Source organism: Kiloniella laminariae, from assembly GCF_027214005.1.
Lineage (GTDB): Bacteria > Pseudomonadota > Alphaproteobacteria > Kiloniellales > Kiloniellaceae > Kiloniella > Kiloniella laminariae_A.
The window spans coordinates 912518-970188 of the sequence record NZ_JAPWGY010000001.1; the positions used below are offsets into that span (position 1 = coordinate 912518).

The 57671-nt window shown below is 51.3% G+C and carries 55 protein-coding genes and 2 pseudogenes (2 of these 57 running past the window's edge); 36 read left to right on the forward strand and 21 right to left on the reverse strand.

Annotated features, from left to right (window positions below; all coding sequences use genetic code 11):
• Positions 1 to 96, forward strand: the 3' portion of a protein-coding gene (locus tag O4H49_RS04200; protein ID WP_269422165.1) for a GNAT family N-acetyltransferase. Its footprint begins 525 nt before the window's first position; the window shows 96 of its 621 coding nt (coding positions 526-621); the start codon falls outside the window, past its left edge; it ends in the stop codon at positions 94 to 96.
• 21 nt (positions 97 to 117) lie between these two features.
• Here O4H49_RS04200 and O4H49_RS04205 read toward each other — a convergent pair whose 3' ends face one another.
• The 4 genes from O4H49_RS04205 to O4H49_RS04220 all read right to left on the reverse strand — a co-directional run bounded on the left by O4H49_RS04205 (position 118) and on the right by O4H49_RS04220 (position 2509).
• Positions 118 to 699, reverse strand: coding sequence for a Fic/DOC family protein (locus O4H49_RS04205; RefSeq protein WP_269422166.1), 582 nt, complete (start codon positions 697 to 699; stop codon positions 118 to 120).
• The gene (locus tag O4H49_RS04210; RefSeq protein ID WP_269422167.1) at positions 696 to 914 is read right to left on the reverse strand and encodes a hypothetical protein; all 219 of its coding nucleotides are present in this window, start codon (positions 912 to 914) and stop codon (positions 696 to 698) included. Before O4H49_RS04210 ends, O4H49_RS04205 begins: the two co-directional genes overlap by 4 nt.
• 133 nt (positions 915 to 1047) lie before the next feature.
• Positions 1048 to 1587, reverse strand: coding sequence for a YaeQ family protein (locus O4H49_RS04215; protein WP_269422168.1), 540 nt, complete (start codon positions 1585 to 1587; stop codon positions 1048 to 1050).
• 352 nt (positions 1588 to 1939) lie between these two features.
• The gene (locus tag O4H49_RS04220) at positions 1940 to 2509 is read right to left on the reverse strand and encodes a DJ-1/PfpI family protein (RefSeq protein ID WP_269422169.1); all 570 of its coding nucleotides are present in this window, start codon (positions 2507 to 2509) and stop codon (positions 1940 to 1942) included.
• Positions 2510 to 3045: 536 nt separating this feature from the next.
• On the opposite strand from O4H49_RS04220, the gene O4H49_RS04225 reads away from it, so the two are divergent.
• From O4H49_RS04225 to O4H49_RS04235, 3 genes are read left to right on the forward strand one after another with little or no spacing between them, the layout of a single operon-like run.
• Positions 3046 to 4584, forward strand: coding sequence for a DNA cytosine methyltransferase (locus O4H49_RS04225; RefSeq protein WP_269422170.1), 1539 nt, complete (start codon positions 3046 to 3048; stop codon positions 4582 to 4584).
• A 27-nt stretch (positions 4585 to 4611) separates the two neighbouring features.
• The gene (locus O4H49_RS04230) at positions 4612 to 6816 is read left to right on the forward strand and encodes a sensor histidine kinase (RefSeq protein ID WP_269422171.1); all 2205 of its coding nucleotides are present in this window, start codon (positions 4612 to 4614) and stop codon (positions 6814 to 6816) included.
• On the forward strand, positions 6804 to 8204 hold the full coding sequence (locus O4H49_RS04235) for a hypothetical protein (RefSeq protein ID WP_269422172.1): 1401 nt from the start codon (positions 6804 to 6806) through the stop codon (positions 8202 to 8204). Before O4H49_RS04230 ends, O4H49_RS04235 begins: the two co-directional genes overlap by 13 nt.
• Before the next feature lie 54 nt (positions 8205 to 8258).
• On the opposite strand, the gene O4H49_RS04240 is transcribed toward O4H49_RS04235, so the two are convergent.
• The 3 genes and pseudogenes from O4H49_RS04240 to O4H49_RS04250 form a co-directional block, all read right to left on the reverse strand.
• Positions 8259 to 8459: a hypothetical protein gene (locus O4H49_RS04240; protein WP_269422173.1), complete on the reverse strand. Its 201-nt coding sequence runs from the start codon at positions 8457 to 8459 to the stop codon at positions 8259 to 8261.
• 18 nt (positions 8460 to 8477) lie between these two features.
• A pseudogene (locus O4H49_RS04245) lies at positions 8478 to 8558 on the reverse strand (IS6 family transposase); the annotation flags it as partial.
• Between the two features lie 167 nt (positions 8559 to 8725).
• The gene (locus tag O4H49_RS04250; protein ID WP_269422174.1) at positions 8726 to 9166 is read right to left on the reverse strand and encodes an Lrp/AsnC family transcriptional regulator; all 441 of its coding nucleotides are present in this window, start codon (positions 9164 to 9166) and stop codon (positions 8726 to 8728) included.
• Between the two features lie 141 nt (positions 9167 to 9307).
• On the opposite strand from O4H49_RS04250, the gene O4H49_RS04255 reads away from it, so the two are divergent.
• A complete protein-coding gene (locus tag O4H49_RS04255; protein WP_269422175.1) occupies positions 9308 to 9865 on the forward strand; it encodes a cysteine hydrolase family protein in 558 nt (185 codons plus the stop codon).
• 251 nt (positions 9866 to 10116) lie between these two features.
• On the opposite strand, the gene O4H49_RS04260 is transcribed toward O4H49_RS04255, so the two are convergent.
• On the reverse strand, positions 10117 to 14544 hold the full coding sequence (locus O4H49_RS04260) for a DNA topoisomerase (protein WP_269422176.1): 4428 nt from the start codon (positions 14542 to 14544) through the stop codon (positions 10117 to 10119).
• Positions 14545 to 14966: 422 nt separating this feature from the next.
• Between O4H49_RS04260 and O4H49_RS04265 the strand changes: the two genes are divergently transcribed.
• The 3 genes from O4H49_RS04265 to O4H49_RS04275 all read left to right on the forward strand — a co-directional run bounded on the left by O4H49_RS04265 (position 14967) and on the right by O4H49_RS04275 (position 18769).
• Complete coding sequence (locus tag O4H49_RS04265; RefSeq protein ID WP_269422177.1) at positions 14967 to 16490, forward strand: hypothetical protein; 1524 nt, start codon at positions 14967 to 14969, stop codon at positions 16488 to 16490.
• A 207-nt stretch (positions 16491 to 16697) separates the two neighbouring features.
• The gene (locus O4H49_RS04270) at positions 16698 to 17255 is read left to right on the forward strand and encodes a terminase small subunit (protein ID WP_269422178.1); all 558 of its coding nucleotides are present in this window, start codon (positions 16698 to 16700) and stop codon (positions 17253 to 17255) included.
• Positions 17256 to 17311: 56 nt separating this feature from the next.
• Positions 17312 to 18769 carry a terminase gene (locus tag O4H49_RS04275; protein WP_269422179.1) on the forward strand — a complete coding sequence of 486 codons (1458 nt, stop codon included), beginning with the start codon at positions 17312 to 17314 and terminating at the stop codon, positions 18767 to 18769.
• Here O4H49_RS04275 and O4H49_RS04280 read toward each other — a convergent pair.
• The 5 genes from O4H49_RS04280 to O4H49_RS04300 form a co-directional block, all read right to left on the reverse strand.
• Complete coding sequence (locus O4H49_RS04280; protein ID WP_269422180.1) at positions 18751 to 19962, reverse strand: hypothetical protein; 1212 nt, start codon at positions 19960 to 19962, stop codon at positions 18751 to 18753. The two genes, O4H49_RS04275 and O4H49_RS04280, sit on opposite strands and share 19 nt — an antisense overlap.
• Positions 19963 to 20053: 91 nt before the next feature.
• Positions 20054 to 20719, reverse strand: a complete 666-nt coding sequence (locus O4H49_RS04285) for a hypothetical protein (RefSeq protein ID WP_269422181.1) — start codon at positions 20717 to 20719, stop codon at positions 20054 to 20056.
• Positions 20720 to 20849: 130 nt separating this feature from the next.
• Positions 20850 to 21803: a hypothetical protein gene (locus O4H49_RS04290; protein ID WP_269422182.1), complete on the reverse strand. Its 954-nt coding sequence runs from the start codon at positions 21801 to 21803 to the stop codon at positions 20850 to 20852.
• Positions 21804 to 21917: 114 nt separating this feature from the next.
• Positions 21918 to 22205 carry a hypothetical protein gene (locus O4H49_RS04295; protein ID WP_269422183.1) on the reverse strand — a complete coding sequence of 96 codons (288 nt, stop codon included), beginning with the start codon at positions 22203 to 22205 and terminating at the stop codon, positions 21918 to 21920.
• A gap of 222 nt (positions 22206 to 22427) precedes the next feature.
• Positions 22428 to 22784: a hypothetical protein gene (locus O4H49_RS04300; protein WP_269422184.1), complete on the reverse strand. Its 357-nt coding sequence runs from the start codon at positions 22782 to 22784 to the stop codon at positions 22428 to 22430.
• 79 nt (positions 22785 to 22863) lie between these two features.
• On the opposite strand from O4H49_RS04300, the gene O4H49_RS04305 reads away from it, so the two are divergent.
• Positions 22864 to 23823 carry a hypothetical protein gene (locus tag O4H49_RS04305; RefSeq protein ID WP_269422185.1) on the forward strand — a complete coding sequence of 320 codons (960 nt, stop codon included), beginning with the start codon at positions 22864 to 22866 and terminating at the stop codon, positions 23821 to 23823.
• A 295-nt stretch (positions 23824 to 24118) separates the two neighbouring features.
• Here the strand turns inward: O4H49_RS04305 and O4H49_RS04310 are convergent, their stop codons facing one another.
• The 6 genes from O4H49_RS04310 to O4H49_RS04335 all read right to left on the reverse strand — a co-directional run bounded on the left by O4H49_RS04310 (position 24119) and on the right by O4H49_RS04335 (position 31375).
• Positions 24119 to 24475, reverse strand: a complete 357-nt coding sequence (locus O4H49_RS04310; RefSeq protein WP_269422186.1) for a hypothetical protein — start codon at positions 24473 to 24475, stop codon at positions 24119 to 24121.
• Positions 24476 to 24640: 165 nt separating this feature from the next.
• Positions 24641 to 27721, reverse strand: a complete 3081-nt coding sequence (locus O4H49_RS04315) for a hypothetical protein (RefSeq protein WP_269422187.1) — start codon at positions 27719 to 27721, stop codon at positions 24641 to 24643.
• Positions 27722 to 27729: 8 nt separating this feature from the next.
• The gene (locus O4H49_RS04320; protein ID WP_269422188.1) at positions 27730 to 28635 is read right to left on the reverse strand and encodes a molecular chaperone; all 906 of its coding nucleotides are present in this window, start codon (positions 28633 to 28635) and stop codon (positions 27730 to 27732) included.
• A gap of 75 nt (positions 28636 to 28710) precedes the next feature.
• A complete protein-coding gene (locus O4H49_RS04325) occupies positions 28711 to 29205 on the reverse strand; it encodes a DUF4402 domain-containing protein (RefSeq protein ID WP_269422189.1) in 495 nt (164 codons plus the stop codon).
• A 931-nt stretch (positions 29206 to 30136) separates the two neighbouring features.
• On the reverse strand, positions 30137 to 30703 hold the full coding sequence (locus O4H49_RS04330; RefSeq protein ID WP_269422190.1) for a hypothetical protein: 567 nt from the start codon (positions 30701 to 30703) through the stop codon (positions 30137 to 30139).
• 39 nt (positions 30704 to 30742) lie between these two features.
• Entirely contained in the window at positions 30743 to 31375 is a 633-nt protein-coding gene (locus tag O4H49_RS04335) for a hypothetical protein (RefSeq protein ID WP_269422191.1), read from the reverse strand.
• Positions 31376 to 31695: 320 nt separating this feature from the next.
• On the opposite strand from O4H49_RS04335, the gene O4H49_RS04340 reads away from it, so the two are divergent.
• From O4H49_RS04340 to O4H49_RS04395, 12 genes are all read left to right on the forward strand, one after another.
• Positions 31696 to 32628, forward strand: a complete 933-nt coding sequence (locus tag O4H49_RS04340; protein ID WP_269422192.1) for a hypothetical protein — start codon at positions 31696 to 31698, stop codon at positions 32626 to 32628.
• 3 nt (positions 32629 to 32631) lie between these two features.
• On the forward strand, positions 32632 to 32943 hold the full coding sequence (locus tag O4H49_RS04345) for a hypothetical protein (RefSeq protein ID WP_269422193.1): 312 nt from the start codon (positions 32632 to 32634) through the stop codon (positions 32941 to 32943).
• A gap of 17 nt (positions 32944 to 32960) precedes the next feature.
• Complete coding sequence (locus O4H49_RS04350) at positions 32961 to 33260, forward strand: hypothetical protein (RefSeq protein ID WP_269422194.1); 300 nt, start codon at positions 32961 to 32963, stop codon at positions 33258 to 33260.
• 137 nt (positions 33261 to 33397) lie between these two features.
• A complete protein-coding gene (locus O4H49_RS04355; protein ID WP_269422195.1) occupies positions 33398 to 34372 on the forward strand; it encodes a CPBP family intramembrane glutamic endopeptidase in 975 nt (324 codons plus the stop codon).
• A gap of 225 nt (positions 34373 to 34597) precedes the next feature.
• Positions 34598 to 36277, forward strand: coding sequence for a portal protein (locus O4H49_RS04360; protein ID WP_269422196.1), 1680 nt, complete (start codon positions 34598 to 34600; stop codon positions 36275 to 36277).
• The gene (locus O4H49_RS04365; RefSeq protein WP_269422197.1) at positions 36270 to 36548 is read left to right on the forward strand and encodes a hypothetical protein; all 279 of its coding nucleotides are present in this window, start codon (positions 36270 to 36272) and stop codon (positions 36546 to 36548) included. Before O4H49_RS04360 ends, O4H49_RS04365 begins: the two co-directional genes overlap by 8 nt.
• On the forward strand, positions 36545 to 37396 hold the full coding sequence (locus O4H49_RS04370; protein WP_269422198.1) for a hypothetical protein: 852 nt from the start codon (positions 36545 to 36547) through the stop codon (positions 37394 to 37396). The genes O4H49_RS04365 and O4H49_RS04370 overlap by 4 nt, the downstream gene beginning before the upstream one ends.
• A gap of 2 nt (positions 37397 to 37398) precedes the next feature.
• Positions 37399 to 38418, forward strand: coding sequence for a major capsid protein (locus tag O4H49_RS04375; protein WP_269422199.1), 1020 nt, complete (start codon positions 37399 to 37401; stop codon positions 38416 to 38418).
• Between the two features lie 16 nt (positions 38419 to 38434).
• Complete coding sequence (locus O4H49_RS04380) at positions 38435 to 38857, forward strand: Bbp16 family capsid cement protein (RefSeq protein ID WP_269422200.1); 423 nt, start codon at positions 38435 to 38437, stop codon at positions 38855 to 38857.
• On the forward strand, positions 38854 to 39063 hold the full coding sequence (locus O4H49_RS04385; protein ID WP_269422201.1) for a hypothetical protein: 210 nt from the start codon (positions 38854 to 38856) through the stop codon (positions 39061 to 39063). Before O4H49_RS04380 ends, O4H49_RS04385 begins: the two co-directional genes overlap by 4 nt.
• Before the next feature lie 135 nt (positions 39064 to 39198).
• Entirely contained in the window at positions 39199 to 39777 is a 579-nt protein-coding gene (locus O4H49_RS04390; protein WP_269422202.1) for a hypothetical protein, read from the forward strand.
• The gene (locus tag O4H49_RS04395; RefSeq protein WP_269422203.1) at positions 39777 to 41540 is read left to right on the forward strand and encodes a hypothetical protein; all 1764 of its coding nucleotides are present in this window, start codon (positions 39777 to 39779) and stop codon (positions 41538 to 41540) included. The genes O4H49_RS04390 and O4H49_RS04395 overlap by 1 nt, the downstream gene beginning before the upstream one ends.
• A gap of 59 nt (positions 41541 to 41599) precedes the next feature.
• Here O4H49_RS04395 and O4H49_RS04400 read toward each other — a convergent pair whose 3' ends face one another.
• Positions 41600 to 42208, reverse strand: a complete 609-nt coding sequence (locus O4H49_RS04400) for a hypothetical protein (RefSeq protein ID WP_269422204.1) — start codon at positions 42206 to 42208, stop codon at positions 41600 to 41602.
• Between the two features lie 345 nt (positions 42209 to 42553).
• Here O4H49_RS04400 and O4H49_RS04405 point away from each other — a divergent pair, with 345 nt between their 5' ends.
• From O4H49_RS04405 to O4H49_RS04475, 15 genes and pseudogenes are all read left to right on the forward strand, one after another.
• On the forward strand, positions 42554 to 43015 hold the full coding sequence (locus tag O4H49_RS04405; protein ID WP_269422205.1) for a hypothetical protein: 462 nt from the start codon (positions 42554 to 42556) through the stop codon (positions 43013 to 43015).
• Positions 43016 to 43189: 174 nt separating this feature from the next.
• Entirely contained in the window at positions 43190 to 44032 is an 843-nt protein-coding gene (locus O4H49_RS04410; RefSeq protein WP_269422206.1) for a hypothetical protein, read from the forward strand.
• Positions 44033 to 44180: 148 nt separating this feature from the next.
• Positions 44181 to 45019: pseudogene (locus tag O4H49_RS04415) on the forward strand (IS5 family transposase).
• Positions 45020 to 45048: 29 nt separating this feature from the next.
• The gene (locus O4H49_RS04420; RefSeq protein WP_269422207.1) at positions 45049 to 45969 is read left to right on the forward strand and encodes a hypothetical protein; all 921 of its coding nucleotides are present in this window, start codon (positions 45049 to 45051) and stop codon (positions 45967 to 45969) included.
• 180 nt (positions 45970 to 46149) lie between these two features.
• Entirely contained in the window at positions 46150 to 46503 is a 354-nt protein-coding gene (locus tag O4H49_RS04425) for a hypothetical protein (protein ID WP_269422208.1), read from the forward strand.
• Positions 46504 to 46863: 360 nt separating this feature from the next.
• Positions 46864 to 49764 carry a hypothetical protein gene (locus O4H49_RS04430; RefSeq protein ID WP_269422209.1) on the forward strand — a complete coding sequence of 967 codons (2901 nt, stop codon included), beginning with the start codon at positions 46864 to 46866 and terminating at the stop codon, positions 49762 to 49764.
• Between the two features lie 102 nt (positions 49765 to 49866).
• The gene (locus O4H49_RS04435; protein ID WP_269422210.1) at positions 49867 to 50802 is read left to right on the forward strand and encodes a hypothetical protein; all 936 of its coding nucleotides are present in this window, start codon (positions 49867 to 49869) and stop codon (positions 50800 to 50802) included.
• Entirely contained in the window at positions 50799 to 54326 is a 3528-nt protein-coding gene (locus tag O4H49_RS04440) for a DUF7483 domain-containing protein (protein ID WP_269422211.1), read from the forward strand. Before O4H49_RS04435 ends, O4H49_RS04440 begins: the two co-directional genes overlap by 4 nt.
• A 21-nt stretch (positions 54327 to 54347) precedes the next feature.
• Entirely contained in the window at positions 54348 to 55016 is a 669-nt protein-coding gene (locus O4H49_RS04445; RefSeq protein ID WP_269422212.1) for a hypothetical protein, read from the forward strand.
• Positions 55017 to 55129: 113 nt separating this feature from the next.
• Positions 55130 to 55342: a hypothetical protein gene (locus O4H49_RS04450; protein ID WP_269422213.1), complete on the forward strand. Its 213-nt coding sequence runs from the start codon at positions 55130 to 55132 to the stop codon at positions 55340 to 55342.
• 106 nt (positions 55343 to 55448) lie between these two features.
• Positions 55449 to 55865: a D-Ala-D-Ala carboxypeptidase family metallohydrolase gene (locus O4H49_RS04455; protein ID WP_269422214.1), complete on the forward strand. Its 417-nt coding sequence runs from the start codon at positions 55449 to 55451 to the stop codon at positions 55863 to 55865.
• A gap of 3 nt (positions 55866 to 55868) precedes the next feature.
• Complete coding sequence (locus O4H49_RS04460) at positions 55869 to 56210, forward strand: hypothetical protein (protein WP_269422215.1); 342 nt, start codon at positions 55869 to 55871, stop codon at positions 56208 to 56210.
• The gene (locus O4H49_RS04465) at positions 56200 to 56526 is read left to right on the forward strand and encodes a hypothetical protein (protein WP_269422216.1); all 327 of its coding nucleotides are present in this window, start codon (positions 56200 to 56202) and stop codon (positions 56524 to 56526) included. The genes O4H49_RS04460 and O4H49_RS04465 overlap by 11 nt, the downstream gene beginning before the upstream one ends.
• Positions 56523 to 56720 carry a hypothetical protein gene (locus O4H49_RS04470; protein WP_269422217.1) on the forward strand — a complete coding sequence of 66 codons (198 nt, stop codon included), beginning with the start codon at positions 56523 to 56525 and terminating at the stop codon, positions 56718 to 56720. The genes O4H49_RS04465 and O4H49_RS04470 overlap by 4 nt, the downstream gene beginning before the upstream one ends.
• Positions 56717 to 57133, forward strand: coding sequence for a DUF1353 domain-containing protein (locus O4H49_RS04475; RefSeq protein ID WP_269422218.1), 417 nt, complete (start codon positions 56717 to 56719; stop codon positions 57131 to 57133). The genes O4H49_RS04470 and O4H49_RS04475 overlap by 4 nt, the downstream gene beginning before the upstream one ends.
• 38 nt (positions 57134 to 57171) lie before the next feature.
• On the opposite strand, the gene O4H49_RS04480 is transcribed toward O4H49_RS04475, so the two are convergent.
• Positions 57172 to 57671: the 3' portion of a carbon-nitrogen hydrolase family protein gene (locus O4H49_RS04480; protein ID WP_269422219.1), read on the reverse strand. The gene runs 454 nt beyond the window's last position; the window shows 500 of its 954 coding nt (coding positions 455-954); its start codon lies beyond the right edge, outside the window — the gene reads right to left on this strand; it ends in the stop codon at positions 57172 to 57174.

The following is a 57671-nucleotide window of genomic DNA, read 5'->3' on the forward strand; positions in this document are numbered from 1 at the left end:
TGGAACGACCCGGCGATCAGATTTTACCGGGAGCTAGGCGCCAGGGGGAAAAACAAGGTCCGCTTTTCGATCAGTCAGGCGCCTGTATCGCCATGAAAGTAATTTTTGTCTCTCCGCCTATTCGATCACGTCGCCTATACAGTTTACCAGGAGGTGATTGTTTCCAGAGAAACTTTCTATCATTGCATTCATAAAATTCGTTTCATCAAGCCTGTCTTCAATGAATTTGAAGTTTGCATGTTCCACCAGCATTGTTAGCAAGGTTAGCTGGCAGCGTCCATTGCCTTCACGGAAGGGATGAACGGCATTGATTTCTGATAGATAATGGGCAGCGCGTTCCGAAAAATGGTTCTTGTCGGTGCTGTTTGACAGGTAGTTTTCTTTGGCCAGATCTGTGAATATTTTTTCCATGTAAGTATCAATATACTCGGGAAAACAAAACCAGTTCTCGCCTTTCCCGGTTCTGATCTCGCGTATTTTGCCAGCCCATTCATAAACATCCTGAAAAAAATGAAAATGAATGTCACGGTAATGGGCGTAATCCAGATTACCAACCGGAAGATCTTCCTCGGAACGGGTCAGAAACATCAATTGTTCAAACTGGTCGAGTTCGTCTTGCTCGGTCAGGTCTGCCTTGTTTCGGAGGACGTCTGAATCAGGATAACAAAGGGGATCTTTGACAGAGTTATATCGGCTCATGCACGCTTGGCGGCCTTGAAGTGTGCTGATATGGCCCGACGCAGCGGGTCGCCCTTTAATCCGGCTGCCTTAAACTTTTTTAAGGCCTCCGATGATTTTGGGCTTAAGGTCAGTCCCTCGACGGCCAGAAATTTTGCAGCCCTCGTGGAGCCAATCGCTTTGCTGACAAAGCGAGCATTTGCGCCAGGTTTTTCTGTATGAGTGCTTTTTTTCATGTTCTTATAATACCACCTATTTCAAAAGAAGGTACTGGTATTTTGTTTTGAAGATGGTGCAGTTGCAGGGGTGAAACATGCTGCCCCTTGGCTGACGATCCGGCTTTTGCCCTCGGCGATCCGGGGTGTCGGGTCAGGCTTTCCACTTTACCGGCGTAATATGCAGGCTGGTGTCATCGACAGAGACCATCACATCGCCGTCCTGGATGTTGACCTGCAGCTTCATCGAGCGGCTGGCCAGTGTTGCCAGGGCGCTGGTGTCTTTTCTGGAGAAATTGATCACCTGCAGATTGTCAAACCGGGTGGTGCTGTTTCTGGTTTTTTCCCACCACATATCCGCCGTGCTGCCGCCGTAACTATAGATAATGACCCTGTCGGCCTTGCCACAGGACTGGCGCACAATCTTCTCGCCCGGCAGGCCCAGGGCCACCCACAGCTCGATCTCGCCGCTCAGGCTTTTCTGCCAGACGTCCGGCTCGTCATCGGTTGAAATGCCCTTGGTGAATTCCAGCTGCTCATGGGCGTTGAGCGCAAAGGCCAGCAGGCGCACCATCAGGCGTTCATCGGTTTCCGAAGGGTGTCTGGCAACGGTCAGATTGTGGGTCTCGTAATAGTGACGATCCATATCGGCAACGGAAAGTTCAACTTTATAGATGGTGGCTTTCTGCGCCATGTCTTGTCCTTGTGAAACAATTTATGGGGTGAAACGATTTACAGGGTAAAACGATTTACGGGGTGAAAAGATTTACGGGTCGTTGTTTTACGCGGATATTGAAGACCCGGGGATGTTTAATCGGTCTGGGGACTTTGGGAAAGCAGAAAACACCCGGGTAGGCCCGGGAGCCGAATGGGGGAGCGGGCAGGAAACCGAACAAGGGGCATTCGGGCAAGCGCCTGAACAGGAGGAAACTCTGCTGGACAGGGGGCGGTCAGGGGGGGGCGAACAGGCGCCAGACCCAAACGAACGCTTCGATTTATCTGCGCGAAGGCGCAAGCGTTTGGGTCTGGCAGTTTTATTTTGAAGGTCAGCTGTGTTCTGCGGCCATCATTGCCTTGAACTGGTCCACCGTTTCCGGGGCGAGGCCCACGGCGGCAAAGATTTCGGCGGTGAAGCTGGCCGGGGCGGTGCCGGGGGCAGTAATCACGCGCCCGGCTGAGACGGCGCCCGGGCTGCTGACATAATGTGCGGAGCCTGCGTAGGTCGCGGCGTTCCGGGTCAGGAAATCCGGATCGTTCGAGGTATGGCGCAGCTCATCCAGCAGTCCGGCACGGGCCAGCGCCAGTGTGCCGCCACAGATCCCGGCAACTGCCGCGCCACGGGCATGCTGTGCCTTGAGAGGACCAGAGATATCCGGGGCCTGATCCGTCTCCCAGATCATGCCACCAACGACGACAACCGCCTCGGGCTCCCACTGCGCCATCGCATCAAGGTCCTGAGAAACAAGGGCCGTCAGCCCGCCCTGTGATTGTACTTCACCCGTCACAGGCGTAAAAAACCGGATATCCAGACCATAAAACGGCCCGCCAGTTCCCGCAATCAAAGCGTATTCCCAATCTGCAAAACCCTGTGTGAGAAGTACCGCTATCTTTGTCATCGTTATCACCCTCTGGTTGTTCTGGTGGGAACTTAACGTGAACAAAGTGCTGGCGCAATGGTTAATCGGAGAGATTGTAAAAGGCTTGGTTAGATCTCTTGATGAATCAATGGAACGTGGGCGTAAATAGTTAAAAACAAAATAAAAATATAATCGGAATTTTGAAATAAGTAGTAACGACCAGCGTTTCAGGAAGGGTGGTTTTGCTCTCATACGTGAGCTTTAACTTCATGTGCCAAGGTTGTTGGATTAGGGGCAGTCTCTTCGTCTGGAAAAACCCGCGCACACAGGCAGTGGTGTGCAAACTCGGGGGCGAAAGGCTGAAATTGCAATCCCAGGAACGGAGAAGAACTGCGGTCGGGTTCTATAGCAGCTTAGCTTCATTATCAAACATTTACCTGAACCTAAATAGTTTAAGCTTTCCATGGAACATGAATTGCTCTTTGTAAGATAATTCAATATCTTATATAAGATCGAATAAGTGGGATTACCAACCACTGACATCCCTTAATGAAGAGATTTTCGAAGGCAATAATTTGAGCTCAGATATCCATATTGTTGACTTGTTTTCTGGGCCTGGAGGTCTTGGTGAAGGTTTTTGTTCCGCGTCTGTGCTAAATACTGAACAGAAATATAGACTCGATGTGTCGATCGAAAAAGATTTGGCTGCTTATAGGACACTTACTCTTCGTTCATTTCTGCGTAAATTCGACGAATATCCGCCAGAGTACTACAGTTGGCTGGCGAGTAACTCAAAAGAACCTGACTGGTCAAAGTTGTATCCTACCCAATGGGAAGAGGCTCAACGTGAAGTATGGTGTGCGGAGCTGGGGACTTCTAAGACCGCAGAAATGCTTTCACAAAGGATTCAAGAGATAAAGGCCGTTGCAGGTAGTCAGACGTTATTAATTGGCGGGCCACCGTGTCAGGCTTATTCGTTAGTGGGCAGGGCTCGTAACGCTGGAATAAAAGCTTACAAACCAAGTAGAGATCAGCGACATTTTTTGTACCGGGAGTATTGTCGCGTTTTATCTGATTTCTCTCCCAGCATATTTGTCATGGAGAATGTGAAAGGAATACTTTCATCTTCAGTAGAAGGTTCAATAATCTTTGAAGCTGTTTTGAGTGATTTGGAGGCTGCAGGGGAAGGTTATACTCTATTTGCGCTATCTCGTGCTGATCGATTGTGCAATAGACCTTCTCCAAAAGATTTTATTCTTAGATCGGAAAGCTTTGGTGTTCCTCAAGGGCGGCATAGAGTTATTATCGTTGGAATAAAAAGATCGATTGCGGATAGATTACCTCCTGAACTCATACCTGTTCTTAATAAGCATATTCATCAGTCATGTGTGAAAGATGTTCTTGGAGGGATGCCTGAACTTAGAAGTGGCCTTAGCCGGAATGATGAAAAATTGGCTTGGTATGATGCGCTTGCTGTAGCTATCGACGAAGTGAATAATTGTCTTTCCGATTATATGGGCAACAATAAAGAAAAATTTCTTGACGAGTTAAGGAGAGTAGAGAAAACCTTAAAAAATCCAAATAAAGAGCGTATATCACATTCCTCTTCGAGTTTTCTAAAAAGTATTTCGCAAGAGCTCTGTAACTTCTTAAGTGATGAGCGATTGAGCAAGCTATCTTGCAATGAAACTCGTGGGCATATGATTCCTGATCTTACACGATATCTTTTTGCTAGTTGTTTCGCAAAGGCCGAAAATAGAAGTCCCAAAGCTCCAGAGTTTCCTTCAAAACTCGCCCCTAGTCATGCAAACTGGGAGAGTGGCAAGTTTAACGATCGATTCCGCGTCCAGTGTTGGGATTCGCCGGCAACAACGGTTACAAGTCATATTTCAAAAGATGGGCACTATTACATCCATCCCGATGCTGCTCAATGTCGTAGTTTAACAGTCAGAGAGGCGGCGAGACTTCAAACATTCCCTGACAATTATCATTTTTTAGGCAGTCGGACTCAACAATTTGTCCAAGTAGGAAACGCAGTTCCACCATATTTAGCTAAGCAAATCGCCGACGCTTTGCTCCCAGTTTTTAAATATATTGATACCTCTGGGTTGTAGTGACAGCTTTCGCGTAGGTGGTAATGCTTGCCAATTCTTATTATATATGCCATTGAAATTTATGAATTTGGAGTTCTCATGAAAGCATCATTTAAGCCACGTGCGAGACTACTGAAATTGTTGGGTGATCAGTTGATTGGTACACCTCAACTGGCGGTGTTCGAGCTGGTTAAGAACTCTTACGATGCCGATGCGGACAGAGTTGAAATTACGATTCTGAATCCCGAAGATGTTTCAACGGCAAGTGTTGAAATCACTGACATCGGTGGCGAAGGCATGAGCCTTGATACAATTGTTAATATATGGCTAGAGCCGGGGGCGGATCACAAGCAGACGAAGCGCAACCAAGGTAAGCGCACGGCTAAGCATAATAGATTACCCCTAGGTGAAAAAGGTGTAGGTCGATTTGCAGTCCATAAACTCGGACAGATCATTGAACTAACTACTAAAAATAAAAATAATCCTGAAATTTTTTTGAAGATCGATTGGGCTATTCTTGATAGCTGTAAATATATCGAAGATGCAGAAATCGTGGTTGAAGAGCGGGAGATGCCACAAGTATTCACGAATGGAAGTACTGGGACGAGGATTGTCATAAAAGAACTGAATTCCAGCCTTACACGCGGAGATGTTAGAAATCTTTATCGAAACATTCAGTCAATCAAATCCCCGTTTGAGTTTGAGGCCTATCGACTAGATAAATCAGCTTCAACCTTTGACGTTTCGTTGAGTGTCCCAGGTCATGATGACTGGACGATTGATCTTTTTGATCTGAAAGCGATAATTGAGCAATCTTTGTTCAGGTTTTCATTTTTGTTTTCTGAAGATAAGTGGTCATGGGACTATCAGTTTGCTCCTAACGAACAACTAAAAAAACAATTTAAAGTTGAAGGTCGCAAAGCGTCCGAGACAGACAGTTATCTTGAGTTGCCGAAAGGAAAGGTTGATCTGGAAAAAAATTTTCACGCAATTTACCAAACTGATCGTACTGATTTTTTAAAAGATCTTGGTCCTATATTAGGTGAGGTTTATGTCTTTGATTTTGACGCTGCGTTAGGGGAACAGAATGCCATCAAGAGGTGGTTGAGCGAAAATCAGGGAATACGTGTCTATCGCGATGGTATTCGTGTTTACAACTATGGCGAACCTAATGATGACTGGCTCGAGATGGACAGTCGGCGAGTAAACCGACTTGGTAAAGGTATTAATCGGAGAATTGCGGTAGGAGCTATTTCGCTAGAACTTGAGCATTGCCCAAATCTTATCGAAAAAACTAACAGGGAAGGCTTCATAGAAAATGAAACTTTTTCCAAACTAAAAGCAGTCGTAAATTCTGCCCTCGGAAAACTGGAGAGCCTTAGACAGATCGACAAAGATAGACTTCGCCAAGTAACAAAAAAGTCCACCTCAATATCTTTTCTTGGGATAGACAATCCGGTTGATGAGTTGAAGCAAATTGCGATTGCTAACGGTTGGGAAGAACAGTTGGCTCCTGCCATTAGACGTACTGAGAAACGCTACAATGAGATGCAAGACATCATGTTAACTTCAGGTATGGCTGGATTGAATATGACGCTCGCATTTCATGAGATACAGCATGGTATATCTGATGCAAAAAAGAACCTGCTTGCAGGTAAAGATATTAGCATAGTGATAGAGCAGTTTGACCGATTTGAACTGCTCTTGGATACCTATGCAAACTTGCTCAAGCAGGAGAAAGCTCGTGAATGGGAGCTAGCATCAATTCTGCAATCCAACGTGGATTTAGCCGATGTTCGCTTCACATTGCATGATATTATTTATAGTTGCCCTGTCCTAACCGGGGAGCACCCGAACTTTATTATTAAGGCTCAACGAAACCTTATCATTAGTGCAGTTAATAACCTCATTGATAATTCGATTTACTGGTTGGACAAGCGATGGGGTGGGGAGCTTAGCAAAAAATACATTCACATAGGTGTCAGTGAAGAGTTCGATAAAGGCCCTGCCATCGTAATCGCTGACAACGGGTCTGGGTGGCGAGATATAAGTAAAGGTGAAATGATTAAGCCATTCAGAACAACTAAGTCTGGAGGCATGGGTATTGGATTGTACTATACGGATACGGTGATGCAGATGCTTGGAGGCGAACTTGTATTACTCGATCAGGGTGAAATTGATGGAGTTCCAGAGCAGGCAGACGGCGCAATTGTAGCGCTTGTCTTTAACGGAGGCACGCCTTGCAAGAAGTGATTAATGCCGTTGTAATTGATGATCAGATCAAAGATATCATTGGAGTAACAACCGCATTAGCTGAGCTGGGCATATCAACGCTTCCTGTGCATTACAAGGATCCAACCTTAGCGCGAGAGTTGTGCACGAAGGTATCGACGGCTTCTCCTAGAGTGATCATTACCGATATTCAACTCAGAGATGGTGGTATGGAACCAACAAAGTCGGACTTATCGAATGTTGCTGCTTGTTTGGGTAATATCGTCAGAGAAACAAAGGGTCCCTACGTAGTATTGGCTTGGACTTCGAAACCGGAAGCGCTTGGTGTTTTAAGGGCGAGGGTTGAAGAATATTTCACAAAATCCGGCATCAGGTTGCCGATGTACTTTGATAGTATCTGCAAAAATGAATGTAGTATCGGTGACAATGAGTATTCAGCAGCAGCGATACTCAAACAGTTCCAAACGCATTTGGAGGGCCAAGTATCTGTCAGAGCTCTTATGCATTGGGAGTGTAGTGTATTACAGGCTGCGATCGAAAGTGTTAATACACTATCAAGTCTTGACGAGGATACACTACCCCAGAACTTGAAGTCGCTCGCTATCAGTGTTGCCGGAAGTAACTTGAGGGGCTTTGAAGCGACAGCTATTAATGAGGCATTTTCATACGTTCTTAAGGACAAACTGGGGCTTCTTAGCCTTACTGATAACACTCAGGAAATTTGGAATAATGTGTTTGCTGAGGCTGCTGGCGTCGTGCATGAAACTTCGAAACATCAGCTAAACACAATCTTACATATAGAAACCTCTCCACAAGATAAAATCATTTGCCCTGGAGATGTATGGATTTCTGAAAATCCTAAAACATTGTTTCAAAAGGTTGATGTTGGAAAAGAAGCGAACAATCAAGCGGAACGAATGAAGGACGAATTTCTTACCCTGACACAGAAGGGACACGCTCTAAACCAGAAAATAAGGGGTGAGACCGATACAGAAAAAAAGTCAGGGCTCAAAACACAGTATCAAGAACTTTGTTCCACCCCGCTTCGTGTTGCAAAAACTGCTTGCAAAATAGCTATGGTAGAAATCAGCCCAGCGTGTGATTTTGCCAATCAAAAAAAACCTTTAAAAACGATAGCACTTGGCATCTTGGTTCCAGTGACGAGCATAACAAACGAAGTTCATTTAAAACAATCGGACTCAACAATAGTAGTCAAAATCATGCTCGATGGTACGAACTATCTCTTAGGATTTTCCTCTAAATATATCACAGCATTGTCCGAAAAAATGATATTATCAGATGAATTGAAATTGACAAAAAAACTGCGAATTCGTGAGAGTTTATTGCAGAGTTGGATCCATCGGTTTTCAGCATATAACTCAAGAATTGGTACAATTTCTTTTCAATAACTCGAATTTTTTCTGGGTTTTGACACATATGCAACTTATAGTAAGTCTCTCCCTTCACACCCAATCAACCGCTGCTTTCGGGGCAAGGAGGATGGCGAGGTCGCGGGGGTGGGTCAGGGCGCTGTAGAGGGTTTGTTTTTCCTCTGGCGTGGGGGCGCCCGGGAAGTTCGGGGTGTCTGTTGCGCTGGCTGTGGCTTTGCTGTCGGTTTTTGCCGGGGTCGAATGATCGACTTCAACTCCCTGTTCTTCCATCATTTCTTCGAGATCTCTCTAGCTGATACCATATTTGCAGTACCAACGGACACATTGAAGGATGACCGTGCCATGATAGTGACGCCACCTGAACTCAGATATCGAGAAATCCCCCTATAGAAAATGAAAACCTGAAGAGGAATAACCTGGAGTTAAGTTCTTGCAACGGAGCCATAAATATTGAAAGACCAAAGATATTTTGTCTTCAAGTCAACTTTGCAAAAGCGCCAGTGAGTTCTGGCTGATGGGGCCTCAGCCCAAAAACCATATCACCGATCCAGATGCGTCTGCGTTACAACATGGGTTTGAACTTTGTCGACCAGCTCGTGATCGCTGATCAGGCTAGTGATATCTCCGAGGCGCTCCACATTGGACACCTGCAGTAACAGCGTCACATCAAGCTCTCCCGTCAATGACCAGAATTTTCGCAGCTCTGGCAAATGCCCCAACGCGGCCACCAGCTTTTTACAATGAGCGCCTTTCAGATTAAGGATCATGATCACCTTGATCCCCGCCTCCTCATCACCGCGCTTCATGTCAATGGTATAGCGTTTGATGACCTGATCTTTTTCCATCCGCGCAATGCGCTGGCGTACTGCCGTGGGCGACAGAGTGATCTGCCGCGCCAGTTCGCTGATCGGCAGGCGGGCATCGCGTTCCAGCAAAGCCAGGATTTTTTGGTCGCGCTCATCAAGTTTTTTCATCGACATATGTAAATTCAACTTTTCACCTGGTGGATCTGACTGGAACGCATCGTCTTTGGTCAAACCGTCATATTGCCACTGAACCCCAAATTTCAGACCATTGTGACAAGAGGTTTACTCCATATCACGACCATAAGGAACTCAACAATGACCGACAGTAATAACGCCACCCTCATCCTGGTTGATTGCCAGGAAGGTTTTCATGACTGGGATTATTGGGGGGGAAACAGGAACAATCCGGATGTGGAGCAAAATTTAAAATCCCTGCTGGAATTCTGGCGTGACAACAACCGGCCCGTCGCCCACGTCATTCACCACAGCCTTAACCCGGAAAGCCCGCTGCGTACTGACAAACCCACGGGCAAAATCATGGCATCGCTCACCCCTAAAAAAGGTGAACCCGTGATCATCAAACGAGCGAATTCAGCTTTCGCCGGCACTGACCTTGATGGCTATCTACGTCGCATAAATACCAACAGGTTGGTCATCGCCGGACTGACCACCAACCATTGCGTTGGCACCTCGGTAAGAATGGCTGAAAATATGGGCTACACAGTCAAGATGGTAGCAGACGCTTGCGCCACTTTCGACCGCGTGGGTCCCACCGGCAAAATATACAAAGCCCAACAAATTCACGAAATGGCTCTTGCAGACCTGCACGGAGAATTTTGCCAGGTCGTGGATGTAGCGGAGGTTGTGGGGTAGCCACTAATCCTCGTCATCAATAAAAAATATCAACAAAAAAATTTATCGTGACGATCAGGTGCCCGGATATGGACTTGCGGTCTATATCCGGGCAGCTGGTCCCTTCGTTGTATTGGATCATGGGGATAGATCTTCCGCGCCTTGGCGGCCTCTGGAATTCTCAGTTGATGACTGCTTATGGCACAAAGCAGTCTTTTAATTACTGCCTGACAGGTTTCCGTCAAACCTGCTCTACCAGAAAAAACTCTCCCCTAAACCCAGTCGACGGCGGATTTGGGGGCGAGGAGGATGGCGAGGTCGCGGGGGTGGGTCAGGGCGCTGTAGAGGGTTTGTTTTTCCTCTGGCGTGGGGGCGCCCGGGAAGTTCGGGGTGTCTGTTGCGCTGGCTGTGCCTTTGTTGCCGCTTTTTGCCGGGGTCGGGGCGATGATCAGGGCGGCGGTGCTTTGCTGGGCGCGGCTGCGCGGCGCGTGCAGGGCGTAGGCAAGGGACAGGCGGTCGAGTTCGTCAAAGGCGAGGTCGTGGCTTTTGCCCTGGAAGTCGATGGTCACCCGGCCTGTGTCGAGCCTCGGGCCACTATCCAACTGGGGGCCAGTCTCCAGCCGGGGGGCTGCATCCAACTGCGGACCCGTGTCCGGTCGGGAGTTGTTTTCCAGATTTTGCGCGGATTCAGATGTCGCGTCTGTTGCCGCTTCTGTTACTGGTGACGTTCCGGCGGTCAGGGCGGCGGTGGCGGATACAGGCCGGGCAGACTGTGGGGTCAGGGGCGGCAGGTCATCGCGGGTGATGTCCTTGATGATACCACAGTCGCCCGCGAGCAGGTCGCGCTCGGGGTCATTATCGCTCACTGTAACCTTGTCACCAACCCTGAAACGCCAGCCGAAACGATCGACAAACAGGCCGTCTTCGGGCGGGTTGAGCAGCTGTTGCAGCCGCAGGTTCAGCTTGCGCGGGCCAAGCTCGCCGACCGCGGAAAGACAGATGATCTGCAGGTCCCTGAGCGGATCAAGCTTGAAGGATTTTGGCAGGCGGTTGGTGATGATTTCGGTGATCTTGCGCAGGCTGTCGGCCGGATCTGCGGCCTCGACCAGATAAAAGCTGCCCTGGGCGTTGGGCCCGGTTTTCAGGGTCACGGGCTTGCCATCCTTGATCCGCGAGGGGTGGGGATGTTTGTCCTCGGCGATTTTTTGCTGCATTTCTGCAGCTGGCTTTTCGCGCTTCAGGTTGGGCGGTCTGCCGTGGAACAGGCGCAGCTGGTTATCGGACAGGCGGTTGTGTTCCAGCTCTGGCGGCAGATCCCACAGCGCCAGCCAGGGCACATCGGCCTGACGGGTCAGTTCTTCAAGCACCCGGCCCGATCCGGCGGCGGGCAGGCGGGTCATGTCATCGATCAGCAGCAGTCCGGCGTCTTCGGGCAGGGCGTCGAGTGCCGCCAGCAGCAGGGCGCGATCCATCAGCGCGGCAGAGGTAATCACCAGCAGCTGGCAGTCCAGCGGCTTGCGGTTTGTGTGTTTGAAGCTGCCTGTTTTGACGTTGTAATCCAGCAGCTTGACCAGAGAGGTGACGCCGAGGTCCTTGAGTGCCGGGTCTTTTGCCAGATCACGGGTCAGCGCGCGGGCCTCGCCAGCGCTGGTCGAGGTCAGGGCGATTTTGAAGCCCTTGGCTGAAAGGATGCGCAGGAAGGCGCGGGTGACGGTCATCTTGCCTGTGTTCGGGCTGCCATTGAGCAGGCGGATCTTGCCCGTGTCGGGTTTGGCGAGCAGGCCGATCACCGTCTGTTTCTGGTTGATGGTCAGGGGGATCTTGCCCTTGTCCCGCACCCAGTCCACCGCCTTGTCGGCTTCGATATCCGCCCAGAGCGCGGTGCCAGTGCGCAAGGTCTTGAGCTGTTTGCCGATCTTTTGTTCCGCCTGCCAGTGATCGCGCAGGATCAGCTCTTCGGCCTCGTAACCAGCAGGTTTTTCTTCATAGCGTTTGCGGTCCTTGACCAGATGGATCTGTTTGTCATCCAGTTCCGCCTGAAGCGCCGCTGTCAGCAGATCCAGCGGCAGGCCGAGGCGTTTTTCCAGCTGGCTGAGCAGGGCGTTCTTGCCGCGGTAATCCGCCGCCTGGGCCAGCGCGTGATAAAGCGCGGCACGGGCGCGGGGCAGGCTGTTGGCTTCCCGGCCCAGATGCCTGGCCAGGGTATCGGCCATGTCAAAGGGCAGGCCGCGGGTGAGGCGCAGGAAACAATAGGGATCGGCGCTGAGCAGATCGGCAATCTCGGCAGCTGTCTTGTCGGGCCAGGCCTGAAGCAGGCGCAGGGCGCGGCCGGGCTCAACCCCGTGGCTGTGCAGAAAGCCGGAGAGTTCCTGCCCCCTGCGGCGTTCGTTGACCCAGTCGTTGAGCAAAGTGAGCTTGGCCTTGCTCAGGCCGAGGTCCTTGGCCTGAGCTTCCAGCTTTTCCGGTTGCTCGCAGATGACGGTGAAAGTCTCCGGCCCAAAGCTTTCCGCCAGCTGCTTGGCCGCCTTGGCCCCCAGTCCCCTGATCATGCCGCCGGAGAGCTGTTTTTCTATGCTGGCGATCTGGCGCTCGCGGACTTTCTCGGGACTTTCCGTCTTGCCCTTGCCGCCGAGATGTTCATCGAGAAAGTCGCGGCAGGTCTCAAAGTCCGAGGTATAACCCTTGGGCAGTTTGAGGCCGCGGGCGGCGGCGATGGACTTTGCCGTTTCCTTCATCTTGTCGGTCGGTTTGCCCCGTCCGGCCCCCTTGGGCATGGCAACCCCGGTGTTGATCTTGGGGGCCGAGGCGGCGTTGGTCTTGATGATGTTGATCAGGCGGGCGGTGTCGTTGCCGATATCATCCCAGACCTTGCGGGCCGACTGTTTGCCCTCAAGCACGTCATCAAGATGCATTTCCCAGATCGCGGTCACGCCGGGATCAACCAGTTCAGGCGCGGCGGTCTTCAGCGTGGTGTAAAGCGTCAGGCCTGCCTCGGTCGGGATGATGTGCTTGCCGCTCTGGGCCAGAAAGTTCTGTACCTTCAGCCCGGTGATCACCGAGGCACGGGTGGCCGGGGTGCCGATGCCCTTGGCTTCCTTGAGCCGTTCTTTCAGCTCCTTGTCCTCGACAAAACGCCAGGCGTTCTGCATGGCATCAATCAGCGTGCCTTCGTTATATCTGGGCGGGGCCTTGGTTTTTTTGCTGTCGGTGGTCACGGGGGTCAGCGTGGCCAGGTCGCCGTCCTGCACCGGGGGCAGCTCGCGCCCGTCTTCGCTGGCGTCCTCGTCCTTTTTCTCCATCACATCGGTGTAGACCGCTTTCCAGCCCGGCTCCTTGGGAATGTTCCCCGTGACCTTGAAGTCGAGGATCTTTTCCTTTCCCGCGCTGCCGTCCGGATTGGGCAGCGTCACAGGCACATCCATGGCCACGGTGGTGGACTCATAGATATAATCCGGCAGGAGAATGGCGAGGTAGGAACTGGCGACCAGATCAAACATGCGTTGTTCGTCTTCGGTCAGGCGCGGATAGATCGTGGTGATCCGGTCCATGGTGTTCTTGTTCGGCACAATCGCGTGGTGCGAAACCCCCTTGAGCCCGGCGTCCGAGAAATGCCCGCTTTTGCCCTTGCGCACTTCGGGTTTGCTCAGGTCGATGTTCTGGTACTGCGGCAGACCCGTCAGGCCCTGAATGATCTCGCCGATGTCCTCGATCTGGTTTTCCGCCAGATAGCGAGATTCCGCGCGGGGGTAGGTCTGGATCTTCTTGCCTTCGCCGTCGTACAGTTCCTGCGCGATGTTCAGGGTCTTGTCAGCGGTCCAGCCCCAGCGGCGCGCGCAGATCTTTTGCAGTTCCGGCAGATCGAGCAGGCGCGGCGGTTTGGTCGACTTGATCTTCTTCTCGGCCTTGATCGGCCCCTGATAGCCCTCGACCGCCGCGCGCAGGGCCTCGGCCTGATCCGGGTCGAGGATCTTGTCTTTCGGCGCATGGCGCAGGTCCAGCGTGCCGCTTTCTTCCCTCGGTTCGGCCTCTGTGCCCAGCTGCAGCGTGACATTGGCCGTGGCGACGAGGTGGAAATAGTCCTGGGGTGTGAAGTCCCTGATTTCCAGCTCGCGCATGCAGACAATCGCCATGGTCGGGGTCTTGACCCGGCCAATGCCGATGGCCCCGTACTGTCCGGGCTGTTTCAAGGCCACCGTCGCCGCGCGGGTCAGCGACAGGTTATAGACCTGATCGGCCTGCTGGCGCACAATCGCCGCCTGTCCGAGATTGAAATACTTCTCGTTCGGTTCCAGATGGGCAAAGGCATGACGCAGGGTCTTTTCATCCTGCGCGGTGAACATGGCCCGTTCGACCTTGCCGGAAAACTTGTAGTGTCGCAGGATTTCTTCGCCGATCAGCTGGCCTTCGCGGTCACAGTCGGTCGCGATAATGACGCGGGTGGCGGTCTTGAGCGCATCGGCAATGGCCTGCAGCTTTGACTTGGCCGAGGGCGAGGCATCGGGCGCGGGGCAGGTGGGGTAAAAATCATCGGGCTTGAGCAGATCAAAGGACCAGCGCCCCCAGCTGCTTTCGACCTGCTGCGGTTCCTGCAGACTCAGCAGGTGACCCTCTGCCGGAAGAATGCGCCCGTAGTCATTGCCAATCGCCGCCTGGACATCCCGCTTCTGAGAGGTCTTTTCCGTAATAACTATGGTCGACAATCCGCAATCCTTAACTCACTAACCCAACCGTCCATGCTTTTAGCCCAAAGCCGACAAAAGCATAAGTCCCTAATAGAGATTTTTTTAACCCGGGGAGTTATGAGGATGGGTTTTGGTGGCGGTTTTGTCTTGGTGATTTTATCTGGCCGGTTTTGGACTTTGTCAGTCCGGGCTGGTTCGGGAGGACGGTCAGGAGTGACGAGCAGCGGGGATGGGCGCAGAAGGGACGGGGGAACCGCCTTTTCCGAAAGGGAATGCTTCCCTTCCGGGTCCTCCCGATAATGTACCGTTGCTTTTTTCTATCTCAGGCTGCATTGTTTTTGTGTGATTTCAATCGGGGTATGGGGATGCAGGTGAGGCAGGCACAAAAAAGCCAGTGGGTTGTTGAGTTCAGAAGAACGTTTTCCCCACGATTTTTGTTGATGAGCGGCCTGATGACGGCTGGATTGTTGGGGATGAAAGTGCCTGCCGTGTCTGCTGCGGAAACATTGCCAGAGTTTACCGAAGCTGTGGCCTATCAATGTGCGTTTTACAATCTTGATGATCTTGAGACAGACGCAGGGAGCTGTCGGGATTTCTTTTTGCAGGCCCGCGTGATTATCGATCCGCTTTTTGGGGTTTTTGATCCTGCTGTTTACAAAGATCTCGCTGGCAAGCTTGGTCTGAATGAAAGGGTTGCCTCCAGTCTTCTTTTCTTTTCAACTCCTGAAGGGAGGGAGCGCCAGCAACAAAGGTGGAATGACAGTGCTGCCCAGAGCATGTTGCAACAACTGGTGCTGCTGGCTGAAGTTCGTAAGGCCGATTGGCCCGAAATCACCGGATTTGCAGAGCTCAGGAGAAAAATATCAGATGGTGAAGCAAATCGTTTTCATAAAGATTATATCAATCTGTTCAAAGAGCTTGAGGTGATCGGGCAAAAGGAACTGTCGGCGAACCCGGTTATGGCTTCTGCCCTTTATTCGGTTTTGGGTGCTGATGCCCTGACCATTTATAACACTAGCCAGGGGCGTCAGCTGGAAGCCGCCCGGTACTATGGCAAGGCCGCGGAAGCTGTCGCGGGAATATCAGACTATCACCGGTATCTGTTTATGCGTCGGGAAGCTTATGCACATGTTGTCTATGGTATAAGGGCCCAGGATTATGAGGAGGTTAAAACCGGAAGTGATGCCTATAATACCCTCTCGTTACGACTGATACTCCAAGGTGTTGCCGATGAGGGAAGCTATTGGCCCGAAACCATGATGGGCTATGCATATGTGCAGTCCATCCTTGCGGCCATGACGGGTGATCCTTCCTATTATGCAGAGGCCCTTGAGGCTTATCAGGAGGTTGTTGCGGCAAGCTCACCAGAAAATCATTTGCCAGAAAATCATTTGCCAGAAAATCATTTGTATGACTGGGCGGCTGCCCAATTTGCAATGGCCGGAATTGAATATAACCTGGCCGAATTGACCGGAATAAACAGACATCTTGTTGCCTCTGTCGCCAGATATCAGGACGTCATGACGGCTTTGCCGAATAGCTCCTGGTTCTGGAAAGATGCTTTGCGAGGGCAGATTAAAGGCCTAAATCTCTTGATGGCTGTAGAAAATAACTCGGATTATCTTGAAGAAGCCCTTGTTGCTTTTGAGCTGCTGGACAGCCTCGTAATTGATGATGAAGACATCTATAGTAAAATTTACTGGGCAGAAGGAAAAGACGGGCATGGCTCCATCCTTCACAGACTGGGCGTTGCCAAGAAGAAAACTGATTATTTGAGGCAGGCCTTGCGGATCAAAGCTGATGCCTATCAATTCTATCTTGATAATCCTGATATCAGCAAATCAATCGCGGCCAGTTCAAACTTTGATCCTGAAAAACCGGGATATGAAGAGCAACTGGGGTTAATCCAGAAAGATATCGCCCGCATTCAATCCGATTTAAAAAATCTGGAACAGGGTAATTGAGTTTGTGAAAATGGGGCGGCCGGGAGTGACGAGCAGCGGGGATGGGCGCAGAAGGGACGGGGGAACCGCCTTTTCCGAAAGGGAATGCTTCCCTTCCGGGCCATCCGGTTTTGATTATGTTGTCTTGTGCATGATGAATTGAGTGGCGGCTCTAGCTCGCTTAAAATTCTGTTCAGTCTATTGATCTTGAACGGTTTTGGAGGGGTTGTGCAGCAGAAGTCAAAACCGGAAGCCGGGAAGGCCGGTGCGTCAGATCCTGACAAGGCATCTGAAAATCTACAGACGAAGTCCACCGTAAAGTCCAGAGTAAAGCCCAACACAAGATTATCTGTGCGGCAAAGCCGCTTTGTTGCGGAGTATCTGATTGATCTCAATGCCACACAGGCGGCGATCCGGGCGGGCTATTCCGAGGCGGGAGCGCAGCAGAGCGGCAGCCGGGTTCTGTCCATGCCAGCGGTGCGCTTGGCGGTGGATCAGGCGTTGGCGGAACGATCCGAACGGCTGAAGATTGATGCGGACTATGTATTGCGCGGGGCGGTCGAGCTGTTCGAACGCTGTATGCAGCGCAGCCCGGTGCCTGATGCGGCGGGGGAATACAAGTTCCAGTACGCCGGGGCGGGCAAGGCGCTGGAGCTGATCGGCAAACATGTTGCGGTGCAGGCCTTCAAGGAACGCGTTGATGTCGGCATCGAAAGCGCCTTGATGGAACGCCTCGCCCGCGGGCGCAAGCGGGTGCAGGGGACAGCCCCCGACAAGGCCGACTGACCCGCCTTGCGGGCTTGTTTAAGAGATTTCATAACATCACAGGATTGGAACCGCCTATGGCCAGGGTTGATCTGGACATTGCCGAGGATTGTGCGCGTTTTTATGCTGATCCGCTGGGGTTTGTGCTTTGGGCTTTTGACTGGGGCCGGGGCGATCTGGCGGATTTCGCCGGGCCGCGTGCCTGGCAGCGCGAATATCTGGCCCATCTGGGCGAGCAAATCCGCAGCAAGGGTTTTGACGGCGTGCATCCCGTTGCGCCAACCGATATTGCCACGGCATCAGGGCACGGTATTGGCAAGTCGGCCATGTCGGCCTGGCTGATCCTGTTTATTCTCTCGACCCGGCCCTTTGCCAAGGGTGTCGTGACATCGAACACCGGGGATCAGCTGCGGACCAAGACCTGGGCCGAGCTGGGCAAGTGGCATCGTCGTTGCCTGACCGGGCACTGGTTTCAGTACACCGCCAGCAAGGGCAACATGTCGCTGAGCCACAAAAGCCACGGCGAGAGCTGGCGCTGTGATGCCCAGACCTGCCGCGAGGAAAATTCCGAAAGCTTTGCCGGGCTGCACGCCGCCAACTCGACGCCCTTTTACCTGTTTGATGAAGCATCGGCAGTACCGGATAAAATCTGGGAGGTGTCGGACGGGGGCCTGACCGATGGCGAACCGATGCGTTTTGTCTTTGGCAACCCGACGCGCAATTCCGGGCGCTTTTTCGAATGTTTCAACCGCCTGCGCCACCGCTGGCACAGCCGCCAGATCGACAGCCGCGCGGTCGAAGGCACAAATGCCGCGCTGATGCAGCAGTGGGTCGAGGACTATGGCGAGGACAGCGATTTTGTTCGTGTGCGGGTGCGCGGGGTGTTCCCGCGGGCGGGCTCGACCCAGTTTATCTCTGGCCAGCTGGTGGCCGAGGCCCAGGCGCGCAACCTGCCGCCACAGGCCGGGCAGGCGATTGTTATCGGTGTCGATGTGGCAAGGTTTGGTGATGACCAGTCGGTGATCCTGATCCGTCAGGGGCGCAAGCTGCTGGAAATCCGCAAATACCGGGTTGATACCATGGCGCTGGCCAGCTTTGTGATCGAGGCCATCGGGCAGTACAAACCCGACGGGGTGCTGGTCGACGGGGTCGGGGTTGGCGGCGGTGTGGTCGATCGGCTGCACCAGCTGGGCCATGATGTGATCGACGTCAATGCCGGGGCGGCGGCGCAGGACCAGAAGACCTACCTCAACAAACGCGCCGAAATGTGGGGTCGCCTGCGCGACTGGCTCAAATCAGGCGATATTCCCGCCGACGACCCGGAACTGGAAACAGATCTGACCGGGATCGAGTACGGCTTTGATGCCAAAAACCGCCTGCAGCTGGAGAAAAAAGCCGATATGAAAAAGCGCGGCCTGCACTCGCCCGACGTCGCCGACGCGCTGGCCCTGACCTTCGCCGAACAGGTGGTCAAATGGGGCGACGATATCGGCGACTTCGATACGGCGATTATGGATTACGAACCGGGAGGGTAAGGGAGTGCAATTTGTGTAAGCTCATTAATCTTTCTGGATAATGAAGGTCTACCCAGTATTGACGTTCCTATAGAAAAATAGGTGGCAAAATTTGTTTTTGTTAATAGACCATGAATTTCTTGTGCAAGGTTTTTATCTTTGTTGTGCTTTGAGTATTCTTTGCGTTTTATTTCAAATTCTTGCTCATATAGTTCAGTATAAATTTTGTCACGTGCTAAATAAAATATTGTTTCGAAATCGGCTAACTCATCAATTGAAAAGTGATTTTCGATTTTTTTTATTACTGAATGTCTAGCCTCCTGTGCTCGTCTACATTCCTTGCTACTATAATTATTGGGAGGAAGTCGAAATCCTGGTGCCCTTGGTGGGTGAATTTGTAACCATTGCTGAATGAGAAAAAGAGCACGATCATCTCTTATATGTAATAGTTCGTGTTCGATATCAATATTGGTACACATTTCGCGATTTATTAGTATTTTATCTAATGCTAATGAAAATTGTTTATTTGAGAGGCCATATCGTTTTTTTATTATAGTTTTAATGGTGTTAAATTCTGATCGACCCCAGTCACTCCTTTTTGGTAACATCTTAGAAATGTTAAATAAATCATTTCTGGAGCATTTGGAGGTATGTGATTTTGTTTTTATTTCTCTGCAATAATCAAATGTTCTATATTTTAGATCAGATAATATTTTCGATAGTGATTTTAAACTATTTTGGAGAGTTTCAATATTAACTAATGAATAATTAGGCATACTTTTACTGCCATCTTTATTTTTGTGAAAACGTAGTTCTTGGCCATCGTTGTCAATTCGTGCGAGACTTTCAATAAATGGTCTTAATTTTATGAGGCACTGATTTATTTCCTCGTCAGGAATTGGTCCATTTATTAAATGGTTTAGGTGTGAGTTTAAATTATGATTTTTGGGGTGGCTGTGACTTAATATTTTATTTGAAACAAGATAGTCTATAGTCATCTTTAACGTTAGTTCTATCCCATGTCGGGCATTGTACAATATTGGTAATACTAATGTATCTCTTTTATGATACATGTCTTTTTCAAGAATTATATTAGCTAGTTCCTGTGCTGCACCAATATACCCATCTACGTAATTTTCTTCATACCCTTGTTTTCCAATGAGCGCATTCCAGTTAGAATCTTCCGGCAGAGCAAAAAATGGATCATCACTCAAGGTTTATTATTCCTAGTTCTTTAGTGTCATAATTTTTTCTGAATCTATTATATTCAATAAAAAACTACCATGTTGAGATGATTGAACGAAATCAATAACCCCGGATTTTCAGGTATTCGTCGTAGAGGCCGATGGCTTTGAGGCTGCATTCCATCGGGTCGTAGCCGCTGCTGAGCGGGGTGAAGCTGCTTGCCTCGGTGGCCAGGGTCTTCCGGTCTTCTGCTGTCAGACTGATCCCCTGGGCTATTTTGTTAAAGCTGTCGCGGTGGGCCGGGGTCAGGATATTTTCCCAGCTGTGTTTGTTGTCGCAGGCACAGGCGGTGACCTGTTCGCGCAGGGTAATGTTCATGGACCTGTCGGCCATTTCTTGCGTGAAATCCCGGTATTCAGGCGGGACACTGTCCAGCATGTTTTTGAGGTTCTGCTGCCCCTGTTCTGTCTTCATAACATTTTTCTTCACCTGGGCTTCGTTCATGCAGGCGATATAGCCCATGGCTTCACCGGGTTCGGTAAAGTGGGTCGACAGGCTTTGGAGGGGGATCAGAAGAGCCGGGGGATAGACGGTGAAGTCGTTTGTCAGATGGTGCTTTTCGTTTGCGAGAAATTCCTGTGCCTCGGGCGGCAGGGACTGCATCTGTTCCAGCCAGATCGCGGTCTGGCGCTCCAGCCCGTTGATATCGGCCTGCGCAAGGGAAGGGGTCTGGGAAGGCAGCAGGACAGTGGCCGTCAGTAACAGCGCCTTGATCGTTGGTTTCATAAAAATATCCCCCAATAGTTGTGTCGAGCTTAGGGGGTGTTGACAAAAGACGCAAGAGGGGTCGCCCCCCGTAATTACGAGAGGAGAGCGGTTGCTGTCGAGAGGGTTTATGTCCCTGGAATAGGCGGCGTTATCTGACAATCGCGTAATAATGGGTCACAAACACACGGGCGGCGATGTTTAGATGGTATTTCTGGAGTTTCTCGCTATTCAAAGGGATATGTTGAGGGGAGGCGAAGAGGGTAACCTTGACAGTACGGGGCGCCGACCAGGACAGGATCTTTGCCGTGACGTGAAAGTTGATCAATCCAGCCAGAGCGTCTGAATATGTCGCAAGAACCATGTCTTTGCCTGTTCCATCGGATTGAAACTTTCCCGGGCTGCTGCTGAGGGCGATGGTGATCCCTGCGATGGCGGGGACGACAAAGTCGGTTTTATCGGCGGTGTCCAACAGGCGCCAGACTTCGGGTAGTTTCATGACGAGCGGATCTCGGGAAAACAGGTCTTTCATGGGAAAGCTTTTGGCCAAAATGAATTCATCCACCTGACAGACATGAAAATCCCCGCGCCTTGAAAAGGCTTTGTTGACCAGATCAAAAGTATCAGGACGGGTCAATTCGGCTCTTTTGGCGAGGGCTTTGAAAATCAGGATCAATGTTTCTGCCAGATCTTTCGGGTCCCGGCCAATAACCGCTTTCTGAATGGCGCCCTCAACAAAGCCCGGTGAGGCCGGCTTGAAAGTCAGTTGTTCGGAAAGCTGGATAAGCGTTTGCTGCAAGGCTTGCCGGAAGCGGTTGAAATCACCGAGGTTCTCACTTGCTATGGCCTGGGGCTCAAGATAGGCAAGATAGGCTTCAAGCAAGTCCGGGTCAGGTGGAGCGGGATCCTGGACAAGGGATTGCAGGTATTGGCAGAGCCGTCCCGCCAGATCAGGGGAGAGTTGCTCGAGCCGATCAGGCAAGGCTTCTGTCGCGTAGGCCTGCATATAGTCAAAAAAATCGTGTGCAATTTCCGTCCCGTCCATTTCCAGAGAAAGGCGTTCTTGAGACAGGGTAATTGTGGCGTGATCCGGGTGTTTTGTCATCTGTGGTTCTCCTTGTGAAAATATTCAAAAAATATTTAAACAGCGGATGAGCTGCAGATGTTCAGTGTGACGCCACTTGTGGTTGCTGCCAAGTTTCAAGCCCGGTATCCGGGATCAGTATCCCGAATTATCGTCTTCGTCCTCGCCATCAAACGATCGGGCGAGGAAAAACAGGCCGGGCAGGGCGATGTAAAGAGTCAGCAGAACAAGTATCAGATCAGAAAGATGATAGGAAAAGACCGGTCGGTCGATAAAGATCAGATAGCCAAGCAACAGACCATAGGTCGCCGCGAGGACACCGCTGCACGCCGGAGAGACCCGTTCGCTGATCCAGACCGCCAGACCGACATGGGGGAAAAGCAGGTAAAGCAGTCCTTCAAGTATGTGTCGTCGGTAGGTCATCTGGTGCCATTAAACTGTTGCTACGGTTGTGAGAAGAAGGCCTGCCTTGTGTGCGGAGCATGGTGGCGGGGCAAGGGCAGCGTTGTCAAGAAAGCAAAAGCCGGAACCGGGAGAGGGCAGATTTTATCGGAGCAGCAGTCCAGATACTTTGTGGAAGTTGGAAGTAATACCTACACTTTTCCGGGATAACTGCGTTAGGGATTTGGTATAGGTGAGGGTTTTTCAGCTATTGGGGCTGGCTTTGTAATATCGGCTGTCGGTGTCACTTTCTGCTTCGCAGCGTTTTTCGATGACTATCTGCTCGACATCATTTTGTGTGATCGACTTACTGCTGTCTCCTTCTTTTGTGCAAATCAGCACAGGTGGTGTTGTGGGAGAGACATGGGTCTGTTTGCTTTTTTTTGAGGTAGTTCCTGTGTTGCCATCAGGATTAGCATTGCCATAGCTAGGTTCTTCCAGGCTGGAAGTAACCTTGTTGGTCGTATGGACTCCCAGTTTTACACCAACCTGAACCAGCGGGTCCAAGCAAGCGGTCAGTGAGGTGGCGAGAAATAGTGCAAAAAATATCCGGACAGACATGGACTGGTTCCTTTTTTCTGCCTCCAAAATGAAAGCAGAGCAAAAAAGAGTCAATCATCAACCATAAGGAGATTCGATAATGCCAAAAGGATCAAGCCGCGGTGCGAGAGGTACTGGTAGTCATAGCAATACTGGCAACAAAGATCTGGCAGATCGCGCAGGCAGGGGCGGAAGTGACGCGACAGGAAACGGGCGCTCGGATAATTTCAACAGTAATCGGAGCATTGCAACGCGTGAGCTGAATAAACCGCCAAGCGAGAGAACAACAACCAAAGCCAAGGCTAAACAAGCCACTTTGGCGTCGCTTGATCAGTTCTTTGATGAGGAGGATGCTGCACTCAACGGCCTTTCCAGAATTCCTGATGTAATGGGGGGCGGTTGGAAAACCGAGGCTGAAGCCTATACCCCCGAGCAGCTTGAAGAGATGGGAAAAGCGAGGGGATATGAGACGATTACCGAGAATTCCCGGCGGGCAATCGCCAGGCATCGTAGTCCCTTTGCAGCATTTATGCACAGGCTTGGATCTTTTTTTATGCCGGGCGTGGATTCACATTTAAGCCTTGATCCGAAAACCGGGCAGCTGGCAAGTGTGGATCAGTTCGATGCGGTTGGGCTTGGATTGGGACTTGCTGGCGGGAGAGGGGCTCCCGGAGTTAACCAGTTTGCCAACTATGCCTATGCCGGACTGAATGAGCTGGGCATTCAGGCCCCGACCAATACCTCGACCCGAGCACTCTCGGATTTCAGAAATGGCAAACAGGTATCAGGGATCAAGTCCGGCTATGGGTCCGGAAATCTGTCCGGCCTTTCTGAAGCAGGTTCAGGTGGTGGATTGCGCGAAAGACAGGATGGCAATCAGGGGCTGGCTTCACCTGTGCAATCGCTTTATGAGCAGGCAACACAGGTTCTTTATCCCTATGCATTTGAAGAAGAAAATCCGCAGTATGGGGTCGGGGTGTCCTTTGTGCCTTCCACCGTTCGCAAGGCACCAAAGTTGTCGAGCCTGAATGCCCGGCGGGCCAGATTTGGCAAGGGATGAGGATGCTGTTCCGGGCCAGTTTTGTTTCGGCTTTGCAGGTGTTGCGTGTTAAGTATCTGTTAAGGCTTGTGTCAAAATGGGTTTATGAAAAATTAGCAGTTGCAGGCTTTCCTAATTTGGCTAGGATGCGCCCACGACTGATTGATTGTACCTGAGCGCCGTGAGGTCCTTGTGACCAAGCGGCGCTTTTGGTTTCAGGGAAGGTCCTGAGCCAATGACCCTGTATATGTTCCTGTAATGGTCAGAGGTAAAGAACGGGCGAGAAAACGGAGTGCCCCAGCTCGCGGTAAATAATTTAATCGAACATCTGTCCCAGGGCATAGCCAACCGCGGCGCTGACAAGAACCAGGATAATAGTGCTGAGCCCATAGCTGCCACCGATAAATTCAATCGTGAGCCAGCTGAAGACAAGAGCAAGTGATGCCCCGATCACTGTCCCTGCGATACCACCAAGAAATTTGCTCATAAAGCTGTTCGACGTTATTTTCCGGGTTGTTTTTTCCTCTGGCTCGACCTTGACGGCTTTTGTGTTCACGCCAGTCGTGTCGGTATAATTGTCGGCCGGTTTCAGGGCGAAGGAAATTCCGCTATGGGAAGCCGGCGTGGGGGAAACACTGCCAGAAGATGAAAGCTGTTCAATCGGTGTGGTCATGGTTCCAGTTGGCGTAAGCGGTTTGCTTTTCCAAAGGCCTAATGCGTCTTTAAGGTTGTATTGAATATTGATCTAGTAATTGATATCTGTCAAGAAATTGAATTTCAGTTATTTTATGTTTTTCAAATCAATCAATCAGGAGTTTAGCCTAGAAGAAGGGGCGCTCTAGAGTTTGATTGCGGTCAGGGTCAGGCTTTCGGCAAAGGGCTGGTCGTCTGTGATCGTCAGCTCTTGCGTCGGACCCGGTTCGAAGCCAAGCAGGGCAAGCTGTTCCGGGTCGAGGCTCAGGCGGTAATGACCGTAAGGGATGCGGTTGATAAAAAAGAACCCGTCATAGGCTGTGATGCTCTCAGCAACAAGGGTGCCTTGGCTGTCATGTACCCGTACTTTCAATCCTGTTCCAGGTTCTGCCCCTGCAGGCAAGTCAAGGTTCTGCCCGGAATTGTCGAGGCCGGGAGATCCGAGGTTTTTTGGGACGTCATCCGGAATGTCGCCCCGGGTGTTGCCTGGAATGTCATGAGGGAGATCATCGGAGATGATTTCCGGGACAGTGGGTGTTTCGCCCGGCGCCACGATTGAGGGGATTTCGGAAGTTTCCTGCGATGGATCACTTTTAAGAGGAGTTTTTGAAGGGGCTGACAAAAGAGCTATGCCGTCGATCTCGCCCGTCATGATAACGGGGAACTGAAGTGATGTGGTGGTTCCCGGACGCATGACCAGTTGTCGGGCAGGTTGGGCTGACATCCAGTAGGGGTCCTCCAGAGTGGCTTCGTTCAGGGCGATATCTACAGCCTTGTAGGGTTGCAGCCCGACAACAAAGGCGGCGCCTTCCTGATCTGTCGTGGTTTCTCGAGGAAGGCGCGTGCCTGAAAATCCGGCGTTCTCGATGGCTTCATCGCCGGGGCCGAACTGTCCGTCGTTGTCACGATCAAGAAAAACCTGTGCGCTGACAGCACTTTGCCGGGCAAAAGGTCTGCCGCGAACTTCGATGGTATCATTGGCAGGGTTGTGGCCAAAGCTGAAGGACAAGCCGAGGCGGGCGCTGTAATCGCCCTTGCTGTCGGCATCGACGTTAAGACCGAGGTAAAAATTTTCATACTGTCGGTTCAGGCCCAGGCTGGCCGTGGTGATACTTTCTTCGCCGCGAGAATGGCGCAGGCCTGCCCGGGCCCCCATATCCTGATTAATACGCCAGTCCGTGGTAAAGGCAGCCAGGGTGAACTGTGAGTCCGGAGCGACATCAAACCCGAGTTCGCCGCGCAGGCGGAAATCATCAACCAGAGTGCTGACCAGCAAACGGGCGTCGCTTTGGGTTTCCTGATCACGGGATAAACGGGTATTGGAAGAAAGCGCGAGGTTCAGAGGACGGACAACGGTTGAGAGGCGATTGAAAATAGTGGTTTGCCAATTGCCGTCTTCGCCTCGCTCATGGGCGATGGAGGCCGAAACCGGTTGATGTCCAAGCCCGAAATCGGGAAGGTGCCCATTAATTCTTGCCGTTGTGCTGCTGCGAAGATGATTGTCGGCAGTCCCGCTTCCTGATTGTTCCGAATGGAAATCCTGGTACCAGACCTGTTCGCCAAAAAGCGACCAGGACCCAAGCTGGGTCTGCGCCCGTCCCCCAATGGCCAGGCCGCCCGTATCATCAATGGCCAGATCGAGATTGCCGAGGGTGCCAAAGAGGGTAGTCTGTGCGCCAGTCGAGAGGTACTGCCGTCGCTCGCCGTCTACCGAGAGCAAGGCGAGACCTGCTGTGACAGAAAGGGTTTCGCCTAATCCGTGTTCTGCCTGAAAGATGAAGCGGTTTTCACCATCATCCGTCTTGCTGTTCTGCTGGTCGTCAAAGGAGATCAGGTCACGGTTGGCCTGGTTAAAGGCAAGGCGAAATGAAGTCCGGTCCGGTTCAGCCAGTTCCGGCGAGACAAAATAGCGTTCATATTCTTCACGTTTCTGTCCCTGTGGACCAAAAAATACCAGGCGAAATTCGTTGAAGCCGGAGAGTGTGGGCAGGTTGACGAATTCATATCTGCCATTGCCGATATCCTGGTCAGTCTGAAAGTCAAGTAATTCGCCGTTGCGGTAAACTTCGACCTCCCAGCCGATCGGCAGTTCTCCACGGAGGGTGACACGGTTGGTCTGTTCCAACCGGTCAAGATCAAATGACGAGATCTCGAACCCCCGCCCGACAGCGTTTTGAGCTACCAGAGGCAGATCAGGGGTTGAGACGTCGCCGATGGTAAAAGAGCGGGCATCGAGAGGCCCCAGTAGCCCGCCGCTCAGAGATTGGCGTCCCATACGCAGGCGCATGTTCGGGTTTTCAAGATCTGTACTGGCAATGGTGGTCGCTTCGCTGTCCAGTCCGCCGATGATCCCGGCAACCGTGGTCGTCTGGCGGGCTTGTCCCTGTCGTTCGTTTGCCGTGTTCCGACCGGAGATCTGGATGCTGGTATCAACGAAAGGCCATTCGAACCAGTCGTTTTCCGGCTCTATCCTTTGCAGTTTTTTTGTCACCTGGGGATCTGTCAGGTGGGCGCGACGGATCTCGCGGGCAATACGTTCCTGAAGCGGCAAGGGTTCGAGGGGGCGGATGGAGATCTGAAGTTCCTGAAACTGGACCTCGAGCAGAAGGGGAAACCAGCTTTCCAGTTCTGACAAAGACACATAGAGATCGTCGGGGTGACGTTCAACGCGGCCTGGCGTGATCGGACGGACACGACCTTCTATGCTTACCCGGCTGGTGTGAAGGTCGAGAGAGAAGGCCCGGTCATCATTAAGATACCAGCCTGAAGCTGTGCCGCTTTCCGGATCGACAGTAATGGGGAATTCGAGGGCTTCCAGAAAAGAGCCGAGCGGCACAAAAGCTTCCCTGCCATCATAGAAAATCAAAAAGGCATCGCTCAGCGTATACCGCTCAAGCTGGAGGCCAAAGACAAATATCTCGTCATCCGGACGTTCTGCCCAGGTCAGGTTCCCTGCTGTCGGGGGCGGAAATGCCTCTTGCTCAAAATCTGATGGAACAGGTGAAACGGGGGTGGCGGGGGATTGGGCAGTTTGAGTGGGGGTGTTCACCCGGGTAGAGGTCTTTTGGGTTGCGAGCTTTGCAGATGCAGGGAGAAGTCTTTCATCGAGGTCCCCGGCAGTTGCCGGTTGAGGCAAGGAGCAGAGAGAAAGAACGGCTGAGATAGCCAGTAAACGCAGAAGAGGGGGAAGGTGCTGCATGGCCGGAGACCGCTGTCTGACGTCCACATCGGTTCCTAGTTTATTATCGCCTTACCTGTGGCAATGACAGGGGCCTTGTTGTCGCCACGCGGGCGGTATTCGATCAGGATATCCTGGCCTGAGGTGGTGGAGAGTTTATCCTGTATCAGTGGCATGACCACATCGCGGTAAGGTGTGGACAGGTATACAGCCACGTTGTTCAGACGTCCGACTTCTTCACCACCTGCCAGAGCAACGAGGTCTCCCCGCAGGGACTGTTTGCCGGAACGGGCGATGCGCAGGCTGATATTTTTCTCGCCATTGTGTTGTGAGGACTGAATGTTGGTCAGCTGTCCATGGGATTCCAGCTGACCATGACGAACCAGAACGGGAATGGTGATGCCGAAGATGGTCTTGATCTCGACAGAAAGTCCGGCCTGTGTTGAAGAGCTTGCTGCTTGAGGCAGGGCTTCCGGTACCTGTTGGAACAGGAGATGGGAACGGTATTCTCCTTCGGCCAATGTCGCCGGGCGGCGATAGAGAATGCGCACAGTCTGGGGCTTGCCCGGTTCCAGAGTGACCTGACGCGGGGCGTAGCGGAAGAGACCTTCGGCAAAGCCTTCGTCAGCAGCAGGCGTGCCGGTGGGATAGAGGTTACCCTGGTCATCCATACGATAGTTGATGACTGAGATACGATAGGTTTCGGGTTTGTCTCCACGGTTGGCCAGGGTCAATGCTGTGCTGCGGTTGCGACTGTCGAGCTCAACCAGCTGTGGGGTGACCACCAGACCGCCGGCAGCCTGGGCTTCTGTGTGGTAAAAAAGCGAAGAAACGAGTAACGAGAAAGAGAGGGAAAGTAAAAAACAGAGATTTACTTTGAGTTTGTTCCTGCTGCAGTGTTTCTTTTGTAATGATTCTGAATTGTTGTGAACTGCTGCGATGGTTTCAAGCTTGTTTTCCAATGTACTTCCCCCCGGAAGAGATCGTCTGTAAAATCGGTAGCGGCCCCGTAAAGGAGCCGCCATCGAGGATTTGATTTAGTAATTCACTGTTACTGTGTAAGTCCCGGCATAAGCGCCAGAAGCCTGTGTAGCATTGACAACCAGATCTGCACCGACGTTGAAGGCAAGATCGCCTGAACCGTCTGTGGTCGGTGTGCCACCGGCATCGTGGGTAAAGTTGTTCAAGGTCATGGCTGCACCCGGACCTGTCAGAGAACCGTTGGTAAAGCTGATGGTGACAGCTGTACTTGCATCACCTGAGGCGGTAAAGGCACCTGCAGCAGGGGAGCCGGAGAAGGTATAGCCAGCTGGGCCAGAGACAGCACCAGCAGTGGAAATGGTTACAGTTCCCCCGGAGGCATCAACGGCGGTATTCCCGAAATCCATAGCAGTATTCTCGGTGATCGAGATGGCCTGCTGGATCTGTGCAGAGGCATTACCTGTTCCATCTGCAGCCATTGATCCTGATGAAGCTACAGCTCCGGTCATAGTAATAACACCATAGGCAATGTATTTTAGTGATTTCTTCAATGTACAGTTCCTTGCAGTTGATTTGTATACGAAATGAATATTATGTAATAGCGCTATTGACGAGGATGAATTTTTATATTGATTCAATTAATTCTTGGTTAATTGTGATTTTTATTGAGAATCGACTTTTTTATACTGTAAAGTGGTGTGCATTAGTGTTTTTTGCGCCTTATGCGTGTTTGATCTATACTCTTGATTGTTTTTCTGGTCGTAAAATACTCTTGTTACCCTGGGAGCGAATTGTGAGTAACTATTTTCCGAACAGGAGGTTTTTTTTGAAATATATGTTTGTTTGGCCGGAAGGCCGGGGTGCCATCCCTCCGGAGACCCTCTTCAAGATTACTTTGAACAGGATATCAGATGAGAAGGCGGCGCTGTCAGGAATTTCCCGGACTGAATTTTTATCCCGCTGTTCAGCGAGATACTTTTTATTTCGTTTTCAATCCTGATAAACTCGTTCCCGGACCATTGTGACTTTCGGTGTCACTGGGGATGCCATCAGGTTCATCGTGTTTTTCAGGTCACGCAGTTGCGTGGCTTTTTTGTTTCATTGGGCAAAAATATTATTAACAGTTTGGTCGTTAGGAGATTGAGTAGTGGCAAAGGGAGCTTATGACGGTTCAGGTGGCTGGTCGGGTGATGGAGGCTCAAACCCGGGAAATGAGGATAGATAACCCCTTGAATGTGACTGGATAGCTTTAGAGTGTAAAAAGATGGGTTAATACTCTTTGTATTAAAAAAAATAGATAAAATATTATTTTGTTACCGAAACAGTGATTTTTTAAGTGATCATTCCGTGAGCAGGTGAGTCCTGACTATAATTATCATTTTAAAATTTCTTTTTGGATAGGGAGAAAACAAAACATGTTGTGGCAGTCGCCATCTAAATAAAAGGAATTTATTCAAGTTTTCTAGAGATAACCGAGCTGTCTTAGGAGGCTTTTGTTAAAGCCGTACAGTATCTAACGTGTTGATTAAGTTGTGGTTGGAAAAGATTATGGCCTGTTAGTAGATATTCGATATTGTTATCTTCGAGTGGGGTACCGTTCGAGATAAGCGTAAATAATTCCTGTTGTTCTTGGCTGTAGTGTTCCCACACACTTTCGGCCACGCAGCCACAAATTTCGACTTGTACCAGACGGGGCAGAACGACCTGCGGCTCAGAGTTCGTGATTCTATCTCGGCTTTTGAAGAGAATAAAATCTGAAATGCAACTGTGATAAAGGACCGTTTTTCCTGGTGTCTTCAATAGCTCTGCAAGAGTTGTTAAGGCGTCTGTAACAACTGGGAAGTGGGCCAAGAAAATACCGCTCCTGATCTTTGATTCAAGTTCGATAGATCCGGTCGGATTATCATGAAGATCTGATATTGCCGTTGTAAATCTCTGTTCTTGCTCAAAAGTTAGAGCCAAACCTGTGGCATTTCTTTCATTCGCTTTTACTGGAAGAGAAGAGAATGAAAGAAATGCAAGTGTGATTATTATAATAGCCAGCTTCATTCTAAACCTGGTGTAAAAAAGGGCGACTGTAATCGTCATCTATCGCAATGAAAGCATTTCTTCGTAAAGTCCTAATGCCCGGATGTTACACACCATGCCCAGAGTACTTGCTTTTTCTTCGTCTGTTTTTTTGAGAATGTTGCTTAGTTCTTCAGGTGTTGTGTCAATACCGTTAACAATTTTATCAAACACAGGACGTTTATCAGTAGAGGTGAAGTTCCAGCTGTTCTCCGCATGGCAACGACAAGTTGTTTCAATTTCTTCTGGCGTATAATTAATGATACGATTCATAACCTTTCTGGTGAAGCTCTTCCGGTCTGCTGGCAAACGTGGATTACGCAGTACGTTTTCAAAAGTATCGGCGATACCGTTTCTGTCTTCAGATGAATGAATTTCATCAAGGCATGTCTGATAATAAATAGCCTTGCCAGGTGGATCGAAAGCAACAGCTGTCTGCTGTAACTGTTTCAGAGTACGTGAGGGGAGATGCGTGAAGGTTTTGTTTTCAATTTTCTGGATAAACGCGTCGTCTTTGAGTTTTTCAGCCTGATTATAGGAAGTTGTAGGGACCGAATTCCTCAGTTGAGCCAGCGAGGATCGATCAGCATCAGACAGGGTCTGACACGCGGTTAGAAATACGGTGAGGAGAAGTGGTGCAAGGAACAAGCGCATGAAAATACTCTGATAAAATGTCTGTTGGGGGCAATACATGAAGAAATGGAGATAGTTAGACGAGGTGACGATGGCAATATCTGACCGTAATGTCAATCAGAGGCTGTAATGTCTTTTTAAAATAACGTTTCCGAGTGTGGGCAAGATACTTTTTATTTCATTTTGAACACCGATAAACTCGTTCCCGGACCATTGTGACTTTCGGTGTCACTGGGGATGCCATCAGGTTCATCGTGTTTTTCAGGTCACGCAGTTGCGTGGCTTTTTTGTTTCATTGGGCAAAAATATTATTAACAGTTTGGTCGTTAGGAGATTGAGTAGTGGCAAAGGGAGCTTATGACGGTTCAGGTGGCTGGTCGGGTGATGGAGGCTCAAACCCGGGAAATGAGGATAAATCACCGGGGGATAACAGACCAGAAGACCGAATGAGCAAAGCCGGGAATGGTACATGGGGAACGGCGAGCAAGCAGGCGTCATCTGTTAGTGATGAGCAGATAAGGGCTATGCGCGAGAAACATAGAAAACCCGGTTTTAATCCAACGCCTTCACCGCCTTCCAACTATACAGGAACCTGGGGCGAATGGACGGAAAGATACAACCGGGCAAATAGGTTGGGGCGGTACAGCAATGCATTGAATGAACCATTGGATGTTGAAGATCAAAGAGCGCTGTCCAAGATGATCTCTCCCAAACACAAACCGGGAACGCCGGAATACAACAAAGCTGTCGCGGCGCGGAATGTTCGGGCTCAGTCAATTGCAGCGTATAATCATCCGATACGATCCGGGTTTCACAATTTCCTGTCTAGCTTGTTGCCTGGCGTGAGCGGCAAACTGACGTATGATACCTACGGTAACCTGGCCACAGAAAAGCGCTTTAATGTTCCTGATTTTGTAGCGAGCCTTCCAAGTCCAAGATTCATGGGGTTTGGGATGTCCACACCTGCTGGGATCGCTGCTAAAGCAGCCGTGGCTGCTGCAGGCCTTGCAGGATATCGCTCCAAAGATTTCGTAGATATTCAAAGCATGTCCGATGCTTTGGATGAAATGTCGATTACTCCAGAACGGTCAAGTGACAATAGTTCTTCAACCCGGTCAATTGCGAAACGTCCCGAGGATATTCTTTACCCCTACACGGTGGAGGATGAAAATCTGCCCGCTGGGCAAGGGGTTTCTTTCGGAGCAACGCCGGTTCGCAGGGCGCCGGTACTTACGGCGTTGAACAGGCGGCGTGCAGCTTATGGGAGGGGGTAGAAGGTGAGTTTGACGAACAGTTACAAGGGGCATTCGCTTCAGGGAGAGTGGCGGGAGCGGAATAACAGCCTTTCTGCATCCAGAAATGGTCCGACGCAAAACCCTGTTCAAAACAGGGAGCGGGCAAACTCACTTGCATCGGTGAGGCGGATTGAGCAGAGGCCTGAGCAGATACTCTACCCCCAGTATCGCCCTGTTGAGGAAAAGAAAGCGCTTTCCCCCTATGTGTCATTAGCGGCGTCGCCTGTGCAGCGCTTGCGCGGTATGGGGCTGCTGAATGTCCGCCGGGCATTGTACGAACGTGGCGACAGTTGAGTGGAAAGGTCTGATCAATGAGTTTTTTGGCTATTTCCTCTGGTGAGGAGTCTTCCCGGGAGCGGGGAGAGTTTGTTCGCAAATCTCTGTCCAACCCGGAACCTGTAAAAAACAGTGGTGGCGGAATTAGTATGGGGCCTTTTACCGCGAGGCAAAGAAGGCCGGAAGCGGTACTTTATCCACAATATCGTCCGCTTGAAGAACAAAAGGTGCTTTCGCCCTATGTCTCGCTCGCGCCTTCGCCAGTACAGAAATTACGTGGCATGGGGGTATTGAATGTGCGTCGGGCCCTGTATGAACGCGGGGATGGGGTTTAATGGCGAAGTAATTTTAAAATTCGGCGAAAAACAAAATTAGATTTCTCGCAATTGTAGAAAGTACCTTCCATTAGAACCTCGAAAAGTGCTACTGAAACGGGTTGTATTTATCGCTTACAGTGACTTCCGGGGGGAATATGCTCAGCATCCAAGAAAACACCAACAGGCTTTTATCTGCCTTTGACGACAGGGAAAAAGGTTTTTGGGTCTGGTTTGCCAGTGTGATCCCCCTGATCCTGATTTCCGGAATTCTTGTAGTGCTTGTGGTGGCGGGATATTTCCTGTCAAATCCCGAGATTTTGGATAATCCGGCTTTACTTCAAACACCAGAACTTTTGATAAAAGTAGAGGATTATGACCGGGATGCTGTGATCCGGAGGACGTTGACGTATTTTCTTTCGGTTGCAGTGATCTTCCCCGGTATTTTTGTTGCACTCAAGATGTTTCGTTTGAAGGTTTCCGATATCATCGCTCCGGGGGATACAGTGCGTTGGGGGACGATATGGGGGCTCGCCCTGACGACGTTGGTGATTGCCATATCTGGTGTCCTCGTTTTTGGATGGCTTGACGAGGTCCAATATTCCTATGAACCCCATTCTGGTTGGGGATGGGGTGTCGTTGTTGTCATGATTCCGATTGTTGCGCTACAGGCCATGACAGAGGAGCTGTTTTTTCGCGGCTATCTGTTGCAGCTTGTCGGGCGCTTTACCCGGCGCTGGTGGCTTATTCTCCTGATTATCGCAGGACTGTTTTTCGCCATGCATCTGTCCAATCCGCCGGTTGAGGTTTTTGGCTGGTATGCGTTATTCAGCTATGCGATGAGTTCGGTTCTTTTTACTTTTCTGGCATTAAAAACCGGGCGACTGGAATATTCCATTGCGCTGCATATTGGCTGGAACTGGTCGGTTTTATTCGTAGATACGCGGCTAAGTCCGGATATGTACATGGGTATCGGGTCTTTTGTCATCGATTTTAAACCAGATATTATTTCTGCAGTTCAGGATATTTTTGTGGCGGCGGGGCTCTATTATCTGGCGATGATGTTCTACAGAAAAAATATCTCCAGCGGGTACAGAGGTTCTGTGGAAGCTGTTCCGTCAGCCGGAGAATGAAAGCGCCGATATATATCAAAAAATCGAGAAAAATATTTTCGTGATACTTTGTTTGCTCTTTTGACAGGGGCTATATTCGTCCTTGGATAAATGGGTCTGCCGCAAGGTGGTTCCGAAGATTGTTTTAAACCCTCCCAACTTTACCTTTACCGGTTTTGGGAGGGTTTTTTGTTGTCCGTATTTTGAACCCGGTCTCTGTGACACAAGAGACAGACTGGAGAGCTTATGGAACTGGCTGAAAAGGTGATCAACCGCCAGAGCGCATTGCAGCAGGAGCGGCAGAAATTCGAGAAGATCTGGAAGGAAACCGCCGAGCGGCTTGATCCCTTCGGGTCGATCCTTGAAGGTTCTGTCGGCGATATGTCAAAGATGTACAGCTCGCGTCCCTTGCAGGATCTGGCACGCTTTGCGGCGGCGATTGAAAGCCTGCTGATCCCGCGCGGGTCGATCTGGCACGGGCTGGAGCCGATGGATGACGAGCTCAAGCAAAACGACGAGGTGCAGGTCTGGGCCGAAGCACAGACCAAGAAGCTGTTTGCCGTGCGCTATATGGCGCAGTCGGGATTTGTTGCCAATACCCAGCGCATGTTCCGCTCGCTTGGCTGTTACGGCAATCAGGTGATGATGACCGAGGAAGTACTGGGGCGCGGTCCCGGTGGTATGGACCTGCCACCGATCCGCTATCGCATGATCCCGATGATCGAGTGTTTTCTGGCCACCACGGCCTGGGGACAGATTGATACTTTCTATCGGGTGTACAAGCTGACCCTGCGGCAGATGATCCAGGAATTCGGCGAGGAAAACCTGCCGGACTTTCTCAAGGTCCGTATGGACAAGCCGGATATTCTGGAACAGAAATTCGAGATCATCCATGCCATTGATACCTCGCTGGCCGATGGGGTGGCAACGCAGTTGCCCTGGCCGTCGGTGCATGTGCTTAAAGGTCAGAACCATGTGCTGAGGCAGTCGGGCTATTACGAGTTTCCGATCCATGCCTCGTCTTTTGTCGAGAGCGACGGCCATGCCTATGGCTGGGGGCCGGGGATGATGGCGCTGCCGGATATCAAGCAGCTCAACATCATGAACAAGACCACGATTGCGGCAGCAGAACAGGCGGTATCGCCTGCTTTTGCCACGGTGCAAAAGCTCAAGCGGCGTCTGAACCTGAGTGCCGGGGCAATCAACCCGGATCTGATTACCGAAGACGGGCGCCTGAAAATCCAGCCGATTGCCACCGGCGTTCGTCCGGATATCGGCGAGCAGTTGATCGCCAAGAAACAGGCAGATATCGGGGCCAATTTTTATGTCGATCTCTGGCAAATTCTGGTCAACAAGCCGGATATGACGGCCTATGAGGCGGCCTTGCGGGCACAGGAAAAGAGCGAGCTGATCGGGCCGCCTTTTGCCAAGCAGGAAGAAATGCTGGCCTCCATCGTCATGCGCGAAAACGCGATACTGGAACGACAGGCAGCGGATGGCATTATCGATTTGCCGCCACGCCCGGAGATCCTGCAGGGGCGCAAGTTGTCGCTGAAATTCACCAGCCCCATGGCCAAATTGCGCCGGGCGGCAGAAGACGCAGGTATCCAGCGTACGCTGGAGACCGCGGCCCAGCAGGCCCAGTTCGATCCAAGTATCATGGACAATTTTGACCACGACCGGATTATCCGGGCGCGGGCGGATATCAACGGCATGCCTGCGGATCTGCTCAACCCGATTGAGCTGGTTGAGGCCCGCCGCCAGGCCCGTCAACAGGCAGAACAGCAACAGGACATGGCTGCACAGCAGGCGCAAAGCCTTGATATGGCGGGCAAGGCCCTGCCGATGATGGAGGCGCTGGGGGCCGCGGGTATTGATCCCGCTGCACTGGAAGCGGCTGCAGCTGAAGGAGGTCCGGTTGCTTAAGGGTTGGAATTTTTCCCTGAAAAAACAGCATGAGCTGGTGGACGCCTACGCCCGGCTTTTTGCCACATTGGACGGCCAGCTGGTTCTGGCAGATATCCTTGATCAGGCGGCGGCTTTTGAAGCCACGCCCCCAGGGGGACCGTCGGTGTTTAACGATGGCAAACGGGCCATTGCCTTTGACATTTTGCGCAAGGCCTCGATCAGCGCCGATCTTCGGGCTGAACTGGCCAAGGCGGCTTATCTTGCACAAGAGGAAGATCAACAGGAATGAGTGAATATGACGTCTCTGCTTCTGCTGAAACCACGGGTTCAGGTAGTGCACCACCCGGCCATCCCCATGATAAACCCCAGTCTTTCCCACATCAAAGAGATGGGGATTATGCTTCCGGACCCGCCTCGACAGAGAGCGGGATTTTTTATGCCCGATCAGAAGAAGGACGGGACCAGGAGCCGGGAACGGTCAGCCATTATCTGAATAATCCCGCTGTTGCCGGAGGAGAACAAAACCCCACTGCAGCAGAGGGGATAAAATCACAGCAGGACGCAGACGGCTTTGTCCGCCTGCCGGGACAGGATGCTTCGCCCGAAGAGGTCGATGCTTTTTATGCCGCGCTGGGTGTGCCGGAAAGTCCGGAAGGATACGAGCTGCACCTGCCGAAAGATCTGGAAGTCGAGGGATCGGAAGAACAGTGGGGGCAGTACCGTTCTGCCATCAGCGAGCTGTCCCACGCCCTGGGTTTGTCACCACAACAGGCACAGGCACTGGCTGATCTGGATCTGCAGGCGAAAAGCCAGTCGATGGAAAACCTGCAGGTCGAACGCGAACGTTATCTCAAACAACAGATTGACGACACTCTTGGCACGTTGCGCCAGGAATGGGGCGGCAATCTGGATGCGAATGTCAGAACCGCAAACCGGGCACTCCGGGCCTTTGGCGGTTCTGAACTGGAAGCCGTGTTGAACGAAGCGGGGGTTCTGAATGATCCCGTGGTTCTGCGCGCTTTCCACAAAGCTGGCCTCTCCCTGGTAGAGGACAGCAGTCCCGGCGGAGCCGGTGCAACCCGACGCAACAGATCTGCTGCGGAAATTCTCTACCCATCATCTACTAAGGAAGGCTGAAAATGGCTACACTTGGAAATACCTTTGTCGATCTGATCGACATCTACAAACAGACCGATCCCAACGGATCAACCGCAACCATCATCGAGCTGCTGAAACAGCAGAACCCCATTCTGGATGACGCTATTGCCATGGAGTGCAACAAGGGGGGCGAGCATCTGCACACCATCCGTACCGGGCTGCCTTCTGTCAGCTGGGGTGCGCTTTATCAGGGCATTACCCAGTCCAAAGCCAAGCAGCAGCAGGTCACCGACACCACGGGTTACCTGGAAGCACTGGCAACGATTGACGAACGGGTGCTGAGCCTGTCGCGCAATGAAGCGGGTGTGCGTCTGAACGAGGCCATGGCCTTCATGGAATCAATGAACCAGGAAGCCGCGCGGGGCCTGTTTTATCACGATACGGCGACCACACCGGAAAAGTTCAAGGGGCTGTCTGCCCGCTTTAACGTCATCGGTGGTGGTGATGCCGGGGAACAGGTGATTGATGCAGGCGGCACCGGATCGGACAATACATCAATCTGGTTTGTCACCTGGGGCGACCGTCACTGTCACCTGCTTTATCCGCAGGGTACAAAGGCTGGTCTGCAGCGCGATGACATGGGCCGTCAGCGGGTGCTGGATGAAAACAGCAATCCCTATTACGTCAAGGAAGAGAAGTTCACCTGGCATCTGGGTCTGGCGGTGAAGGACTGGCGTTATGTATCGCGCGTGGCGAACATCGATGTTTCGGAAATGCAGGCCGGAAACGTGGCGCTTTATGATTTTATGCGCAAAGCCTATTACAAACTGCAATCGCGCATGCGTCGCGGCGATGCCGCGGGTGGTCGCCAGGTGATCTATTGTAACCGCGATGTGCTTGAAGCCCTGGATGCGCTGGCAACCAATGCCGGATCCGGCGACAACTTTGTCCGCCTGAAATCCACCGAACTGGAAGGTCAGGAAGTGCTGACATTCCGCGGTATTCCAATCCGTGAAACCGATGCGCTTCTGAATACCGAAGCCCGCGTTCTGTCTGCCTGATAAGGAGGGATAATTTATGATCCACAGTAAGCAGCTTACCTTTTCCGACCAGCAGGCGATTACCGCGACTGCTGCGTCCACCAACATCCTTGATCTGGGAACAACCGGGACTGTTGTCGGGGCCTCTGCGGCGCTGACGTCCGATCCGGGGAATGGCACAGCGGTGCCGATCAATGTGCAGGTGACCCAGAACTTCAACAACCTGACCAGCCTGAAGGTTGCGATCGAAGTTGATGACAACACCGGGTTTTCCTCGGCCCGTGAAATTCTGGCCCAGACCATTCCACTGGCTGAGCTGAAAGCGGGTAAACAGACCTCGTTCCATATCCTGCCCAAGGGGGTGAACGAACGTTACATGCGTCTGCGTTATACCGTCACGGGAACAAACCCGAGCGCGGGTAAAATCTCTGCCGCGATTGTTGCCGGGGTCCAGAGTTGACGAGCGTAAAGACCAAAGCGAAAGCGGTGGTTCCGGTTCTGGCTGCGGTTCCGGGCTCTGACCCTGATCCTGACAAGGAAGCGGCAGTCGTAAAGGTCCGGGCGATAAAGCTGGGCTATTACGGAGTACAGCTGCGTCAGGTCGGCGATGTGTTCGAGCTGCGGGATGCGGCGCATTTTTCCACCAGCTGGATGGAAAAAATCTAGAGCGCCTGGATTGGCGTTTTTAACCGGAAAAAGGGAACGGGTTTTCCTTTCCGGTTTATTAGAAGAAGGCTCTGCCCCCTGGGGTGGAGCCTTTTGTTTTGAGCTGTTGCAATTGAAATCAGGACGGGAAAAGCCATGACCAGCAAGGTTGAAATCTGTCGGGATGCCCTGCAGATCCTGGGGGACAAGTCGATTGTCTCGCTGGAAGAAAACAGCAAGGAAGCCCGCCAGTGCAAGATTGCCTATCCCCGGGCGGTCGAGACAGTTTTGCGGGAATACCCCTGGTCCTGTGCGATCCGCCGGGTGAGGCTGGCAGCATCTGCCGAAGCAGCCGCTTTTGGCACAAGGAAACGATACCGTCGGCCAGTGGATGATATCCAGGTTCTGCCGATCACAACATCTGGCGAAGCCGATGGCCTGCCCATTCCCTATCAGCTGGAGGGGCGCTTTATTCTTTGTGATCTGCCTGCCCCGCTGAAATACCGCTACATCACCAATAATCTTGACCCGGTTGACATGCCGCCGGATCTGCGCCGGGTGATCGCGACACAGCTGGCGGTGCGTCTGGCTGAGGTGCTGACAGGATCACAGTCCAAACTGCAGACGGCACTGGCGCTTTATCGCAGTGATCTGCGCGATGCCAAGGCCAATGACATGATGGAGGATGGCATCCCCGAGATCCTGCCATCCAGCTGGCTGGAGGCACGGCAGTAATGACCCAGAGAACACTTCAGGCCAGCTTTGTCCGCGGCGAGATTACCCCGAGACTGCATGGTCGCGAGGACACCCAGCTCTATCAATCCGGGCTGGCGATCTGTGAAAACTGGATTGTATTGCCACATGGCGGTCTGACCCGCAGGCCGGGCACGCGCTTTGTTGCCACCGCCAAACATGCGGATAAACAATGCCGTCTGATCACCTTTGAATACTCGACTGAAGATGCCTATACCATCGAGGTCGGGGATCTTTACATGCGGTTCTATCGTGACTTCGGGCAAATTCAGAAAAATGATGCACCCTATGAGATCGTCACACCCTATACCGAGGCCCAGCTGTTTGAGCTGGTGGTGACCCAGACGGAAAACTCGCTCTGGATCGTGCACAAGGATCACCCGCCCAAGGAACTCAAGCGCAACGACCACGACGACTGGGTCATAAGCGACATTGTCTTTACCGCCAAACCGGCGGAGTGGAAGGCCGGAAACTATCCACGCCGCTGTTCTTTTTATCAGCAGCGCTCGATCTTTGCCTCGCCGCCGGATCAGCCGCAGACCATCTGGACCTCGAAAACATCGGATGAGAAAAACCTGACGCTGGGGACCAATGCGGATGACGGTTTCAAGGCGACGATCAAGGCCGGGCAGGTCAACCACATCCAGTGGATGGTGGAGGGCCGGGCGTTGATGATGGGCACATCCGGGGCAACCAGGACCCTGAGCGGGGCCTCTGGTGGTGAAGCGCTGACCGTGACCTCGGTGATCAACCGCCGCCATACCACCGAAGGCTCAGCGGCGATCACGCCGATCCAGAAAGGCGAGGTCGCACTGTTTCTCAGCCGCAACCGCAAGCGCCTGCACGAGTTTGTTTTCTCGTTTGAACGCGACAGCTTTATCGCGCCGGATCTGACTTTTTTGTCCCAGCACATCACCGGGCCAGGCATCAAGGCGATGGATATGGAAAATGATCCTGACGCCATCATCTGGATGGTTCGGGATGACGGGCAGCTGGTCGGGGTGACCTATGAAAAATCGCAGGAAGTGGTGGCGTTTCACCGGCACAAGCTGGGTGGCAAGACCGATGAACATCCCTGGGGTGAGGCTGAATCCGTTGCCGTGACCTATGAAGCCAAGCGCGAGGTGCTGTGGCTGTCAGTCAAGCGCAAGGTCAATGGCGCGGTCGTGCGGCACATCGAATATATGGAGGCGGTTTTCAACGACAATGCGGTCAAGGAAGATGCCTTTTTTGTCGATTGCGGCGGCACCTATAGCGGCGAGTTGGCTGGAACCATCACCGGATTTTCCCATCTGGTCGGCGAGACGCTGGATATCCTGCACGACGGCAAGGTGTCGCCCCAGGCCACTGTGCTTGGTGACGGGTCGGTGACCCTGCCGAACAAACGCAAGGGCGTGAAGATCACGGCGGGCTTGCCCTATGCTTCGCTGATCCAGCCGCTTTCGCCGATTGTTGCAACCCAAAACGGGACCGGACGGGGCAAGAAAAAACGTGTGGTTTCCATGGGTGTCGATGTGATGAATACCGGCACACTGGAAGCGGGCGAGAACCCTGAGGAAGCCCAGAACTATATCTTCCGCGATGGCTCGACACCGTTTGGCCAGTCGCCGGAACTCTATACCGGTTATCTGGAGATCGATCCGGACAACGGTTTTAACGACAAGGCGCAGATCTATATCCGCGCCAGTCAGCCACTGCCCGCCACCATAAGATCACTGATCACCGAAGTCCAGTCGGAGGGATAAAATAACCAGGGTCTGAACCCTGAAGATGTGATTATGAAGCTCTATCATGAGGGCAAACTTCAACACGCGCCTTTTACTTTAAGGCGGAAATAACAAACCAGAAACAACGGGCTGAAAGCCAAGGTACATCCGGCGAACAGAAGTTGATAAAACACACTGTGAATATAACCGCTGAAATGTTCAGCCATAGAGATGTCATAACTCTGACCGATGATCTCGATCATATTTGGTGGATAGGCACCAGAGAGAAGCCAGAGGGTGAAAATACTCCAGGATAAAACCCAGGTAATCAGCGCGAACAGAAGCCCTCTCTGTTTGACTTTGGAGTTTTTAATTCGGGCCGAGATCCGGTGTATGTATTGCCTGATAGCAGCATCTGCCGCTGATTTGTGCTGAAAGTAAAAGGGTCCCAGAAGTGTGATCGCCAGGGCAAGAAGCAGGAAAAACAATAACCCCAGTGACAGAAAAAAAAGCCAGTATTTCCGATATTCCAGAAATTCCGGCGGTGTTGACCAGCTTGCCATCTGATAAACACTGACAGGGGTCAGGAGCAGGAAGTAAACAAGCAGGCAAAGGGCAAAGAGGGCCGCGAGTGACCAGGAACATAGTCTGTAGATCCAAGGATGCATTTCATAAAACTGTGAGAGTTTTCTAACGATCCAGAGCATTTGATTTCTCGGGCAGGGATGAGTGTATTTAGGGGACGGTTGCTGTTTCTGCTCAACAAGATACCGCTGATCGGGTTGTGGAACAATCCGGTTTGTCTCTTTTAAGTTTGGGAATTTTACCAGTTCGACTTTCAAGGAGCTGGAGGATACCCCGATCTATATCTTCCGCGAGGTTTTCTGCGAGGGCTCGACGCCTTTGGGCCAGTCGCGGAACATTACACCGGTTATCTGGAGATCGATCCGGACAACGGTTTTAACGACAAGGCGCAGATCTGTATCCGCGCCAGTCAACCACAACCAGAAATCATCAGATCACTGATCACCGAAGTCCAGTCGGAGGGATAAATGGGATTCATCAAGAAGTTATTTAATGGCGTGAGTAAGGTTATCGGCGGGGTTGGGGCTGTTGCCGGGTTGGCCGGGCTGGCCGGAATTGGCGGGCTTTCGGCAACGGCGGGTCTTCTCGGGGCCGGATCAAGCCTGTATGGGGGATTTGCCGAGCAGAAAAGAGCCAAAAAACAGGCCAAACTGGCTCGCTGGCAGGCATCGCTGGATGCACAGAATTCCCGGCGCAATACGCAGCGGCTGGCAGGGCAACAACGGGCCAATTTTGCGGCGGCGGGCCTGAAGATAGAAGGCAGCCCGGCCTTGTTAATTGAAGAGACGGAACAGCTGGGGGCCGAGGAAGTCAACAATATCCTCTATGCCGGTGACCAGGAGGCCAAGGCCTATAAACGCGCCGGACGAAATGCTCTGATCGGCGGAACGCTTGGTGCAGGGGCAGGTTTTCTGAAGGGGTTGAGCTAATAGAATAACAACCTATAGGGAAAAATTGTTGGTATTTTATAGCGGCATGGATAGAGTCAGGTTTAGTGATCTGGTTCGTAAGGGATCGTAACAAGATCGCCTTATCTGGTGGTGGTAAGGTCTGGATAACGGAGAAACGGGCAGGGAATGGTTTTAAAATCGTATAGATCTTTAATGATCCTGCCTTTTTTGGTGTTGGCTTTGTTTAACCTGTTCTCGCAGGGGGCTGTAAAAAATGCTGATGCCACAGAGGTAACACGTGCCCCTGTCTATTCGGTTTCAGGAGAGATCATCAATGTTGTAGAACTGGTATCCTTGATTTCCCGGGAAGATCTTGAGGTAACTGACAGCAGTCAGGACAGGGTTATCGAAATATCCGATGATCACATCAATCGCTATTCCTGGAATTTTAGCAGATTTAGAAACGCCTGTGACTTTACTTCTGATTATTATTCCTATGAAAAATATGGACCGTTTCCTGATATTGATGAGGCGTTCCGAAACAGGCATTTACTGTTTGAAATGCGTTTGTGCATTCGGAAAATTTTTCGCTCTACAGAACCCGAAATTCTTTATTCCACCGACCATAGAAAGATGGAAAACGAGATCATTGCCCACGCAAAGTTCTGCGGGTATGACCAGCCATCGGTTTTTGAGCAGTTTGCCAGAGTTTATTCTTATCTCGGGATCGATAATCTGAACCAGATAGATTATTTTGTCTGTAAAAAAGGCTATAGCGGTGTTCAAACAAATATTGAAAGTATTCTTGGCATTCAGGTTCGCAATTACATGTATTACATTGATGTTTTTGGATCACGTGATCTGGCGGACAAGTATCTGAAATTCGAGCGCAAGGTATATGATAACTTCGATCGGGAAATAGAAGAGTATTTAAAGACACCTGAAGGGCAGGCTCAGGCAATAGAGATCGAGTGGCTGAATGAGTTCTCTATGTTTCATGAAGAAATGAACCGACGCTGGCAGGCGACTGAAAGGCATTATACCAACGACCTGTGATGATCTCTTTTGAGAAACAATAGTTTTTGATCAGTACTGCGTCTCATCACTGAATCCACTTGGCAGGTTTAAGAGCCTGCCCGAAAGTAGTTGAGTGATTACAGTGACTTGTGATTCTATTGGTTTGCGACAACAAATGGAGATCACAATGGTTTGGACCGCAACCACTCGGCGCGATTATGATCGGCCTCCTTGCCGTTATGCAAGTGATTTAACTGATCGGGAATGGGATTTGATAAATGGCTTCATGCCGTTGCCCCTCTTTCAGGGTCGCCCTCGGACAACGGATTTACGTGAGGTGATGAATGGTATTCTTTATATTGCAACAACGGGCTGCCAATGGCGGATGCTGCCGAAAGATTTCCCTCCCCGCTCGACGGTTCAACGCTATTTCTACCACTGGCGGGATTGTGAGCTCCTGAAAACGATCAACAATCACCTGGTCATGTGGAGCCGCGATCTTGAGGGCAGGGAGGCCCAGCCCGACAGCAGGGATCATTGACAGCCAAAGCGTCAAGACCACAGAAAACGGCGGACTTCGGGGCTATGATGCAGGAAAGAAAATCAAAGGCAGAAAACGTCATATTGTCACGGATACCTTGGGGCTGCTGATCGGAAGTATCGTTCACCCCCACTGATATCCAGGATCGGGACGGGGTATCGGATGTTTTGAATTCCATTCGCCGAAGCCATCCGTGGCTGCGACATCTTTTTGCCGATGTCGGATATGCAGGACCCAAACTCCGCAAAGCCCTGGATAAAATCGGTGACTGGAAAGTTGAAATCGTGAAGCGTTCTGACAGGGCGGAAGGATTTGAAATCCTGCCCCGACGATGGGTGGTCGAACGGACATTCGCATGGCTCAATCTCTGCCGTCGATTGGCAAAGGACTGGGAAAAATCCATCCCGTCCGCTGAAACATGGGTACTCGTATCATCCATCAGAATGATGACGAGAAGGCTGGCAAGGTATTATTATAAAACATAAAATTTCGAGTCAGGCTCTAAGGAGGGGGTATGAATAAAGTAAAAGGTATAATCGAAAGTTCAGGGGTTGCTGTTTTTAACTATGGTTCAAGACATGCGCTTCGGATGAATTTTTCTGTGCGTGGCCCAAGTGCAGTTGCAGGATATACCCCCCCAGGTGTTGCTTTCGTCTCGTATTTTGATCCAGTCACTCAGAAGAATGTAACTTCATCCTTTCCAATTGGTGGGGTTAGAGAAACAAATATTTCAATTGTTACTGGTTCGCACAATGGCGATTTAGTAATGGATCAAGTAAAAATTACTGTTGTCGATAATTTTGATCATCCTCTGCCTGCAACTATTGAATCTAACAAATTTAATAAACTCATACGAAACCTTCTAGGTACGGTCAATGCTGTCGATGACGGTGTTTCAGGTGTTTATGGGACAGCTGGCTATTATGTAATCCAGACATCGTCAACTCCGTTATTCGAAGAATATCCTGAAGAACCATTATCAACTATAATAAAGGAGTTTCATGAGAGCGGTAGAAGTGCTGAGAGTGAACTTGAAACCCGTGAGAGGAAAGGTTCTGACGAGTTTCTTTTCATTGATCCGAATTTCTATAAACATAATTCAAATATAGATAATGTTGAAAATAAGGAGTCGGATAATTTTCAAGTGGATAAGGGTGGATCTGCTCCGTCTGATCCAAAGGAGGATAGAAGTTTTCGAAACAAGAATAATAAAGGATCAATTTTAATTAAGGAACCAGAAGAGATTTTCGGGAGTGACGCTGACATTCAACGCAATTTAGTATCTGGGATAGAACAGACAAAATTACGAAATGGCCCCAGTTCCTCTGGAGAGGAGGGATTGAGTGATGCCTCGGAAAGTGATGTTGAAAGCCGGTCCGCCGGACTGTTGAACGGCTATGCGCGCAATGCCTTTTTGCACCCTCAAGTTCGCTAGTTCGCCTAACGCATCTTTGGCCCGGTTCAGGTTCGAAACCAGCAAATCATAACCTCTTGTCAGATGATGCTGTTCAAAGGCTCAGGCGGAATTGCCGAGCCTGTTTTTTGTTCCAAGCTCTGCCGTCCGGTTTTTCTATTCAGCCAACTTCCCAAACGCGTCAAATCCAAGGTAGTCCAGATGCCCAATATTCCCGATAGCCGTGCCCCAGCGCGCATGAGTTTTTCTTTACCCGACGAAAATATTGATGCGGTGACAAAAGGGGGAGCCTTGTTGTCTGATTATCTGGCAAACGAAGAGGTCCAGATGAAAATCAGGAAGCTGTTTCTTGGTGAGCCGGAAGAGGTCATTGATAGCGATAAAAAACAGCAAAGTAATCTGGTACTCGCGCAGGAAGAAAAAAGACAGGCGCGGCAATGGCAAAGACAGGAACAGGCCAAATTGGCCGGGCCGTCGCATCATGCCAAAATGCCACTGCTTTTGAACGGGCGTGTCGCCAATTCGATGATGCAATCCAGCAGACGGGATAAATAAATTCGATTATCTTGCTGAAAAATATGATGTTTCCAAGGCCCGCGCGTAACTGCCGGGCCTGTTTTTTTGCCCAGAGCCCTGTTGCTCGCTTATCTCAAGGTCGTCAAAATGCCAAATATTCCTGATAGCCGTGCGCCAGCGAGCGTTCGGATCACTCTGCCTGATGAAAATATTGATGCTGTTACCAAAGGGGTTTCTTCCCTGTCCTCTGCCTTGGCGGATCGCTCCAGGCGGTCGTCTGAGGAAGGGGCAGCGAATAAATCGGCGGTATCAGATAGCGAAGACGACGAGAGTTTTGTTGAAGGCCTGAAATCGGATGTCAGCGAACTGTCAGGGTATCTGCAGGAAAAGCTGCGCGATGTGGATCTCTATGAAGAGTTGTCTGAGTTTACCTCTGGTCTTTTCCAGAGCTTTCGGGAACAGTTTGATTTTACAGAAAAATCCGCTGAAGAGATCTATCGGGACGCGGGTCGCGCCTTTGGTGAAAAAAAGCAGGAGATCCTGGCGCGGCAGAAGTTTGATAACCCGGCTGCGGCATCTGTTTTCAACCGGAAGCTTGACGAGAAAATCGGCTATGACCTTCAGGCTGTGCCGACTTTTCATCAGCAGGCGCTGGTTGAACAAAGCAGGGGGAAACTCGATCAATATGTTGAAAAGTACGTTGCGGCTGTAGCAGAAAATCCCGATACCCTGACAGACGCAATTGTCGTGATTGATAATGCCATCAATGAACTGTCATCTGCTTTTGGGCATAACGCTGCCGTTAAGCGGTCGATTGATGCGCGCACAAAAGTTCTGAAATCAGGTTTTGAGAGCTATGCCCGGCAGGGGAACTATGCTGCCTTGCAAACCCTGCTGGACGGGATTGATCCGCGCACAAAGGCGCAGATCAATATCGATCGTTATGTGACGCCTGGGGACAAAGCGCATTTCCAGAGCCTGGTCAACAAGGGTAACTTGCGCAGTGGTGCTGTCAGGTTTCTGGAGGATATGGCCGCTGGTGGTTTGTCGCCTCAGGAACAGCTAAAGCAGATTGGCGAGATATCAGATCAGTCACACCGCGAAGAGGTGCTGGCGCTTTATGGCAGTCAACATCGGGCAAAAACCAAGGCAAAAACACGGGCACTCAGGGGCAAGCGCTATAACGATTGGGAAGAGCTTTTGGTACGGGGAGAACAAGCAAGCGCTACTGATATTCCGCTCGACAGTGATCTGACAACACGGCGGGAAATGGAGCGGTTTCTTGCTGGAAGTCAACGGAACAGTCCTGATGCTCTAAAACAAAACAGGTATGTCCGCTATGAGATTTTACGATTTTCCCAGGAAGACCCGGCAGCGTTTCGGGAAGCTGATCTGTCAGAATTTTTCAGCAGCCTGACACCGGAACAGATTATCTGGGTAAGAGAACTGCAGGAGACCGAGCTTGACCCGCTTAAAGGGGCTGAATTCAGGCTGGATGATAAATTTGCCCTTAATGCCTGGAAAAAGGCAACCGGGAAGAGCGGTCGGGATGAGGACCAAGAACAGGAATTTTCCGATTTCCGGATCAGGTACATCGAACGGGTAGCCGATTTTGAAATTCTGGAACAGCGAAAAGCAACAGGTTTTGAAAAAGAAGCCATTATCAGGGAAATGGAAGAAAACGGCGAGGTGACCGGGGATGCGCTTGGCAAGGAGCGCAGCGGGTCGCTGTCACGTTTTGCCAAGCGGGATGTGTTTGAAGAAGAGCATCTGGTTGTGCCCGATAATCCTGCTTCCTATGCCGGACTGGTTGAGGAGTTTGGAGGGCGGGAAGATATTCTTCCTTATGTGTTTGAAGGAATACTCCGGGATGGACAGGATCCGACCATTGCCAACCTGAGACGGCGTCTGTCTGGTATGAAGGAGCTATTTGCGATCAATGCAGGAACTCTTGCCGAAGCCAGAGAGGTTTTGGCTGAAAGCGGGCAGCCTGTCACCGATGTTGACATCCTTGAATATCAGAGGGAACAGCAAGGCGGCACCCGGATGGAAACCCTTTCGTCCAGCATTGATGCCGTTGGGAGTATGACGGCCGAGATTGGGCAAGAGGATAATTCAGAGAGCGTTTCCAAGCGAAATCAGGATATTGCCAACTCTGCTGTCAAGGGGTACTGGCTAGGTCTGTATGGTCGGCTTCCGAAAGATTGGGACAAGGATCCCGTTGCCCAAGATTGGTCACAAAAGGTGGCGGAAAAAATTCAGGAAGACTACGGATCTGATTACGAGCCTTCACAAGGTGAGATATATACCGTTATTGATGACCTAGCGAAAGAACAGAAAATTCCTGGGTTAAGTTCTATTGTTGGATATAGGCGACCAACTACAGCGTTAGAGATAGAGCTTGAAAAATATTATAATGAGACCAACGTCTTCGGACGATTTCGTGATGGATTGAGTTATGGAAGGAATAATATTGGTCTTGGCTTTGAAGTGTGGTCTGCGTTTGATGCTGTTGAGAGAAAAGTAAGATTAGATAAAGAGCTTCCTGCATTAGAACAGGAATACGAATCTAGATTAAGTGAGCTTAAGAAGAGAGTTAAAAATGGCTCTCTTCATCCTGACGCATTCAAGTTGCAAATTGCTGTGATAGAAAACCCTGTCCTAGTAAACAGAATGTTAGCGGATAAGCATTCAAGACAATTCACCAAGAGCCTAAAAGATGCATCTGAATATCAAGATTTGCTACTCCAAGGTAGAAGAAATCCGGTTTTAAAAGCAATGGAGGACGTTGATTTTGGGGATGAATTTTGGCAATTATTCACTATGGATCCGATGGGAGTTGTTGGGCAATTCCTTTTAGAGAGCACTGTAGAATTTGCGGCTACAACGGGGGTTAGTACTGCTGGAGCTCTCGTGGGACAACCCTTAGCTGGAATTGCTCTTGAAGCCAATATTACTGGGGCTTTAGAATATATGAAAGTGCTGAAGGAAAAATTACTTAAGGCAGGTGCAGACCTTCGTGATCCTGAGAGTGTGCAGAGAATCATGCTTGAAAATAGTGAAGAATTTAAGAGTGATGCAGAAAGAAATGGCATTTTTGCAGGAGTAACAAATATGCTTGGGGGGACGATGGGAGAACTAGTGGTCGCTACTCCAATTATCAAGAAAGCTGCTGAAGGATTAGGTGATCCGCTTGCAGGAAAAATCTTGGAAGGAGTTGTTGGTGGAGGGAGCGCCGAGATTGTTGAATATCCATTGACTGATGCATGGGAAAAGAAAAAACGAAACCAGGTGCAATGATAAGTGTTCAGTGAGCCTGATGAATTGTTGCTCTCCCTTTCACACTTTATAATCGGTTCTGGATAAACAGGTCTTCACCTCTGCTTTGGCGGAGGTTTTTTTATGGGATTTTCTGACATGACGATTTCTGCCACGCCGCGCCGGGCCTCCTATAGCGGGGACGGCTCCACGGTGACCTTTGCCGTGCCGTTCAAGTTTCTCACCGACAGCCATCTCAGGGTGGTGGTCACGGCGGCAAACGGGACCGAGCTTGCCGTGGCCCCGGCGCTGGTGACCGGGGTGGGGGCAGCCAGTGGCGGGTCTGTCAGTCTGGCTGTGGCGCCTGCGGCTGGGGAAACCGTGACCATTCTGGGCAATACGCCGCTGGAACAGCAGACGGATCTGGCGATCAGTGACGGGATGCCCGCCGATGTGATTGAAACCGCTGTGGATCTTCTGACCATCCAGAACCAGGAACAGGCCGACCAGATTGGTCTGGCGATCAAGCTGCCGGTCTCCTATAGCGGGAGCGAATTACAGTTTCCCGCGCCTGTGGCAAACGAGGTGCCCTATTACGACAGTAACGGCAAGCTGGTGACCTCGACCGTCGGGTTCGGGTCTTTGATGGGCACGGTACAGGACCTGATTACCCTGGCGGGAAACACCGGGCAGGCGCATACGCATCCCTTTTCTGTATTGACAGGAACCGAAGAGGTGGTGGTGACAGACCAGAGCAAAACCCTGTCCGTCGGGTTTCCCACCAGCGAAAACGATTACGGCACCCTGACGGCAGGGCAGACCTTGAGCATCGATCTGACCAAGCAACGTCTGACACATGCGGTGAACGGCGGAGCCTTTACCCTGGCAGCGGATGCGACCAACAAAGGCGAGCAGGCCCTGTACTTGACCAACAACGGCTCAGCCGGAGCGGTGACACTTTCCGGCCTGACCCTTGCGCCGGGATCAGGGGCTTTTGATACAACAGTTGGAAATGTCTTCCGCTGTTTTGTCGAGCAAAGCGCCGCCGGGAACTTTATCTGGATCGAGGCAATGCAATGAGTTTTGGTGCCATAAAAACACTGGGCAAGAGGAAGTACAAACCCGACCTGTCCAATTCACTTGCATTGTCTGCAGGCAAGAAACTGACCATCACGCCAACCCAAACAGGCAACCGACGCCAGTTTACGGTTATGATGAATGTGCGGCGGACGAGCTTCGGGACCACGCAATACCTGCTAAACGCAAGCAATCAAAGTCAATGGTACTTTGATACTTCTGACAGGCTTGTCTATAACGGTACGGCGTCGGGCGGCAACTACATCTCGACCCGAAAATTCCGCGACACGGGCTGGATGTTTGTTGGCCTTGCAGTTGATACGGTGGCCCGAACAATCAAGATGGTAGTGAATGATCAGGAGATTGACCAGTGGGATACCGCCACGATACCGACGGCGAACTGGGTAAGTCACTTCAATCTGGCAGGGCAATCCGTGTCAATCGGAGCCTACAACGGTGGTGCCGGAACGCTTGAAGCCAATGTCTCCGACGTGGTGCTGCTCGATGGCGAAGTCCTGACCCCCGCCGAGATGATCGTCTATCGGATGCGGTATATTCCCCATGGCGGGGGGACAATTGCGGCAACCAAGAAATTCACGACCGAGGATATCAAGGCGCGGTTTCTGACCTTCTCCCGCAACAATCCGGGTGGGGCAGAACCGATTATCAATGATGAGGGCAGGTTTATATCCGGGCCTTCCAATGCATGGGTTGGGGCGCATACGGAAGTTCTGCCAAGTACGGGTAAATACCAGGTTGAGTTTACCCTGCTGGGCGATGGGGAGAACCTGGTTATCGGGACATCTCCTGCCAGCAATTCCGGCTTTACAGGGAACACAGTCAACACACTGGGTAGCTTCACAGGTGCCTACATGCGCCTTGCCGGAATACTATCCTACAACAATACAAGTAACGGCGGTTCTTACGCCTATCCTGTATGGGGCGGGACGTCCGGCAATGAAGTCTTTTCCCTGTATCTCGATATGGACAACCGCAAGATGGCGATGGCTGTTGACGGGGTTTTCTTGCCAAATCAGGGCGGTGCAACCGGAACTGGTCTGTACAATATCACATCGGGAGATGTCCGGTTGTTTGCCGAGACGTATGGCTTTACCGGAGCCAAAGTAAACTTCGGACAGAATGACTACGTTTATCCTGTTGCCGGATACGGGCCGCTTCAGTTCCCCGGACAGTCTGATCTCAAGCGCTGCAACATGGTCGAGCACTACGGGACCATTATCTGTGACAATGTGAACGACCGCTGCAATCAGGGTGCTGGGGCCTGGTACGCAGCGCTGTCCAACTTTGTTATGCCAACGGGCAAGTTCTATGCAGAGTTCAAATGTGTCGCCAGTAGCCAGAGCACCCTTGTTGGTGTGACTTCTGATGTCGTCGCAAGCAATATGAGCTTTCCGGGAAACCAGCCGAACTCGGCGGGGATCTACGGGCATTCTGCTGGCTGGACGGATTATGAATTTCCGACGGGCGGCTCCCAGACTTCAAAAGGTATTCCCGGAAGTGTCGCTTCCGGCAGCATCCTGAGTACACAGACTATTCAGGTCGCTGTGGATGTTGCTACTGGCAAGGTCTGGTACGGGGTCAACAACAGCTGGACGGGCAATCCTGCGGCGGGAACGGGAGCGTTGCATACGATTGTTCCGGGGAACATGAAATTTGCCATTGGGCTGCACAACCATTCAGGTATTTACTGGAATTTCGGGGACACTCCCTTTGCCCATACACCGCCAACAGGTTTCGTTGGCCCGGCTAGGGTTGACTTTGATACGCTCAAAGTTGCAGGGGATACAAGGGATCTCGAATACGGCCCTAACGGTTGCCAACTGCTCTTCGAGAATGGAGCCAATCTGGGAGAGGTCTCAGCCGGGAACAAAGTTAACTGGACACCGACCGGGATAACTTCTGCAGATCAAAGCGAAGATGTTCCGGGTGATCCTTACGCGGTTATGAATGCGCTGACTGCAAGCAACACGTCTATGACTTTCACCGAAGCAGGGACAAGGGTTAATTTCAACAGCGCCTATCCCGGCACCGCGATGGGATCTTTGGGGGTAAGTTCCGGGAAATGGTATTGGGAGGTTAAACTCTCCGGTGGGTCTAGCGGGAACGGTCATGCCTGTGGGATTGCTACAGAAGCGTGGGCCAATAAAAACGTTGATCCGGACGGAAACTCTACCCCCTACAGTCATCTTGTAGATAGTCGCGGTCATTATGCGGACAATGGCACCATCACCAATAACTCGACTACTTTCGCACCAGCTGTGACTATCGGTATCCGGCTGGATTGTGACGCCAACACGATATCATATTATAAAGATAATGTGCTTATAGGCACTCGGGCCATCGAGGCGGGTCAGAGGTGGTATCCGTTTCACAAGAATAGTACTTCTGTAGCGTCACTAAGCCAGGTCATAAACCACGGCCAGAAGCCTTTTGTCTACGCACCTCCTACGGGCTTTAAAAAACTCAAAGGCTCGAACCTGCCAACCCCTGAACACCACGGGCGGGACTGGTTTAATGCCCTTCTGCATGTCGGCACAAGTGCAATTAAGGTTCTGTCCGGGGCTGGGTTTGCGCCGGATCTTCTATGGGGAAAGGCGCGGTCATCGGCCTACAGCCACAGGCTTGAGGATAAGGTCAGAGGAGCCGGAAAAGGGCTTTTCTCTAATACAACTTGGGTCGAGGAGACACGGGCGGATAGTGTAACGTCCTTTGGTTCGGACGGTGTGAGCTTTGGGGCCGATGTGGGGTCTGGTTTTAACCAGAACGGGGTTTCTTACGTTGACTGGCTGTTCCGGGCTGGAGGCGCTCTTGTTATCAACAACGACGGCACAATCCCAAGTATGGTTTCTGCGGCGGAGGCAGGGCATTTCTCGATTGCAACGGCCACAGCAACTGGATCAGTGGGAACCTTTGGTCACGGTCTTGAGCATGTCGAGATGGTGATCATCAAATCCAGAAATAACGTGGGAACCACAGGATGGAATGTCTGGCATAAGGATCTGTCCAGCCCGGTTCACTATCTCGGCCTTGAGAGTACATCTGCTCAATCCTCTGGAGGCTCAAATTTCTCCGGGACGTGGGGGAGTTTGATTGGCGGGACGGCCACATTATTTGCCAGTGGCTCAAACCTTGTAGCCTACAATTTCCGATCCATCCCCGGTCTATGCAAAGTTGGGAGCTACACTGGAAATGGTTCTGCAGATGGGCCCTTTGTGGACTGCGGATTTAAGCCCCGGTGGCTGTTGTACAAACGGGTTGATAGTACGTCGCACTGGACGATTCACGATACTGTACGTGATCCAGTAAATCCCGCCCGCGGTATTCTGGAGGCAAGTTCGAGTGCAGCAGAAAGTGTGTTGACAACCCTCGACATAGACCTCTTGTCGAACGGGTTCACAATCAGAACCAGCCACCAGAACCATAACTATAACGGTCACAAATACATCTACCTTGCACTTGCCGAGGAAGCCGGGGGCGGGGATTTGCCCTGGCCTTTGGCGCGCTAAAATCAATTTAAGGAAAGCATCATGTATGTAATCGAAAAAGCCGGAAAGGTTATGATCGGGCCGTCTGGCTGGACGCCGCGTCTGGCTGCTGCTTGTGGTTTGACCGGGAATCTCTCGACACCTAAGGATCTGCCATTTGATCTGGGTGATGGCAAGAGTCTTCGTGCTGTGCGTTTTATCACGGCCACAGTGGGCAAGTATCAGATGCTGGTTGAAGATGCCGGAGCGCTGCTGGACGGGGAGTGGGTGATCACCCGTTCGGCGATGGATATTCCGCTGGAGCAGGCAAAACAGCTGGCTCTGTCGGAGATCAAGAACCGTCGGGATGCCATCGCTGATGAGGGGGATTTTCTCTGGACTCTGGATGATGTGACTTATCGTCTTCAGGGGAAAACGTCTTCGTTGACCCAGATGGAACGCTCTCGCGACCTGCTGCGGGAGATGGTTGCTCGTGGCGTGCCTGCAGAACAGGCGCGACAGCCATGGAGGACGGCGGATAATGCCTGGACCCCGGCCCTAACAGCAGATCAGATCAGCGATATGGCCTTTACCAAGGGGCAGCAAAGTCTGGCCTGCTGGAAGAATTATGCCGTGCTGGAGGCCAGGATCATTGCAAACACCACCGATAATATTGCGAAGCTTTCTGTGCTTAATCTTTTTTCGGGCTGGCCTGAAACAGGGGAGGGCTGATCAATGATTTTCTCAATCTCGATAACCAAGAATTATTTTGCGAAAATGCCGCATTTACAGGTCGTTTTTTCCTGTCCGAGACAAGAGAATTTTCCGGCAGGAGACATGCAGCGGTGATCAATGAAGTTTTCAAACAGATCCCACTGGTGGACAAGGTTGCGGCGCTCCCCGTACTGACGGTCCCAATCTGGCTGCAGTATCTCAATGGAGCTGTGGCTTTGACAGTAGGTCTGGGCACCATTTTGATTGTGGTTTTCAGAGTGCTTTCAGCTTACCAGGACTGGGTTAACAAAAAGACAGGTTCGCATCAGAGTGACCAGTCATGACCCGATTTGTCTGGCTGTGAAAGACAAGAGCCGGATGTGTGATCAGGCAATAAGACCATAGTTCGGCTGGTTAAATAACAAATTTCACGAAACAAAAGGTTATTTTATGGATAGAGTAACGCATGCTGGGTCTTTCACGCCAATGAAGGACACTGGGATAGTAAACTGGTCGCTCTATCCCAATTTTTCTCGCGAAGAGTTTATCTGTCGTTGCGGTTGTGGCCGTGCGGATATGAACCGGGATTTTCTGACAAAGCTACAGAAACTGCGTCTTGTTATCGGGCCTTTAAAAGTCACCAGTGGCTTTCGCTGCCCTGATCACCCGGAAGAACGCAAGAAAAAAGCTCCGGGTGCGCATTCTGCCGGGCTGGCTGCTGATGTTGTGCCGCTGAAAGCTGGCAAATATGAGCTTTTGAAAGCGGCCCTCGATCTGGATTTTGTCGGTATTGGTGTGGCGAAGTCCTTTATCCATCTGGACACAGGACACCCCGCTGCGGGCCGTCCGGCATTATGGAGTTATTGAGTAATGAAACATATGCTTATCGCAGTCGCCTTCGTGGCGGCTTTTTTTGTGCCCGGATTTCTGACCGCGATTATGGGGCCTGCACAGGCCCAGACGCAGGGGCGTTGCCTTACGCAAGACGCCATGACAGCCCGGCTTGCACAGGATTACCACGAACAGCTTGTTTACACCTCGACCTCAACCCGTGGGCATGTGGTCTCGATTTTCCTCTCTCCCGGCGGCGAAACCTACAGCGTGATTTTTACGAAGGTCAACCCAGACGGTATCCGGGTTAGCTGCCTTGTCTTTGCTGGTGAAAACTGGCGCGAACTTCCCTTAGAAAAGGAAACAGAAAATGAAGTTTAAAACCCTCCTGATCGGGCTGGCCCTGATCACGTCTGGTTTACTGCTGGCTGGCTGCACCACGTCAGCCGGAAACAAGCTCACCCCGGAACAGCAGCTACAGCTTACCTGTGACGGCATTTCGTCCACGGTCAAGGTTCTGGCCGGGTACCGCGCCGCAGGTGAACTGTCTGATAGTTCAATCAAGCTGGTCGATGATCTGCGGCCCTCTAGCGTTGCTCTCTGCGACGGTTCGGTCACGGATTACCCGGCTGCACTGATTACCCTGTCTGACACCGCTTTTACCCTGCTGACCATTCGTAAGGAGGCCGCACAATGAACCCCGCAACACTTGCAACCGTAAACGCGCTGGTGGAAATCGGCCTGTTTGCGTTCAAATCCATCCGGGCTGTCCAGAACGGTGACAAAACGCCGGAGGAAATCCGCGCTGAATGGCCTGTTGTTTCGGCAAAGCTTGACGATGCCTGGGCGGCTTGGGATGCAGCCGGAGATAAAACAGGGGAACAGAAGTGAGCAAGGCATTCACCTTCACCCCTGTGATCAACCCGGTCAAGATCCGCAACAGCCGCCCGCCCGGTGGGGTGCTGGTCTGGATTGCGCCGGGTGATCCGGATAATCCCTTTACTGCGGCCTGTGATCACAAGATCACGGGTCCGGTGGGGATGGATATCGTGATGGAGGCGGGCTTTAACTATGACGGGGCTTCGGTGCCGCGTCCGCTCTGGTGGTTTATTCCCCGTGCCGATGCCCGTTTCTTTCGCGCTGCCTCGCTGCACGATCTGCTCTATGCCACAAGGGAAGGCTCCCGCGCTGTGGCTGATGCCATTCTAAAAGCCGTGGCGGAACAGGACCGGATGCCCTGCCTCAAACGCTGGGCGGCGTATCTGGCTGTACGGGCAGGCGGGCAGGGGGCGTGGGAGGATTAAACACCCGGTAGCTTGTCGTTCTTAAAAGCCCGTTAGGATTAATTCTCAACTGTCTTCGGGAAGGGGATGTCAAAATAGTTCAAGCCAGCAGTTGTGTTTGCAACAACACCGCCGACAGTTCCCGAGGGCAAGGCAAAGCCGCTGTAACCACAGTAAACTGCCGGGCGAAAACGACCATAAGGGCGATTGCCTACTGCGTTTGTCCCCACGACATTTGCCGTTCCGATGTACTTGGCAGCCTGGGATGAATAGGTGGTGGCATTAAACCATTCCTGGCCACATTCCTGTTCTTTTTGGGCTCCAACACCCCAGGTGACAATGACAAGATGAGGTTCAAGCTGTTTGAGTTTGTCCAGAGCAGTTGTGTCCGAGGTATAGGCATCGGCACAGACCAGCAAAGCCGTTTTGCCAAAGGGAGTCTGGATGACTGTAATGTCCGAGACTTCTCCCCTACTGTAATTGCAGCCCCCTGTTTCGTTTAAAACTTCCTTAGGGCATTTATCTGCATCAAAGGCATTCTGAAGTACGTTTAGTTTTC

Bases quoted from the DNA above. Each gene is read 5' to 3' on its own strand.
- O4H49_RS04205 (WP_269422166.1), bottom strand. From the start codon at position 699: ATGAGCCGATATAACTCTGTCAAAGATCCCCTTTGTTATCCTGATTCA.
- O4H49_RS04210 (WP_269422167.1), bottom strand. From the start codon at position 914: ATGAAAAAAAGCACTCATACAGAAAAACCTGGCGCAAATGCTCGCTTT.
- O4H49_RS04215 (WP_269422168.1), bottom strand. From the start codon at position 1,587: ATGGCGCAGAAAGCCACCATCTATAAAGTTGAACTTTCCGTTGCCGAT.
- O4H49_RS04220 (WP_269422169.1), bottom strand. From the start codon at position 2,509: ATGACAAAGATAGCGGTACTTCTCACACAGGGTTTTGCAGATTGGGAA.
- O4H49_RS04240 (WP_269422173.1), bottom strand. From the start codon at position 8,459: ATGATGGAAGAACAGGGAGTTGAAGTCGATCATTCGACCCCGGCAAAA.
- O4H49_RS04250 (WP_269422174.1), bottom strand. From the start codon at position 9,166: ATGTCGATGAAAAAACTTGATGAGCGCGACCAAAAAATCCTGGCTTTG.
- O4H49_RS04255 (WP_269422175.1), top strand. From the start codon at position 9,308: ATGACCGACAGTAATAACGCCACCCTCATCCTGGTTGATTGCCAGGAA.
- O4H49_RS04265 (WP_269422177.1), top strand. From the start codon at position 14,967: ATGAGCGGCCTGATGACGGCTGGATTGTTGGGGATGAAAGTGCCTGCC.
- O4H49_RS04275 (WP_269422179.1), top strand. From the start codon at position 17,312: ATGGCCAGGGTTGATCTGGACATTGCCGAGGATTGTGCGCGTTTTTAT.
- O4H49_RS04285 (WP_269422181.1), bottom strand. From the start codon at position 20,719: ATGAAACCAACGATCAAGGCGCTGTTACTGACGGCCACTGTCCTGCTG.
- O4H49_RS04290 (WP_269422182.1), bottom strand. From the start codon at position 21,803: ATGACAAAACACCCGGATCACGCCACAATTACCCTGTCTCAAGAACGC.
- O4H49_RS04295 (WP_269422183.1), bottom strand. From the start codon at position 22,205: ATGACCTACCGACGACACATACTTGAAGGACTGCTTTACCTGCTTTTC.
- O4H49_RS04300 (WP_269422184.1), bottom strand. From the start codon at position 22,784: ATGTCTGTCCGGATATTTTTTGCACTATTTCTCGCCACCTCACTGACC.
- O4H49_RS04305 (WP_269422185.1), top strand. From the start codon at position 22,864: ATGCCAAAAGGATCAAGCCGCGGTGCGAGAGGTACTGGTAGTCATAGC.
- O4H49_RS04310 (WP_269422186.1), bottom strand. From the start codon at position 24,475: ATGACCACACCGATTGAACAGCTTTCATCTTCTGGCAGTGTTTCCCCC.
- O4H49_RS04330 (WP_269422190.1), bottom strand. From the start codon at position 30,703: ATGAAGCTGGCTATTATAATAATCACACTTGCATTTCTTTCATTCTCT.
- O4H49_RS04335 (WP_269422191.1), bottom strand. From the start codon at position 31,375: ATGCGCTTGTTCCTTGCACCACTTCTCCTCACCGTATTTCTAACCGCG.
- O4H49_RS04350 (WP_269422194.1), top strand. From the start codon at position 32,961: ATGAGTTTTTTGGCTATTTCCTCTGGTGAGGAGTCTTCCCGGGAGCGG.
- O4H49_RS04355 (WP_269422195.1), top strand. From the start codon at position 33,398: ATGCTCAGCATCCAAGAAAACACCAACAGGCTTTTATCTGCCTTTGAC.
- O4H49_RS04360 (WP_269422196.1), top strand. From the start codon at position 34,598: ATGGAACTGGCTGAAAAGGTGATCAACCGCCAGAGCGCATTGCAGCAG.
- O4H49_RS04370 (WP_269422198.1), top strand. From the start codon at position 36,545: ATGAGTGAATATGACGTCTCTGCTTCTGCTGAAACCACGGGTTCAGGT.
- O4H49_RS04375 (WP_269422199.1), top strand. From the start codon at position 37,399: ATGGCTACACTTGGAAATACCTTTGTCGATCTGATCGACATCTACAAA.
- O4H49_RS04380 (WP_269422200.1), top strand. From the start codon at position 38,435: ATGATCCACAGTAAGCAGCTTACCTTTTCCGACCAGCAGGCGATTACC.
- O4H49_RS04390 (WP_269422202.1), top strand. From the start codon at position 39,199: ATGACCAGCAAGGTTGAAATCTGTCGGGATGCCCTGCAGATCCTGGGG.
- O4H49_RS04395 (WP_269422203.1), top strand. From the start codon at position 39,777: ATGACCCAGAGAACACTTCAGGCCAGCTTTGTCCGCGGCGAGATTACC.
- O4H49_RS04400 (WP_269422204.1), bottom strand. From the start codon at position 42,208: ATGCTCTGGATCGTTAGAAAACTCTCACAGTTTTATGAAATGCATCCT.
- O4H49_RS04405 (WP_269422205.1), top strand. From the start codon at position 42,554: ATGGGATTCATCAAGAAGTTATTTAATGGCGTGAGTAAGGTTATCGGC.
- O4H49_RS04410 (WP_269422206.1), top strand. From the start codon at position 43,190: ATGATCCTGCCTTTTTTGGTGTTGGCTTTGTTTAACCTGTTCTCGCAG.
- O4H49_RS04420 (WP_269422207.1), top strand. From the start codon at position 45,049: ATGAATAAAGTAAAAGGTATAATCGAAAGTTCAGGGGTTGCTGTTTTT.
- O4H49_RS04425 (WP_269422208.1), top strand. From the start codon at position 46,150: ATGCCCAATATTCCCGATAGCCGTGCCCCAGCGCGCATGAGTTTTTCT.
- O4H49_RS04435 (WP_269422210.1), top strand. From the start codon at position 49,867: ATGGGATTTTCTGACATGACGATTTCTGCCACGCCGCGCCGGGCCTCC.
- O4H49_RS04440 (WP_269422211.1), top strand. From the start codon at position 50,799: ATGAGTTTTGGTGCCATAAAAACACTGGGCAAGAGGAAGTACAAACCC.
- O4H49_RS04445 (WP_269422212.1), top strand. From the start codon at position 54,348: ATGTATGTAATCGAAAAAGCCGGAAAGGTTATGATCGGGCCGTCTGGC.
- O4H49_RS04455 (WP_269422214.1), top strand. From the start codon at position 55,449: ATGGATAGAGTAACGCATGCTGGGTCTTTCACGCCAATGAAGGACACT.
- O4H49_RS04460 (WP_269422215.1), top strand. From the start codon at position 55,869: ATGAAACATATGCTTATCGCAGTCGCCTTCGTGGCGGCTTTTTTTGTG.
- O4H49_RS04465 (WP_269422216.1), top strand. From the start codon at position 56,200: ATGAAGTTTAAAACCCTCCTGATCGGGCTGGCCCTGATCACGTCTGGT.
- O4H49_RS04470 (WP_269422217.1), top strand. From the start codon at position 56,523: ATGAACCCCGCAACACTTGCAACCGTAAACGCGCTGGTGGAAATCGGC.